Below are 54,404 nucleotides of genomic sequence, written 5' to 3'. Positions count from 1 at the left end.
ATCGACTTCACCGAGTTCGACCCGTCGATCGGCGGGGCCGCGGGCGCCCTGGTGTCGACCGAGCGGGACCTGAACCGCTTCTTCGCGGCCCTGCTCGAAGGCCGTCTGCTGCCTGCCGAGCAGCTCGCCGAGATGCAGCGCACCGTCCCGGCCGCTCTCGGGGGGAAGAGCGCGCACTACGGGCTCGGGCTGGCGAGCGTGCCGCTGTCCTGCGGTGGCGAATTCTGGGGCCACGGCGGCGACATCATCGGCTTCACCACCCTGTCCGCCGCGACCACCGACGGCCGCGGTGCCACCGCCGTGGCCAACCTGAACCCGGCCACGCCTGAGATCCACCGGGACATGTTCGCCACCATCGACGCCGCGATCTGCCCTTAGTCCATATAGGACAATGACCCGATGCGCCGAGGAGGGCAGTGAGTGCTCGTGCCGGTAAGAACCGGAACGAACACCCACGAGCACCTCACCGCAGACGTCGGGCCCGGAGGACGGTGTCGTGGGTGTGGCCGCCGGGCGACGGGGGGTTCCGCGGGCGGGATTCGTCGACCAGCACGGTCCAATCGCCGTCGAGGAGTTCGGCGATCTCGTGGGGCTGGTAGAACTCGCTCGGCTCGTAGCCGTGCGCGGCTTCCGGCGGCATGTCCGTCATGTCGTGGCCGACGAACAGGAGCGTGCCGCCCGGGGAGACCGAGGCCAGCAAGCCGCGCAGGGCCGCGTGCCCGGGCTGCTTCACGAGCGGGAAGTAGTGCACCGACACCAGGTCGAACGCCCCGGCCGGCGGGGCGGCTGTGTTCAGGTCGGCACGCGTCCAGGAGACTCCTGGACCGCCCGCCGCGACTCGGGCGGCGCGCTCCAGCGCGACCCGCGAGACGTCCACCGCGGTGACCTGCCACCCGCGCCGGGCCAGCCAGAGCGCGTCCGCGCCTTCGCCGCATCCCACGTCGAGCGCTTGCCCGGGCGGCAGGTCGGCCGCTTCGGCGACGAGCGCCCCGTTCGGTTCGCCGCTGAACAGCTGGTCCTGGCTGCCGTAGCGCTCGTCCCAGAACTCCTGCCCGGTCACCTCAGATGCCATGACGCCGGTCTCCCATGACGAGTTCGCAGATGCGCGCTTCCAGTTCGTTCGAGAAGGGATCCCGCGCGGCTTGTCGTTCGGTCATCTCGACCACCTCCGAACACCAACATGGCCCCGCGGTCCGAAATCCGGCAACGCTGTTTGCGGGAACAGCAAATGCGTCAGGGAGTTCCCAGGTGGCGGCTCAGCACCGCGGCCTCCGCGCGGAGCCGTTCGGCGAGGTCGTCGCGCCCGGCCTGCTCGTACTCCTCCGCCGCGACCGAGCGCTCCCGCACCTCGTTCGCCACGATCGACCGCATGTCGGCCTCGGTGAGCCGACGACGTTGCGCCTCCGCCGCGCCAACGCCCAGCGCCGCACCCGCGACGTGTTCGTTCCCGCCGCTCAGTGAGCGGTCCGCGGGCACGGCCTCGGCGTTGTCGATCGCCGCCAAGGCCGAGCGGAGCGCCGCGACGGCGACGTTGTTCCGGGCCTTGAGGGCCGTTTTCAGGTCGTCACGCAGGCTGGTGCGCATGCGCCGGGACTCCAATCCGGGTGTCGCCGCCCTGCCTTCGATAGCAGTACGGCTGTACGATATTCGGGTGCCGCGGGTTGCCGATCATGATCAGCGTCGCGCCCAGATCGCGCGGGCCTTCCAGCGCCTGCTCGCCGCGGAGGGCTTCGCGGGCGTCTCGTTCTCGCGGGTGGCGACCGAGGCCGGGATCTCGGTCGGGCTCATCCAGCACTACTTCGCGGGCAAGGACGCGCTGCTGCACTTCGCCTACGAGGACGCCACGCGCCGCATGGGCGAGCGGGTGCGGATTCGGGTCCGCGACGGCGAAGCCGCCCGCCTCCCGACCGCCGAGGTGCTGCTCGACAGCCTCGTCGAACTGCTGCCGCTCGACGAGGAACGGGACGTCGAGTACCGCGTCCGGCAGGGCCTGCAGGCCCAGGCACTGCACCACGCCGGTCTCGCCGAGGTCGCCCGGCAGTCGGGCGGCGCCATCCTCGACTACGTCACGAAGGCGGTCCAGGACGGCGTGAAGCGCGGCGAGGTCGAGCCCGGTGTCGACGCCGTGCTCGCCGCCCGCGCGATCCTCGCGACCGTGCAGGGCCTGGCCGATCAGGTCGCGCTCTCGGGCGCGGACGCCTTCCCGGCTCGGGACGCGTTGCGCCCGGTCATCGCCGCGGTGTTCACCGGGCATCGCTGATCTCCTCACCGCGGGCAAAACCTCGCGACGACAACATGGCCGTGCGACTATCGTAGCAATATGCTCGTATTGTTATTGCTCGCCGAGGGGCGCGCACGATGACCGAACACGTGACCGTGCAGTTGAGCGGCGGCGCCATCCGCGGCCGCAGGCTCGACGAACACCTCTCGTTCCGAGGCATCCCGTACGCCGCCCCACCGGTCGGCGAGCGGCGGTGGCGGCCGCCCGCGCCGGTCGAGCCGTGGTCTGGAATCCGCGACGCGACCGTCCCCGGGAATCCCGCGCCGCAGCTGGCGCAGTCCTTCGCGGACGTGACCTCAGTCGACGAGGACTGCCTGACGCTCGACGTCACCGCGCCCTCGACCACGGGCACCGGACGCCCGGTGCTGGTGTGGCTGCACGGCGGCGGTGGGACGAACGGCACCGCCGCCATCTACGACCCGCGGCGGCTCGCGATCTCCGGCGACGTCGTCGTCGTGGCGCCGAACTTCCGGCTCGGCGTGTTCGGCTGCTTCGGGCATCCGGGCCTCGCCGACGGCGGCACCTTCGGCCTGCAGGACCAGCAGGCCGCGCTCCGCTGGGTGCGGCGGGAGATCGCCGGATTCGGCGGCGACCCGGCGAACGTGACGCTGATCGGGGAGTCCAACGGGGCCCTCGCGGTCGCGGCGCACCTGACGTCACCCGGCTCGGCCGGGCTGTTCCACCGCGCGATCCTGCAGAGCGCGTTCGGCATGCTGGGCCCGGCACCGGCGCACACCTTCATGCCCGGCGTTCCGACGCTTCCTCCAATGTGGACTCCGGTGGCCGAGCTGGACCGGCTCGGCGCCGCCACCGCCGCCGAGCACGGCTGGATCAGCGATGCCGAATCGGCGCTCGCGCAGCTCCGGCGGGTTCCGGCGGAGGAGTTGCTGCAGGTGTCGGGCAACTTCATCCGGCCCGCCTTCGGCGGCACCACGCTGCCCGAATCACCTGCGGAAGCGCTGCTCGCCGGGCGCTTCCACCGGATGCCGGTGCTGCTGGGCACCACGCTCGACGAGGCCCGGTTCTTCGTCGGACTCGCCGGAAACCCGGTCACCGCCGAGAGCTATCCGCGCCTGCTCTCGGAAGCCTTCGGCGACGCGGCGGAGGAGGTCGCCGCGCGCTACGCGCTCGACCGCTTCCCGACGCCGAGCCTCGCCTGGGCGCAGATCTGCACCGACCGGGCGTGGGCGCGACCGGCCTGGGAACTGGGCCGTGCTCTCGCCGCGCACACCGACACCTGGTTCTACGAGTTCGCCGACCGGGACGCCCCGCCGCTCGTGCCGCTTCCTGGAGCCCCGACCGGCGCGCAGCACTCCAGCGAGCTGGCGTACCAGTTCGACATCCCTGGCGCGCCGCAGCTGACGGCGGCGCAGCGCGAGCTCGCCGACCGGATGAACCGCTACTGGACCGCCTTCGCGGCAAACGGCGACCCCGCCTGCGCCGACCTGCCGGCCTGGCCCGACGCCGCCACGGGCCACGTCCAGTCCCTGGCGCCGGAACGGATCGGCGCTACGGACTACGCGGCCGGGCACGCCCTCGACTTCTGGTCGCGGATGCCCTGAAAAAGTTCGCGCCCCAGCGACGATTCGGCCCGGCCTCTGCGGTCCTACTTGCGACCGACCTGAAGCACAGGAGATCCAGCCGTGACCAGAGCAGAACCGACGACCCGACGCGCGCCCGGAATCTGGCCGCTCGTGCACGCCGAGCGAGCGGCCCTGGCCGCTGACCTCGCCGACCTGACCGACGAGCAGTGGGCGACGCCGTCGCTGTGCACCGAACTCACGGTGCGCGAGGTTCTGGCGCACCTCACCGCGGGCGCGAGCCTCACGCCCGTGCGGTGGTTCGCGGGCGTGATCCGCTGCCGGTTCGACTTCGACGAGCAGGTGGCCATGCGGCTGGCGGAGCAACTGGGCGCCACCCCGGCGGAAGCGCTCGCGAGGTTCCGCCGGGTCACCACCAGCACCACCAAGCCGCCGCTGCCGGTCGTGGCGATGCTCGGCGAAGCGATCGTGCACGCCGAGGACATCCGGCGACCGCTGGGCATCCACCGCGACTACCCGATCGACACCCTGACGCGGCTGGCCGAGTACTACCGGGGCTCCGACCTGGTAGTTCCCGTCAAGAAGCGGATCGCCGGTCTCCGGCTCGCCGCGACCGACGGCCCCTTCGCCACCGGCTCCGGGCCGCTGGTGTCCGGCACCACCCTGGCGCTGACCATGGCCATGACCGGCCGCACGGCCTACTTCGACGAGCTCGACGGCGAGGGCGTCGCAACCCTGCTCGACCGCGCATGAACCAGGCGCCCGGCCGGCTGAGGTTCAGCTCCGGTCGGCCAGGTAGTCCTCGCCGCCGACGTAGGCGGTGTGCCCGGTCTCCAGCGGGGCGGTTGCCGCGGACACGATTTCGGCGGCGAACTCGGAGACCGTCGGCAGGGATCCGGCCTCCGCGCGGCGGGCGTCGATGATGCCGGGGCGGGCCCGCTCCAGGAGCGTCGGGGTGATCGTGCCCTCGATCATGTCCCCCGAGACGACCACCAGGCCGATCCCGCGGGCCGCCAGGTCGGGGATCCGGTCGCGCAGCGCGTCCTCGCCGGCCCGCTTGCTCGCGGCCACCGGTTCGTACTCGTCGTAGGTGGGCCGCCTGCCGTGGAAGTGCGCCTGGTGGCTGGTGACGAAGACGATCCGCGCCGACGGCGGCAGCAACGGCAGCGCAGCGTCCACAAGGGACACTTGGGCGTCGCGGTTCAGCCGGAGCGCGTAATCGGGCGGGACGTCGCGCTCCATCCCGCCGGAGGCGTTGAGGACCAGCAGGTCCAGGCGGCCGCACAGGTCGCGGATCTCGCCGGTCATGGCCGCGACGTCGGCCCGGTCGGTGAGGTCCGCGCGCACGGCCGAGGCCGCGCCGCCCGCGCGGGCGATCTCGTCGACGACCCGTTGAGCGCGCTTGGCCTTCTCCCGGTAGTTCACGAAAACCCGGGCGCCCGCGGCCCCCAGCAACCGAGCCGTCTCGGCGCCGATCCCCCGGGATCCTCCCGTCACCAGCGCGATCCGCCCGGCGAGGCTCGTGCTCATGCCAGTTCCGCCTCTCCGCGTTTCACAGTTGTGGTTGCGTCCGGCTCAATCCCGCGTTTCGCAGTTTCTTGTGGCTGGTTTGCGTCACGTTCCCCTGAGGTGCGGTTGAGGAGGACTCGGGTTGACACAGGGCTACTCATGCCCTCTTCATCCGCATGACCATCGCGTCCGCGCCGGCGGCCACGTCCGCGCTCCGCGGCACCGCGGTCCGCGCCAGCCGGGTGCTCACGGCCGCACCGAAACCGGCGATCCGCACCACGTCGTTGACGAACTCGTCGAGATCCTCGGGCCACGGCAGCGAAGGCTGGTTGATCAGCAGCGACACGCATCCGTGCATCGCGGACCACAGGCTCAGCGCCAGCGTGCGGGGATCCCCGCGCAGCACTCCGCCGTTCACGCACGCGGTGACCGCGTCCACCATGTGCGCGAAGCACTCCTCCGCCGCGGGCGAGAGCTCCGGGCCACCGGGCCGGTGCAGCATCAGAACGCGGTACTGCACCGGATGATCGAGGGCGAACCGGACGTAGGCGCGTCCACATTGGCCCAACGCGATGAACGGATCCGTCAGCCGCGCGCAGGCTTCGCGGATCCGGCTGCCCAGCCCGTCCCACGCCCGCAGGCACACCGCCTCGACCAGCCGGTCCTTGCTCGCGAAGTGCCGGTACACCGACGGCGTGGTGACGCCGGCGCGCTCGGCCACGGCCCGCAGCGTGAGCGCCTCCTCGGTGCCGGCCTCGACCAGCATCCGCTCGGCCACGAGGAGGATCTCCTCGCGCAGCCGCCCGCCCTCGCCCGGATTGGCCCGCACCCGCCTGCCCGGCACCGGTTCGCACAGGTCCGACATCGGGTCGCATCCGTCTGACACGAGATCACAGTGACATCGTCACCCTGACATTGTCAACCACTCCGGACGCTCACCCCAGCGGCCCGAAGGACCAGCTGACGACCCTATCGAGCCAGGTCAGAACGATCGTCATGGATTCCCGATCGGATTCGCCCGCGGGCATTGACCTCGACATAACTTGAAGTTACAAGCTCTCGATGTTCGCCTCGGCGATAGACCGGGAGCGATTGGTTGGGAAGGAACCCCATGACGACAACGACAACCGACGACCCCCGCCAGGTCACCGTGCTCGGCCTCGGTGACATGGGATCGGCGATCGCCAGGACGTTCGTCGACCGCGGCTACCGCACGACGGTCTGGAACCGGACCGCGAGCAAGAGCGAGCCGCTGGTCGCCGCCGGCGCCACGGCGGCCGCGACGGCCGCGGAGGCGGTGGCGGCGAGCCCGTTGGTCGTGATCTGCCTGCTCGACAGCACGGCGGTCGACGAGGTGCTGGGCGCCGTCGAAACCGCGGTCGCGGGCAAGGTGCTGGTGAACGTCACGAGCGGTTCTCCCGCCCAGGCGCGGGAGAACGAGCGCTGGGCGACCGAGCGCGGCGCCGAGTACATCGACGGAAAGATCATGGGAGATCCGCCGTACGTCGGCACGCCGAACGTCATGTTCCCGTTCAGCGGCTCCCGAAGCGCGTTCCAGGCCCACGAGCCGGTGCTGCAGGAGCTGGGCAGCATCGCGTACCACGGCGAGGACGCCGGCCTGGCGGCCGTGGAGTTCATGGGCCAGGTCGCGATGGGCTACGAGATGCTCATCGGCTTCCTGCACACCCTCAAGCTGGTCCAGGCCGAAGGGGTCGACGTGGTGGCGTTCACCGAGCGCGTCGCCGGCTCGGTGGCCGCCTACCCGCCGCTGCTGACCATGATGGGCAAGGCGATCAAGAGCGGCGAGTACGCGCCGGATCTCGGCCCGCTCAACGTCCAGGCCGCGCTGATGGACGACATGATCGACCACCGGGAATCCGTCGGCGTGGAGGCCGTGCGGATGCGGGAGGTCAAGGAGCTGATGGACCGCCGGATCGCCGAAGGCCACGGCGATCAGGGCTTCTCCAGCCTGTTCGAGTTGCTCCCGAAGCGCCGGTGACGCGCAGCGGGGTGCGGGCGCCCGCACCCCGCTTTTCGCCGCCCGCGCAGCGCCGCTGACTACTGCGGTGCTTCGCCGAAGATCAGGCGGTGCCCGCGCGCCGTGTCCGCGTACTCGCGGGCCCGGTGGATCAGCCCGTCCCTGAGTTCGAAGACGAAGCAGTGGTCGTTGCTGTAGTGGTTGCCGTTGGCGAGGGTCGCCGTCATGGTCGCTTCCACGACCACCCGCTCGCCGTCGACGTGCAGCCCGTGGAAGACGACATCGACGTCACGCGCGTACAAGCGGGGGAAGTCCTCGGCGAAGAAGCGCACGATCGCCTCCCTGCCAACCATGTGGTCGGGAGCCCCGAGCGCGACGGCCGTGGCGTTCCCGGGCGGCGACAGCCATTCGGCGTCCTCGGTGAGAACTGCGGAGATCTTGTCGGGGTCGTTGCTGGCGAGCGCCTGGAAGGCGTTCGGGACGATGCTCATGGAACCCACTGTTTCCCTTGGCGCAGGCCGATGTCTTGGACGAATGTTCCCGTCGATCCGCGCATAGCATGGGGTGATGCGATCCGCCGGGAACGAACGCGAGGCGGTGGCCAGGTGGTGCGTCGCGAGGCCGCCGAGGCCCAGCCGGCTGGCCGGCGTCAGCATGGCCGGGTTCCGCGACCGCGGCGCGGGCCCGGTCGACGTGCGGGTGGTTCCGCACCCGGCCGTCACGCTGGCGCTGGAATTCGGTGACGGCCCGCTCGTCGTGGATGCCGAAACCGGTCGGCAGCGGCGGGGAAATCTCGTCACCGGGTTCATGCACGGCGCTGTTCGCGTGCGGGGCGAGAAGGTCGAGTGCGTGCAGGTGCGCCTGTCCCCGGTGGTCGCGCACGAGGTGCTGGGCATCTCCCCGGCGGAGCTGGACCACGTGGTGGTGACCCTCGACGACCTGTGGGGCCGCGACGCGGCGCGGATCCGGGAGCAGCTCGGCGAAACCCGGTCGTGGCAGGACCGCTTCGCCCTGGCGGACGCCCTGCTCGCCCGTCGCCGCGAGGCGGGGCGGCCCGTGGATCCCCAGGTGGCCTGGGCCTGGCAGCAGATCGCCGGCAGCCGCGGCCGGGTCCGGGTCGACGGGCTGGCGGCCGAGATCGGGTGGAGCCGCAAGCGCCTGTGGTCCCGGTTCCGGGCGCAGATCGGCCTCCCGCCCAAGCGCGCCGCGAAGCTGGTCCGCTTCGACCACGCCGCGCACCGCCTGGCGGCGGGCGGGAACGCGGCCCGGATCGCGGCGGAGTCCGGCTACGTCGACCAGTCCCACCTGCACCGGGACGTCCTGGCGTTCACCGGGGTGACCCCGACGACCGTGGCCGGCGAGACCTGGCTGGCGGTGGACGACATCGCGTGGCACGGGCGCGACACGTCGATCGACTAGCCTTGTGCGGTGTTCGACTCGCCTGACTTCGATCTGGCGCCGTACGCGGAGTTCGACACGTCGGAGCTGGTGCGGCGCACCTACTGCAGCTGGGGCGACGCGGGCTGGCGGTCGCTGCTCGTGCAGTGCTTCGACCACGCGCCCGAGGCCGACCACGTCCCGATGCCCGGGGTGTCCGACCTGCACCTCGTGCTCTTCGTGGCCGGGGACGTGGCCACGCGGACGCGCGCCGACGGAAAACCGGTCCGCCGCCGCTGGGTTCCCGGCGATCTGGAGCTCATGGTTCCCGGCCGGACGAGCGTGCGCGACTACCGGGCGACGTCCGCGATGCGCACGATCCAGGTGCACATCCCATCGGCGACCGTCGAGCGGGCCGCGGCGCAATTGGGCGGTTCGGGACCGGACTTCGAAGCGCTGTCCGCCGCGGTGGACACGGGTGATCCGGTCGTCGAGCAGATCATCCGCGCACTGCCCGCCGCCGGTGCCTCGAACGACCTCTACGCGGAATCCGCCGGGGCGTTCCTCGCGACGCACCTGCTGACCCAGGGCCGGCACGAACGCCTGCCGGGGCCCGAACACGCCGCCGTCCGCGCGGGCATCGCCGTCATGCGGGACCGGCTGGCCGAGCCGCTGGCGCTGGCCGACATCGCCGCCGAAGTGCACCTCAGCGTGTACCACTTCATCCGCGTCTTCCGGGCGGCGACCGGCGAAACGCCCCACCGGTTCCTCACCCGGCTGCGGATCGAGCGGGCGCAGCGGCTGCTTTCCGACGACGCCCTCACCGTCGCGCAGATCGCCGAGCGTTGCGGTTTCGCCAGTCCCGGAGCGCTGTCGACGGCCTTCCTGAGCCATGTCGGCGTCCGGCCGTCGGCGTACCGCAAGATCTGATCGAAGGTCGGCAATCCAGCGCATGTCCCCGGCCGTCCGCGTCATCTAGTTTCGGCCGTGCCAAGCAGCTTCGGCGTTGCCGCGCACTCGCCCCGCACGCGATTCCCGCGATGAGAACGGCGGGTGCGGCGGCGAACGAAAGGATTCCGACCATGCTCCGCTACGACGCGACCGCGACCTCGACAGCGCCTCCGGCCGTCGTCTGGCGCCTGCTCGTCGACGCACGCACGTGGCCCACCTGGTCGACCGTCGACAGCCTGGTCACCGAACGTTCCAGCGGCCTCGACCCCGACGGCCGCGATCCCGTCGGCGCGGTCCGCGCGTTCCGCACCGGGCGGACGGTCACCGGGGAACGGCTGACCGGGCTCGACGAGGAGAAGCAGCTGACGTACGAGGACGCCTTCAACTCGGCCATCCACGACTACCGGGCGGTCATCGACCTCACGCCCGCACCCGGCGGCGGCACGGCCATCCACTGGCACGGCACCTACTCCACCCGATGGGGAATGGGCTGGTTGATGAAGCGCGTCATGCGGCGGGTCATGCAGCAGATGGCCGACGGCCTCGCCTCCCACGCGGCGGAACAGGCTCGCCAGTAACCGGCCGGCTAGACACCCTCCGGTGAACAGTGGTCCACATCACATCGAAAAAGATGTGCGGATTTCCGGTGCAGCTGTCGAGAACAGCGCGCCGGCTCCGTCCCTGGGGCACGATCGCCGTACACCGAAAGGGAGCTCACCATGAAGTACCTGCTGCTGAAGCACTACCGAGGCGGCCCGGCACGGGCTGTGGACTACCCGCCGATGGATCAGTGGACCCCGCAGGAAGTCGACGCGCACGTCCAGTACATGAACGACTTCGCCGCCCGCCTGGAGGAGACCGGCGAGTTCGTGGACTCCCGGGCGCTGGCCCCCGAGGGCACCTTCGTGCGATCCGACGGCGCGGGACGCCCGCCGGTGACCGACGGCCCGTTCGCCGAGACCAAGGATCTCGTCGCGGGCTGGATGATCATCGACGTGGAGTCCTGGGATCGCGCGGTCGAACTGGCCGGCGAGCTGTCCGCGGCGCCCGGGCCCGGTGGCGAACCGCTTCACGAATGGCTCGAAGTGCGGCCGTTCCTCACCGAGCCGCCCGCCGTGACCGAATGAACGAGCCGCAGCTGCGGGAGCTCGTGCCCGCGGTGATCGGCGTCCTCGTCCGTCGCGGAGCAGACTTCGCCGCGGCCGAGGACGCCGTGCAGGAGGCCCTGATCCGGGCGCTCGAAGCCGGTCCGGGGGAGCAGCCACGCGACCTGAAAGCGTGGCTGATCTCGGTCGCGTGGCGCAAATTCCTCGACGCTGCCCGGGCCGAGAAGGCCCGGCGCGAACGAGAGCTCGCGGTGGAGGCCGAGCCACCCGGCGGCCCGGTGCCTGCCGCGGACGACACGCTGCGCCTGTACTTCCTGTGCGCGCATCCCACCCTGCCGCCGAGTTCGGCGGTCGCGCTGACCCTGCGCGCGGTCGGCGGCCTGACGACCAGGCAGATCGCGGCGGCGTACCTGGTCCCGGAAGCGACGATGGCCCAGCGGATCAGCCGGGCCAAGCGGCGCATCGCCGAGGTCCGGCTCGACGAGCCCGGCGACCTCGCAACCGTGTTGCGAGTGCTCTACCTGGTGTTCAACGAGGGGTACAGCGGGGACGTCGATCTGGCGGCCGAGGCGATCCGGCTCGCCCGCCAACTCGCCGCCGTCTCCGACGAGCCCGAAGCGGCCGGGTTGCTCGCGCTCATGCTGCTGCACCACGCACGCCGGGCTTCCCGCACCGGGCCCGGCGGTCGCCTGGTGCCGCTGGCGGAGCAGGACCGCTCGCGCTGGGACACCGAGCTGATCGCGGAAGGAGTGGCGATCCTGCAGACCGCGCTGGCCCGCGACCGGCTCGGCGAGTACCAGGCCCAGGCCGCGATCGCCGCCCTGCACGCCGACGCCCCCACCGCGTCCGAGACGGACTGGGTGCAGATCGTGGAGTGGTACGACGAACTGCTGCTCCTCACCGGCAGCCCGATCGTGCGGCTCAACCGCGCCGTGGCGGTCGGCGAAGCCGACGGGCCGCAGGCCGGCCTCGCCGAGCTCGCCGAAATCGACCCCACCCTGCCCCGCTACACCGCGGTGGCGGCATACCTCCGCGAACGCGCAGGAGATCTCGGCCCCGCCGCCGACCTGTACGCCGAAGCCGCCCGCGCCGCCACCAGCCTGGCGGAACGCGACCACCTCACCCGCGAAGCAGCACGCGTGCGCCACGCCGAGAAATCACCACCGCCGTGAACGCCACCAGCCGTTGACCGCGACATGTCGGCGCGGATCGTCTTGCGGCGGGCGTCTTCTCCGCGTGTCCGGCACTCTTCCTCGTGGTTCCGAGTCGTTCGGCTGCTGTCGGCGGCCTTCCCCGGATCGGGCTCTCCCTGCTGCTTCCGCGGTGTACGGTGCTGGTTCCGAGGCGGCGGGCGACGTTTCGCGCGTAGCGTGTGCCGCGGTCACGCAGCCGTCCTGGAGGTTGACGATGTCTTCGACGGTCCACTCGTTCCGCACGCCCGACGGCGTCACGCTCGGGGTCGAGCACTTCGGCGATGCGGCGGCGCCCCTCGTGCTGCTCGCGGGCGGCACGACCATGCTCTCCTGGCCCGACGCGCTCTGCGAGGCGCTCGCTCGCGGCGGACGTCACGTCGTGCGCTACGACCTGCGCGACTCCGGCGCATCGACGACCGTCGACCCTGCGGCGCCGGCGTACACGCTGCGCGACCTCGCCGCCGACGCCGCCGCGCTCGCCCGCGGACTCGACGACCGTCCGGCGCACCTGGCGGGCATCGGCGTCGGCGGGATGGTCGCCCAGGTCGCCGCGCTCGACCACCCGGACGCGTTCTCGGCACTCACCCTCGCCGGGACGCGGCCCGTCGCACCGGGCCCGGTCGACGACGACCTGCCCGACCACGACGCGGCGACGATGGACCGGTGCTTCGCGCTCCCGATGCCCGACTGGTCCGACCGCGCTGCCGTAGCGGAGTTCGCTGCCTCCGGCGCGGAGATCCTCGGCAACGACCCCGCCGCGGCACGCGCGACCGCCGAGCGCATCTTCGACCGCACGCCGGGCACGGACCCCGCAGTCCAGCTGGCCAACCAGTTGGGCATGGTGTTCTCCAGGCTCGACTGCACGCCGCGCTGGCGCGAGCGCCTGCCCGAGCTCACGATGCCGACGCTCGTGGTGCACGGCCGTCACAACATGTTCTTCCCGGTCGGCAACGGCGAGGCGCTCGCGCGCGAGATCCCTGGCGCGCGGCTGCTCGTGCTCGAACAGGCAGCGACCGCGATCCCCGACGCGGCCGCCGATGAGGTAGCCGCGGCGATGCTCGCGCTGTAGGCGGTGACCGAGAACTCTGGCCGCAGGCTTTTGTCGAGTCCGGCGCGGAGCGCGATCAACTCCGTCTTGTACTGCGGACGCGGCGGGGACAAGGTGTCGCTGTGGTGACATCTGACCGGTACCGAGCGTTCGGGGTACGTGAAGCCAGGGGGCACTCCACGACGTACGAGCGGCTTGCCCTTGCTGTCGCCGAGGACGCGCGGCTGCTGGATCTGCTCGACGACCTACCCGAATCCAAGCGGCAACCCAACCTGTTGTTCGCGGCCGATCTTCCACGGATCCGTGCTTTGCTACGTGCCCGCCTCGACCCGGCTGACCTTCCGGTTCTCCGCTGGCGAGCAGAATTCTCAATCAGCCGTCCAATTTGGACGGACAGCGGACATCGCGACCGGGAAGTGGACGTCGGCTTTCATGTCATGTCGATCTCGTACGACCTGGAGCTCCTTCGTTGCCCCACGGTCGTGATCAGTCTCAGTTCCGTCGCCGGGCACGGATGCCGCGATGGCGGCGGTGATGTTCTCCCCGAAACCGGTCAGCCGCATCGGGCGTCCTCGCGGAGGCGGTTGTCACGACGCCGCCTCAAGCCGCAGGCCATTGCGCCATACGGCGGCCAGGTCTTGTATCGGCAGGTCGAGCGCCTCGCTCAGGCAGACGATCGTGCCGAACGCGGGAGTCGGGAGCCGACCGGTCTCGATCTTGCGCAACGTCTCCGGCGACATGCCGGCCGCCTGCGCCACGTCACCGAGATCGCGGTCCGCTCGCGCTTCGCGCAGCAGCCTCCCGAGGCGCCTGCCGGCCTCGATCTGTTCGAGCGTGAGCGGATTGCGGACCACGGCGCCAGCGTACGGTTGGTATTTTAATACCGCAAGGTGCTACGTTGGTATTATTATACCGGCGTACGACGTGAGGGTACCCATGATCGAGTTGAAGTCGCCCGCAGAGATCGAACGGATGCACACCACCGGGCAGTTCGTCGCCCAGATCCTGTCCGAGCTCAGCGAACTCGCCGACGTGGGAGTCAACCTCCTCGACCTGGAACACCACGTCCGCAACCGGATCCGGCAACGCGGGGCGCAATCCTGCTATTGGGACTACGCCCCGTCCTTCGGCGACGGCCCGTTCCGCAACGTCACCTGCCTGTCGGTCAACGACGCGGTGCTCCACGGACTACCCCACGACTACGCACTGCGCGACGGGGACATCCTCACCATGGACCTCGCGGTCGGGATCGACGGCTGGGTCGCGGACGCCGCCCGCACCATCATCGTGGGCACGCCGGCCGACGATGACCTGCGACTCCTCCGCGCGACCGAGGAAGCGCTCGCCGTCGGCATCGAGGCCGCGAGGCCGGGCAACCGGCTGGGCGATGTCTCAGCGGCGATCGAGGCGGTCGCCACCGATTACGGCTACCCGATCAACACGGAGTTCGGCGGCCACGGGCTCGGACGGACGATGCACGAGGATCCCCACGTCCCCAACACGGGCCGCGCAGGCCGCGGCCTCAAGCTCCGAGCGGGCATGACCCTGGCACTCGAACCCTGGTTCGCCCGCACCACCGACCGGATCGTCTTCGACCCCGACGGCTGGACGATCCGCTCGGCCGACGGCTCGCGCACCGCCCACTCCGAGCACACGATCGCGATCACCGAAGACGGCCCCCTGGTACTCACCCAACGCCCGCCACACCACGCGGACCCGGCCTCGACATGAGCCCGGCCTAGGGGGCCGGTCCGCGACGGCCGCGCTCACGCAGTTGGGCGCCGAGATCGTTTCTCGAAACTTGTCCCGGGGGCGGGATTCAGGAGGTGGCGGGGATGCGGCCGACCGGCCGGTATTTCATCAGGACGACTCCGGAGGCGAACGGCTCGGCGGAGACCAGCTCCAGTCTTTCCGGTGGCCGGCCGTCCTCGAACAGAGCCTTGCCGTCCCGCAGGAACACGGGGTGCGCCAGCAGGTGGAACTCGTCGACGAGTCCGAGCTCAACGAGGGACCGGATCAGCGCGAGACTGCCGTAGACCACGATGTCCCCGCCGTGGCCGCGTTTGAGTTCGATGATCTCGTCCGGGTCGACGCGTTCGAGCCTGCGGGTGTTCCGCCACGCCGCGATGTTCCCCGAAGCGGAGACGACGATCTTCTCCATGGTGTCGACCCGCCGGGCGTACCCGCGCACCTCGCCCGTCTCGCCGGGGTCCTGCGCGGCCCGGGGCCAGTGGCCGGCGAAGTCGGCGTGCGTGATCCGCCCGAGCAGCAGGCTGCTGGCGCCTTCCACCAGTTCCCGCTCGTACCTGTGCACCTGGTCGTCGATCAGCAACCAGTCCATCTCGTCTCGCGGACCGGCGACGAATCCGTCGAGCGTTGTCCACATCGACACAATGATCTTGCGCATCTACCGGCCTCCATCGTGGTGCGTTGAACTCGGCGTCGCGTCGGGCAACCCTCGGGTGCACTCGGGGCCGGGCCCCGGGAGTGCCGACTACTGGTTGACGCCGAGAGCTGCGAGAACGGGTTCTGGCGTCAAGCCCGGGAACCGTTCCTGGAAGTCCAGGACACCGACCCAGGCCGGGCGCAGGGCGATCCGGACCATCCGCAGACCGGGCTTGTCGATCGCCACCACGTAGGCGTCGCCCGCCTCCTCGCCCAGCCCGGCGCGCTGCATGGTGGCGTACTCGGGCAGGACACCATCGACCTCGGCCAGGGTGACCTTCCCGCGCAGCATCAGCACCTGCGGAGGGCCGTCGGCGGTGCCGATGGTGATCGCCACGTCGGGGCGGGCCCGCAGGTCGCGGACCTTGTAGGTGCCGGCGAACGCGGCGATGACCACCTCGTCGCCGTTCCACAGGAAGTTCACCGGGGATCAGCCGCGGCGTGCCGTCCTTGCCGGCATAGGCCAGCCGCGCCACCAGAGTCGTGTCGTTCAGCAGGCGCTGCGCCGTGGGGGTGTCCAGCAGTCGCACATCGCCCTGCGGCATGCCCGCTACCTGGGTTCCAGAGAGGCTCATGGGCTTCAACGTAGAGAGGCAACTCCTAAAAAACAAGTAATACTCCTAAATCAGGATCTACTGCGGTAGCCTGTACCCCATGAGCGGCATGCGCAGCTACGGAGACCCATGCGGTGTGGCCCGCGGCCTGGACGTCATCGGCGAGCGCTGGGCCCTGCTGGTCGTGCGCGACCTGCTGCTGGGCCCCAAACGCTTCAACGACCTGCACGCCGGCCTGCCGGGGATCAGCCCCAACGTGCTCACCCAGCGGCTGCGAGACCTCACCGAACACGGCGTCGTGCGGCGCCGCGACCTGCCACCCCCGGCCCGCGTCCGCCTCTACGAGCTCACCGACTGGGGCCGCGCCCTGGAACCGCTCCTCCTCCACCTCGGCCGCTGGGGCAGCCAGGCCCCCACCACCCCCGACCGCCCCCTAGGCGTCGACTCCATCCTGCTCAGCATCAAGGCGGCCTTCGACCCGGCGCGCGCCACCGAGTCGGTCGGCGTCTACGAGCTGCGCATCGACGCTGACACCTACTCCATCGAGGTCACCGACGACTCGCTGCACGTCAGCCGCGACACCGCCCCCAAGCCCCCCGAGGCCACCCTCACCACCGACCTCGACACCCTCCGCACCATCTGCGACCACCAGATCAGCCTGGCGGCGGCACTGGACTCGGGCTCACTGCACCTCGACGGCGCCGAACACGCCAAACAGAGCCTCACAAACCTTCTCCTGGCCCCGTTCAACCCCTGAGCCGCCGTTCTCCCGACATACCCCGTTCGAGCATCAGTTCCGGCGCGGAATGGACGCTGGACACGCGACCGACAGCTTCTCCAGCCTCGCGAAGCTGATGAAGAAGCAGACGGCCTGGAGAGGGGCGCGCGCCCGCCCCGCGGAACCCATTCGCCGGGGCGGGCAGCAGCGCCCAAATCCCTGATCAACGCGGCGCAAGCGCCAAGAACCTGGAGGGTCCCAGCGCGCGCGTCGGCCCTCGTCTGGTCCCTCGGCCGCGCGTTAGGCCGAGATGCGGGCTTCGATGCCGTCGAGGAGGAAGTCGAGGCCGGCCCGGAAGGTTTGGTCGGCGTCGAGGTGGGGGCCATCGTGGACGACCGTGGCCAGCGCGGGGAATCGGCCGGTGGCGAAGGTCCGCTGCAGATAAGGCCCGAAGGTGACCTGCCACTGCTCCTGGTTCATCCCGGAGGCTCGCTCGGCGCGTCGCTCGGTGATCTCCCGGCGCACCGCGCCGATTGCGTACGCATTGACCGCGGCGATCGCCGGCACGACGGTGTCCAGGTCGACGCCGTCCATTCCGGCGGCTACAGCCTCCCCGCTGGCCAGCGTGTTCGGCCCGAGCTGGGGCCGCCCACCGAGCAGGTCGGCGAGCCATTCGTGCTGGTGGGCGGCCTGCCGGGTGGTTTCAGCAAGGGAACGCAGCACCTCTCGCCAACTGTCTCCGGTCGGCCGGATCTCCGCGTGGACCGCATCGACCATCAGGTCGAGCAACTCCTCCTTGGTGGCGATGTAGCCGTACAGCCGCATCGGTCCGACGTCCAGCGCCGCGGCGACCTTGCGCAGTGACACCGCGTCCAAGCCGTCCGCATCGGCGAGTTGGATCGCCGCTTGGACGATCCGCTCCCGGCTCAGCGGGGCCGGTACCGGTCGATCCGGCGGCTCCGGCCGCTCCCACACCAACATGCCGACGACAATACAGCGCCGGGAGCGATACAGTGTATTGACTGATACGGTGAATCGAGGGTGACCATGACCATTGCCATTGTCGGAGCCGGATTGGGCGGCTTGGCCCTTGCTCGGGTGCTGCACGTGAACGGCATCGACGCCGTTGTGCACGAACGTGAATCGTCGCGCGGTGCGCGTGGTCAGGGCGGCATGCTCGACATCCACTCGGGGCAGCGGGCGCTGCGCGAGGCTGGCCTGATCGACCAGTTCTACGCGATTGCCCGTGGTGAAGGCCAGGACATGCGGCTTCTCGAGCCGGACGGAACCCTGCTGCTGCAGGAGGACACACCCGACGATGCCCCGCTTGAGCGACCCGAGGTGGACCGTGCCGATCTGCGCGACCTGCTGCTGGACTCTCTTCCCGAGCACGCGGTGCGCTGGGGGCACGCGTTCGAGTCCGCCGACAACGGCGTGCTGCACTTCGCCGACGGCAGCAGTGCGACGTATGACCTGCTGGTCGGCGCCGACGGCGCGAACTCCCGGGTCCGCGCACTGCTCACCGACGCCCGGCCGGCGCACATCGGCCAGAACGTCGTCGAGCTCGGCATTCCCGACATCGACCGCACCCACCCCGACCTCGCGGCGATGGTCGGGCGCGGCAACTACTGGGTGCTCGGCAACGGGAAATCCCTGGCAGCGCAGCGCAACGGCGACGGCCGCGTTCGCATCGGCCTCAGCTTCTACAACACCGCCGAGGACTGGTTCGCCACCAGCGGGATCCCGTTCGGCGACCCAGCCGCCACCCGGGTGCGGCTGATCGAGGAACTCAGCGGCTGGGACGCGCGGTTCACCGCACTGATCGAAGCCTGCGACGACACGATCGTGCCACGGTCGATCACCACTCTCCCGGTCGGTCTGACCTGGCCCTCGACGCCAGGCGTCACGCTGCTAGGCGATGCCGCGCACCTGATGCCGCCGGTGGGGGAAGGCGCCAACATGGCGCTGCTCGACGGCGCGCTGCTCGGCCTCGCGCTGGCTGCGCACCCGGACGACTTTCCCGCCGCCGTCGGGGAATACGAACGCGAGATGTTCGAACGCACCAGCGCTGCCGCCCGGATGTCCGCGGACATGCAGGAATTGCTGATGTCGCCGGACGCCGGCCAGAAAATGCTCGCATTCTTCCAACCCGGCTGAAGGTGACCGAATACGACCAGGAACCCGGACGTGGCCATTAGAACTGAGAATCGGCCATGGAAGCTGAGACCCTGCAAGAACCTGCAGGGTCTCAGCGGCCGTGACATTCTGATTCGCTATGACCTGGCGTTTCTCGGCTGTCTCGCCTCGTGCGCGGTGGATTCAAGGACCAGGCAACGAGCGCGGAAGACCTTCCACAGGCCGTCTGCTGCTTTCGGGCGCAGGTGTGCCCGTTCGAGCAAAACGTGAACTTGTAGGTGCTCGGCGAACTCCACATCACCCGGCGCAGTGATCGGCCGACGTAAGTTCGACCTTCACGGTCGAAGTCCGCCAGCAGGATCCGGGCCAGCTCCAGGCGGCTCTCGTAAACAACCAGTCCGTCGACCGTTGAGGAGTAGTACCAGCCCGAGTAGTGACGCCTGCCCTTGTACCAGCGGAACTCACGCACCGGACACCCGTGCACGACGTCGTCCACCACAACACGATCAAGCGTCGTGTCCACGCCCTCGCCGCCGCAACGCCGGTATCGCACCCGAACCCGGCCGACACCATGGTCCTTACGGACGAATGACATACCACCGAATGGTGTCAGCAGCGACCATCCGTCCGCTAACGCCGCACGGGTGATCCCCGGGTGTGAGTAGTTGCGGTGCAGGAAATCCCGGTGAGAACGATCAGGGTCATGAGCTGAGCGCCGCGGCGTCCGGTCGGAGCCGGGGGACGTCTGCGTTGCGGAGGTCGGCGAAGTCGGCGTGGGCCTGCTCGACGGCTTCGGGGTATGCCTCGCGCTTGGCGTGCTCGGCGAGCGCCCGGTAGATGCTCGCCACCGAGGGGTTCTGCCCCTTGCGCTTGCCGGTAGGGATGATCAGGTCGGGCTGGATCTGCTCGACGGACTCGCCGCCCGCGCGGCGGCGCAGCACGGTGTGCAGCATGTCGTCGGTGATGACCGGGGGCCGGCCGCCGTGCTTGCCCTTGCGGGCCGCGGTGTCGAGTCCTTCGAGCGTGGACTCGCAGATGTTCTCCCGCTCGGTCTCGGCCATCGCGGCGAAGAACGCGAACAGCAGCTTGCCGGGCCCGGTGGGGTCGTAGATGCCGGGCAGGGGCCCGGCGAGCATCTCCAGGATGAGGCCGTGGGCGGTGAGGTGGTCGGCGAGCGCGGTGAGTTCGGCGGCGTCGCGGCCGAGCCGCTTCATCTCGTACACGGTGAAGATGACCCGGCAGTGCGCCGGCCTTCGACCTCAGTCTGTTGTTGACACCGACGACGCTCGCGGGCGAATCGCCGCGCGCCGCAGCCGATGGACGCCCGGCGCAGAGGTTCGGATGAACCACCGGGAAGCGTACGGTGCGTCGTGGCTAGGCGGGAATGGAGCCCGCATCGCCGGCGGCCGGATCCGGGGCACGGAAGGTGCGACGGTACGCCGACGGGGCGACTCGGGCCTCCGCCGCGAGGTGCCGCCGCAGCGAGGTGGCGGTGGCGAATCCGACCTCGTGGGCGACGCGTTCCACCGGCAGATCGCTGGACTCCAGCAGGTGCCGGGCCCGCCGCAGCCGCTGCGAGGTCAGCCAGCGGCCGGGGCTCAGACCGGTCTCCTCCTTGAAGCGCCGGGCGAAGGTACGGGTGCTCATCGCCGCGTGCGCGGCCAACTCGTCCAGCGACAGCGGCAGTTCAAGCCGCTGCAATGCCCAGTCGCGGGTCGGCCCGGTGCCGGTTGCGCCCGTCGGCGGCAGTGGCCGCTCGATGTACTGTGCCTGCCCGCCGTCCCGGTACGGCGGCACGACGCAGAAGCGGGCGGCCTGGTTGGCGACCTCGGTGCCGTGGTCCTGGCGCAGCAGGTGCAGGCAGACGTCGAAGCCGCTGGCCGCCCCCGCTGAGGTCAACACGTCACCGTGGTCGACGAAAAGAACGCCGGCGTCGAGCTCGACCCGGGGGAACAGTTCCCGGAAGTGGTCGCTGAGCGCCCAGTGGGTGGTGGCCCGACGCCCATCGAGGAGACCGGTGCCGGCCAGCAGGAAGGCACCGCTGCAGATCGACACCAGACGGGTGCCGGGCCGGACCCTGGAAAGCGCGTCCAGGGCCTTCGAGTCCGTGGCGGCGGCCGGGGCCTGGGTGATGGCGTACCCAGGGATGATCACGGTGTCCGCCTCGGCCAGCACCTCAGGGCCGTGCCCGGGGGTGACGGTCAGGTCCGAGACGGTGCGCACGGGCTTCCCGTCCACGCCCGCGGTCACCACCTCGTAGCGGCCACCGGCGGAGCCCAGGACGTGTTGAGGTATGCCGAGTTCGAAGGGGTAGATCCCGTCGACTACGAGGACGACCACCTTGTGGGCGGCGGGCCGCGGTTCTGGGCGCATCGCGCGATCCGGTTCGGCGGTGCGACCGGCTAGGTCGCGGGCGCCGGGAGTACCGGGGGCGGCATGGTGGACGGGCATGGCGAAAATGTATCGGAGGCTGACCTTTCTGCCATGGCCGAGGCCGGCTCGAACGGCAAGGATCGAGGCATGACCTCGACGGAGGCATTTGAGAACCTCGCCCCCGGGCCGTCGTCGGGATCGAGCAATCTGAGTGTCAATTCGAAGTCGGACGTGTCCGGCCGAGCACAGGAGGTTTCCATGGCCAAGGGCTACTGGGTCAGTGTCTACCCCGCCATTTCCGACCCTGAGGGGCTGACTGACTACAACGAGCTGGCGGGTCTGGCTGTCCGGGCTGGGGGCGGGCGCGTCCTGTCCAATTTCGGTCGAGTCGTCGCCCACGAGGCCGGAATCACCGAACGCGTCGTTCTGATCGAGTTCGACGGCTTTGAACAGGCGGTCGCGGCATACGAGAGCGAGGCATACCAGAAGGCGCTGGTGGCCCTCCCCGACGGCTTCGAGCGCGACTTCCGCATCGTCGAAGGCATCGACTGACCGGCGGGCCCAGCCATCGCTGGGCATCCGTCACCTGATACGCCCACGGTGCTCAACGACGACTCACGAGACGAGGTCCGGGCCGGCTGGACTGTCTCGCTGACCTTGTCGACGAAACTCACGCTCGCCCGAAGCGAACCGCGAACCGCTTCTCACACGACAGATCGGTCCAGCGAACACACGGCTTCGATGACCAGGGGCGCATGCTGCATCCATCTGGGCTGTAACCGCCCGAAGGCGTCCGGGCCATCAAAGTCCCGGTACTTGAACCGCTCCTGGATCTCATCCGCGTGCTCGTACACCGTCGACCTGCGCTCGGGGTACCGCTTCACGCACGAGGAGTCCTCGATGCCGAGCTGCCCGGCGAGGTACTCCACGACCTCCCACGGCACCGCGAGCGGATCCTCGCCCAGGAACCGGCCGATGTATCGGACCGTGCAGATCTGCACCGCCATACCCAGACGGTGCGCATCCCTACGACGCCGCGCGATCAGATCGCGGTCGTCATCGTCGAGGAAGAAGAACCGCTCCAGCTCCGGACGCGTGGGCACCGCGGTGAACGTCCCGTACGCCTCGGCCGGCTCATCAGTCAGAAACTCCACCGGCACGAGCCGGACCGTAGCCAGCGGCGACGAGCAACCGGCGGCTTTCCGTGAACCCCAGCAGCAGCCGCATCCGGTGTGCTAGCCGACCATGATCGTTCTCCGGGATTTCCTGTACCGCAACTACTCACACCCGATCCCCTTCGCCTCTTTTCGCATCGACTTGGCGCACGCGCCAAGTACGCGCCAAGTGATCTGAGAAAGCGCCAGGTCTTTTGAGAACCTACATAAAACCCGGAACTACTCCTGGGCCATGTCGACGAAGCGGCTGTAGTGCAGCTGGTGGGCGACCGTGATCGTGGCCGTCGGGCCCGCACGGTGCTTCGCCAGGATCAGGTCCGCCTCGCCCATCCGCGGGTCGTCCCGCTCGAACGCGTCCGGCCGGTGGATCAGGATCACCATGTCCGCGTCCTGCTCCAGCGAACCGGATTCGCGGAGGTCCGAGAGCTGCGGGCGCTTGTCCGTCCGCTGTTCCGGGCCTCGGTTCAGCTGGGAGATCGCGATCAGCGGCACTTCGAGTTCCTTGGCCAGCAGCTTGAGGTTTCGGGAGAACTCCGAGACCTCCTGCTGCCGGGACTCGACGCGCTTGCCCGAGGTCATCAGCTGCATGTAGTCCAGCACGATCAGCTGGATGTCATGGCGCTGCTTGAGCCGCCGGGCCTTCGCGCGGATCTCCATCATCGTGAGGTTCGGCGAGTCGTCGACGAACAGCGGCGCCTCGCTGATCTCGCTCATCCGCCGCGCCAACCGCGTCCAGTCGTCGTCGGTCATCCGGCCACCGCGCATGTCGCCGAGCCGGATCCGGGCCTCGGCGGAGAGCATGCGCATGACGATCTCGGTGCGCCCCATTTCCAGCGAGAAGATGACGCTGCCGAGCCCGTGCTTCACCGACACCGACCTGGCGATATCCAGCCCCAGGGTGCTCTTGCCGACACCCGGTCGCGCCGCGATGATGATCATCTGGCCCGCGTGGAGGCCGTTGGTCAGGGCGTCGAGGTCCGCGAAACCCGTTGGGATGCCTTGGGATTCTCCTCCGCGGGAGGCGATGGCGTCGATCTCGTCCATCGTCGGCTGGAGGAGTTCTTCGAGGACGTGGTAGTCCTCGCTGGCCTTGCGCTCCGACACGTCGTAGATCGCGGACTGGGCTCGGTCGACGACCTCCTCGATCGCCGCGCCCTCGGAGCCGTGGTAGCCGAGCTGCACGATCCGGGTGCCCGCCTCCACCAGGCGACGCAGGATCGCCTTCTCCGAGACGATCTCCGCGTAGTAGCCGGCGTTCGCCGCCGTGGGCACCGTGGCGATCAGGGTGTGCAGGTACGGCGCGCCGCCGACCTTGAGCAGCTCCTGGCGGCGTTCCAGCTCGGCCGACACGGTGATCGCGTCCGCCGGTTCGCCGCGGCCGTAGAGGTCGAGGACGCAGTCGTAGATCGCCTGGTGCGCCGGGCGGTAGAAGTCGTTGGGGCTGAGCACCTCGACGACGTCGGCGATGGCGTCCTTGCTCAGCATCATTCCGCCGAGCACCGATTGCTCCGCGGCGAGGTCCTGCGGTGGCTGCCGTTCGAAGGTGGTGCTGCTGCTCGACCCGCCGTCGCTGTCGAAGTACGGATCTTCCTGCTCGTCGGGCACCGCCACCGGACCCGTCACCTCCTCCGGCACAGGGCGTTCACGCGTGGTGTGCGTGAACGCCCGCGCGCGAAGCTAGATCGCCCGCCTGGAGCAGGCAAGTCAAGCTGTGGACAAAGCTCGGGACAACCTGTGGATAGATCGAATCGAGCTGGGGATAACTCGCGGCAGCCTTCCGCGCAGCTGGGGACAACCTGGGGACAAGTCGGCATGATCGACAAAAAACCCCAGTTCAGCCCCTGTGCGAAGGCTGTGGAAGAAATCCGTGGAAAAGTCCCGGCGTGTCGCTCTCGTCGGCGTGTCGGGACTCGGCGGGGCTCGGCCACCGCCGTGACAACCGGTGCGCACACCGGACGCAGCATCGTCCACCCGTCACACGAATGCCGGAGTGGACGATGCCGCGTTGTGGAAACCGGTACTACCGGGTCACTGCTCGCCGGCGACCTGGACGCTGACGTTGGCCGTCACGTCCGGGTGCAGCTGCACGTCGACGACGTGCTTGCCGAGCGACTTGATGTGGCCGCGCAGCTCGACGGAGCGCTTGTCCAGGTTCGGGCCACCGGCCTTGCGGACCGCGGCGACGATGTCGCCGCTGGTGATCGAGCCGAACAGCTTGCCCTGCGAGGACACCTTCGCGGTCAGCGTGACCGCGCCGAGGTCCTTCAGCTGCTGCTTGAGCTCGTGGGCGTGCTCCAGGTTGCGCACCCGGCGGTTCTCCTGCACGCGGCGGATCGTTTCGATCTGCTTCTGCGCGCCCTTGGTGGCCACGATGGCCAGGCTGCGGGGCAGCAGGTAGTTGCGCGCGTAACCGTCCTTGACCTCGACGATGTCGCCAGACTCGCCGAGACCGGTCACGTCAGCAGTGAGGATGATCTTCACGACGTGTCTCCTTCCGGGTCAGCGAGCGGTCGAGGTGTAGGGCAGCAGGGCCATCTCGCGGGCGTTCTTCACCGCGATGGCGACGTCGCGCTGGTGCTGGCTGCAGTTGCCGGTCACGCGACGGGCACGGATCTTGCCGCGGTCGGAGATGTACTTCCGCAGCAGCGTCGTGTCCTTGTAGTCGATCTGCGCCGCCTTGTCCTTGCAGAACACGCAGACCTTCTTCTTCGGCTTGCGCACGGGCGCCTTGGCCATCGGTCTTCCTCCTGAGCGAAAACTTCGTAAGCGTTGCTGCGCCGTTTAGAACGGCGGCTCGTCGCTGAACCCACCACCGGAGCCGGCGGGCGGCGCGGAACCCCACGGGTCGTCGGCCGGGGGACCGGACGGGCCCCCGCCACCGCTGAAGCCACTGCCACCGCGGCTGACCTTGTTCACCTTGGCGGTCGCGTAGCGCAGGGACGGCCCGATCTCATCGACCTCGAGCTCGACGACCGTGCGCTTCTCGCCTTCCTTCGTCTCGAAGGAACGCTGCCGCAGCCTGCCCTGCACGACCACCCGCATGCCGCGGGTCAGCGACTCGGCCACGTTCTCCGCGGCCTGCCGCCAGATGTTGCAGCGCAGGAACAGGGCCTCGCCGTCCTTCCACTCGCCGGACTGGCGATCGAAGGTCCGGGGCGTGGACGCGACCGTAAAGTTCGCGACCGCGGCACCGGAAGGCGTGAACCGCAGCTCCGGGTCGGCGGTCAGGTTGCCGACCACCGTGATTACCGTTTCACCAGCCATGACCTGGGGACTCCAGTCTGGTCGTTAGCGGAATCGGGCCGGTCAGGCGGACGCCTGAGCGGCGCGGGCCTTGGCGGCGCGCGCGGCCTTGCGGGGCTCGACGATCTTGCGGATGACCTTCGTCCGCAGGATCGACTCGTTGAGGTTCAGCTGCCGGTCCAGTTCCTTGATGGTGGCCGGCTCGCTGTTGAGGTCCAGGACGACGTAGATGCCCTCGGCGTTCTTCTCGATCTCGAACGAGAGACGCCGGCGGCCCCAGACGTCGACCTTCTCGACGGTGCCACCGTCGTTGCGGACAACGTTGAGGAAGTTCTCCAGGGACGGAGCGACGGTGCGCTCGTCCAGGCTCGGGTCCAGGATGACCATGAGCTCGTAGTGACGCATGAAGACCATTCACCTCCTGTGGACTCACGGCCACGGGCTTTCCGTGGCAGGAGGGTCGTTCGCGTCGACGAACTGAACAAGGCTAGCAAGCGGCACCGACACCGCCGCCATCACCCCGCCCCACCCCCGACGACGTTCGTGGTTCCGCAATTCCAATGGAAATCGAAGATCCGATTTCCATTGAAATTGCGGAAGTTGTCCACAGCCGTCGGCGTGTCGGGGTGCGACACGCCGGTGACCCGCAGTTTCAATTGAAACTGCGGGTCACCAGGTGGGTTCGAGGGTGTGCCGGGAAGGTCAGTGGCGGCGGAGGACCCAGCTGCGGACGAGGGCCGCCGTGACCACCGCCAGCGAGATCGCGGCGAGCAGCACCGGGGCCGCCACCCGCTCCGTCACCTCCGTCGGCAACGCCTCCGCCTTGCCCGCGGCGCGGATCTCCTCCTGCTGCTCACGTGCCTTCTGCTGCTCCTGGGACTGCTTCTGGAGGTCGCCGATGTCCGGCGTCAGGCCCGGCACCTGGCCGTAGCGGGCCTGCGCCCACGGCAGCGAGCCGCCCTGGAGGTCCCGCAGGCTGGGCGGCAGGACGCTGAGCGCTCCCGGTGCCCCGCCGCTGGGCGTCAGGGCCGGTGGCGGCGTCGTGGGCGGCGGCAGGGTGGGGCTCGGCGGCGCCGGGTTCGTGCTGGGCGGCGGGTTCGGCGTCGGCTTGGGCTGCTCGGGCGGCGGCTGCTGCGTGGCCGGCGGCGGCGGTTCGACGGCGGGCTTCGCGACCTTCACAGTGAGGGCGTTGCCGAGGCTGACGAGGTTGGTGAAGTGCCAGGTGACCGCGTCGACCTTCTTCTCTGGCAGGCCGATCTCGGCGAGCCGGGGCGCGGCGGCCTCGGCGATGTCCTTGCCGGAGTAGAAGGTGCGGCCTTCCCGCGCGGGCCCGAGCGAGATCGGCGTCAGGGCGGCGAACCTCTTGGCGGCGTCGTCGGCCGGGCCGAAGGCCAGCGGCATGGCGAGCAGCACGGCCTCGCGGACCTTGAAGTCGAGCGTGGACGGCGCGATGGTGATCTGCTGGCCGGGTTCCGCGTCGACGATGGCCAGGGGCTGGTCGACGACCAGCGGGTCGGCCGCGTAGGCGGCGCCGGCGCCGAGGAAGGTGCTCGCGGTGATCGCTAAGCCGACCAGCCCCGCGGACACGGTCCGGCCGAGCGAGTTCGGCCGGACCAGCGGATTGGGTTTCCCCCGTGCTCCCATGTCTCGTCTCCCCACGGCCGTGCGAATGCCGATCACTCTCTCAAGATTAATAACGCCCGAACACCGCCATTGGTGACGGCCCGGGGGAAAACCCGTGGCTTCCCGCGCTGTGGGATCGGGCCGTTCACGCCGCCGGGAGGCGGTCCGGTCGGCCGCCTAGACTTCGGGTATGCGTATCGGCGCCCACGTTCGCGATGATGACCCGTTGGCCGCCGCCGCCGAGCGCGGCGCGGAGGTCGTGCAGTTCTTCCTGTCGGACCCGCAGGGCTGGAAGGCCCCGAAGCCGCATCCGCAGGCGGAGCAGTTGCGCGACAGCGACGTCGAGGTGTTCATCCACGCGCCGTACGTGATCAACGTGGCCTCGCTGAACAACCGGATCCGGATCCCGTCCCGCAAGGCCGTGGGGCAGCAGGCGACGGCGGCGGCCGCGGTGGGCGCGACGGGCCTGATCGTGCACGGCGGGCACGTGACCAAGGACGATGCGCCGGCCGAGGGCGTGTCGAACTGGCGGAAGCTGTTCGAGCGGCAGGCCGCGGACGGCGGTTTCGACGTGCCGATCCTGATCGAGAACACCGCGGGCGGCGCCAATGCGATGGCGCGGCGGTTCGATGCGCTGGCGCGGTTGTGGGATGCGGTCGGCGAGTTCGGGGCGGGTTTCTGCCTGGACACCTGCCACGCGCACGCCGCGGGCGAGGAGCTGCTGGACATCGTCGACCGGGTGAAGGCGATCACCGGGCGGATCGATCTGGTGCACCTCAACGATTCGCGGGACGAGTTCGGCTCCTCGCGGGACCGGCACGCCAACATCGGCGCGGGCAACATCGATCCGGATCTGCTGGTCGCGGTGTGCGCGAGCGCCGGGGCGCCGGTGGTGGTGGAGACGCCGGACGAGGGCCAGGCCGACGACATCGCGTTCCTCCGCGGCAAGGTCGCCTGAACGCATCGACTTCTTCGCGGTATCGAACGGGAGTGATCGGCATCGGCGTCAAGACGGCCCGCAGGTTGACGATCTCCGGCTTGGTCGCGCTGTGCATGTTCACCGCGTTGGCGTTGGCTCTGGGGTATGCCAACAAGGCGCGGTGCACCGGCCCGCTCTTCGACGAGTGGGGGCGTTCGGAGCCCGCTTACCAGGAGCGGGCGTACGGCGACGTGTGCTACTCCGACATCCAGAACCTGTGGATCGGCCGGGACATCGACCGGCACGTCTTCCCCTACGTGCACGGCGGGATCGAGCCTGACGGGACGTTGTACGGCGGCGTGGTCGAGTACCCGGTGCTGACCGGCGTGCTGATCTGGGTGGGTGCGTTGTTCGCCGACACGGACGCGGGTTTCCTGGCCTCGTCGGCGTTGTTGATGGCGCCGTTCGGGCTGGCCGTCGCGTGGTGGCTGGGCCGGTTGAGCGGCTGGCGGGCGCTGTTGTGGGCGTTGAGCCCGCCGCTGGTGCTTTACGCCTTCCACAACTGGGATCTGCCGGTGGTGACGTGCGCGGTGGCCGCGGTGTTCGTCGTGCACCGGTGGACGTCGGTGTCGTTGCGCCGGCGGGCGACGGCGGCCGCGGTGCTGTTGGGCTTGGGTTTCGCGCTGAAGCTGTACCCGGCGCTTTTCGTGCTGCCGCTGGCGTTGTACGTGCTGACCGAGGGCCGCGACGAGCGACGGTTCGACGTTCGCGGCGCGCTGCAGGTGGTGGGGGCCGCGGTCGGGACGGCGGTGCTGGCGAACGTGCCGTTCATGCTGGCCGGGTTCGGCGGCTGGTTGGCGTCGTTCGACTTCCAGTCCCGGCGGCAGGTGGACATCAGCACGAACTCGATCTGGTACTGGGGTTTCCGGCATTGGACCGAGTACGAGGGTTTCCAGTCGGCGATGGGCGTGGTGTCGCCGCTGCTGATGCTGTTGTCGTTCGCGGTGGCTTGCGCGGTCGGCTGGTTGCGCTACGAGCGCACCGGGACATATCCCTGGATCCAGGTGTCGGCGGCGATGTTGTGCGGTTTCCTGTTGCTGCACAAGGTGCATTCGCCGCAGTACACGTTGTGGCTGCTGCCGTTCTTCGTGCTGGTGGCGGTGCGCTGGGGCTGGATCGTGGCGTACCTGGTGGCGGACCTGGCGATGGGCATCAGCATCTTCCGCTGGTTCTACCTGAACATGGCGGGCGAGCCGAACGGCATCCACGACGGTTTCACGTCGCAGGCGCTGATGATCGGCGTCTGGGGCCGGGCGGCGCTGCTGGTGGGCCTGTTCGTGGCGTTCCTCGCCGCGCGCTCCACTGTGGACGATTTCGGCCCGGTGCGGAGCGCGTTCAGGTTGCGTAGCGAGTCGCCAGCGCGGTAACGGTTTCGGCGACCGCGGCGCGGAGTTCGGGCGGGCCGAGCACCTCGGCCTCGGCGCCGAGGCGGAGCACGTCGTGGACGGCGACGTCCTGCCGTTCGACGAGCAGGTCGACCTCGACCCAGCCGTGCTCGTCGGGCGGCCCGGCGGCGGCGAGGGCGCCGGTGCCGAGGGAGCCGAACTTCGCTGGGAGCAGTTTCTGCGCGAGCGGCGAGATCCGCAGGCGCGCTGTTCCGCGGTACATCTCGGCTTCCATGCGCCGGGCGGATTCCGCCCAGCTGGCGGCGAGGTCGAATCCCGCGGGCCGGGCGAAGGCGTCCGGGGTGACCTCCACGGCCAGGAAGCGGGAGATCCGATAGGTGCGGATGGCTTCGCCGACCTGGGCCACGAGGTACCAGATCCCGCCTTTCAGGACGATGCCCAGCGGGTTGAGCTCTCGGTGCACCTCGCCGCGCCAGCGGCGGTAGTGCACGCGCAGGACGCGTTGTTCCCACACCGCCTGGGCGATCTCGGCCAGGTGCGGCACCTCGTCGGCGTCCCGGAACCAGCCCTTCGCATCGAGGTGGAACCGGTCCTGGATGCGGCGGGCCCGTTCGGCCAGTTCGGCGGGCAGCGCGGCTTGGACCTTCAGCTGCGCGGTGGCCAGGACCGCGCCGAGGCCGAGTTCCCGGGCCGGTCCGGGCGCGCCGGCCAGGAAGAGGGAGCCGGCTTCGGCGTCGGTGAGGCCGGTCAGCCGGGTGCGGTAGCCGTCCATCAGGCGGTAGCCGCCGTCGGGTCCGCGGTCGGCGCAGACCGGGACGCCGGCCGCGCCGAGGGCCTCGATGTCGCGGTAGACGGTGCGGACCGACACCTCCAGCGCCTCGGCGAGTTCGGTCGCGGTCATCCGGCCGCGGTTCTGCAGCAGCAGGAGCACGGAGAGGAGCCGGTCGGCGCGCATGGGCCGGATTCTGCCCGACGTACCTGACAGGAGATGTCAGGTACGGCGTTCAAGCTGGTCACAAGACCGATCGAAGGGATGTCCATGACCACCGGCAGTTTCACCGTCGTCCGCTGGGACGAGAGCGTCATCGGCGACGGCGAGCAGCACCCGAAGCTCGCGCGCGCCGCGATCACCAACAAGTTCACCGGTGGCATCGAGGCGGCGGAGGTCGCCTGCGAGTACACCCTCGTGTACAGCACCGAGCTGACCGGCTCGTTCACCGGGATGCAGCTGATCCGCGGGACGCTGGACGGGCGCGAGGGCGGCTTCGCCATCCAGGAGCGCGGTCACTTCGGCGGGGACGGCTCGATCCACTCGACCTTCGAGGTGGTGCCGGGCTCGGGCACCGGCGAGCTGTCCGGGCTGCGCGGAACCGGCCGCTACACGGCCACCAGCGGCGAGCTCACGGTGCCCTACGAGTTCGACTACACCCTGGACTGATCCGTCGTCCACCTAGGACGAGGAGGTGCAGTTTCAATTGAAACTGCACCTCCCGAGGCACCCCCGGTGGTCTGCAGTTTCAATTGAAACTGCAGACCACCGGGTTCGTCAGAAGACGGACTCGTCGAGCTCCATCAGGGAGTTGTCCGCCGCCTCGATGATCTTGCGGCGACCGGTCAGCTCCGGCAGCACGTTCTTGGCGAAGAACCGGGCCACCGCCACCTTGCCCTGGTAGAACGACTGGTCCTTGGCCGAGGCGCCCGCGTCCAGCGCGGCGAGGGCGATCTCGGCCTGGCGCAGCAGCAGCCAGCCGATCAGCACGTCGCCCATGCTCATCAGGAACGACACCGCGTGCTGGCCGACCTTGTAGATGTTCTTGACGTCCTCCTGCGAGGAGGTCAGGAACTCGATCAGCGTGCCGAGCATGCCCTGGGCGTCCTGCAGCGCCCGGGCGACCAGCGCGCGCTCCTCCTTGAGCCGATCGTCGGCGCCCTCTGCCTCCAGCGTCGCCTGGATCTCGGCGGCGATGTGGCCGAGGGCGGCGCCGTTGTTGCGGACGATCTTGCGGAAGAAGAAGTCCTGGGCCTGGATCGCGGTGGTGCCCTCGTACAGGCTGTCGATCTTGGAGTCGCGGATGTACTGCTCGATCGGGTAGTCCTGCAGGAAGCCGGAGCCGCCGAGGGTCTGCAGCGACAGGGTCAGCATCTCGTAGGCCCGCTCCGAGCCGACGCCCTTGACGATGGGCAGCAGCAGGTCGTTGACCTGCTCGGCGACGCTGAAGTCGGTGCCCTCGTGCTGGCCCTGGAAGACCTGGTCCTGGAAGGTCGCGGTGTAGAGGTAGACCGAGCGCAGGCCTTCGGCGTAGGCCTTCTGCAGCATCAGGATGCGGCGCACGTCCGGGTGGTTGGTGATGGCCACGCGCGGCGCGGTCTTGTCGGCGGCCCTGGTCAGGTCGGCGCCCTGCACGCGCTCCTTGGCGTAGTCCAGCGCGTTGAGGTAGCCGGTGGACAGGGTGCCGATGGCCTTGGTGCCGACCATCATCCGGGCGTACTCGATGACCTGGAACATCTGCGCGATGCCGTCGTGCACCTCGCCGAGCAGCCAGCCCTTGGCCGGTACGCCGTGCTGGCCGAAGGTCAGCTCGCAGGTGGCCGAGGCGTTCAGGCCCATCTTGTGCTCGACGTTGGTGACGAAGGCGCCGTTGCGCTCGCCGGGCTCGCCGGTGGCGCCGTCGAAGTGGAACTTGGGCACCAGGAACAGGCTCAGGCCCTTGGTGCCGGGCTTGGCCTCGATGCCGGGACCTTCGGGGCGGGCCAGCACCAGGTGCATGATGTTCTCGGTCATGTCCTGGTCGGCGGAGGTGATGAACCGCTTCACGCCCTCCAGGTGCCAGGAGCCGTCCTCCTGCTTGATGGCCTTGGTGCGGCCGGCGCCGACGTCGGAGCCCGCGTCCGGCTCGGTGAGCACCATGGTGGCGCCCCAGCCGCGCTCGATCATCAGCTCGGCCCAGCGGCGCTGCTCCTCGGTGCCGTTGCGCCACAGGATCGTCGCGAAGTTCGGGCCCGCCATGTACATGTAGATGGCCGGGTTGGCGCCGAGCATGAGTTCGGCGGCGGACCAGATGACGGTGGGCGGGGTGCCGTAGCCGCCGAGCTCGTCCGGCAGGCTCAGCCGCCACCACTCGCCGTCCATGACCTGCTGGTAGGACTTCTTGAACGCCTCGGGCAGCGTCACCGAGTGGGTGGCCGGGTCGAACTTGGCGGGGGTGCGGTCGCCTTCGACGAAGGAGTCGGCCAGCGGTCCGGTGGCCAGCTCGTTGAGTTCGCTGAGCACGCCTCGCACGGTGTCCTCGTCGGACTGCTCGAAGGCGCCCTTGCCCAGCCGTTCCTGCACCTTGAAGACCTCGAAGAGGTTGAACTCCAGGTCTCGGACGTTGCTCTTGTAGTGGCCCATCGAAGGCTCCCTCGTGCGCGCTGCTGCGGGCGGGCCCGGCCCTGCCCTTACTCGTCGGTAACAAGAGGGTATTACCTGACGGTAACTTCTGCCAAGCGGCCTTCCGGACGCTTTCCGGAATCGGGCCGCGTCCAGGGGCGTTCCGCCGGAAAAATCCTGTTCATCCGTGATCGATCGCCTGAAAGCAGCAGCGGTGCGTCGGACCGGACACCTAGAGTTGCGCTCACAATTCCCGCGACTACCCCAGCGGAGGCCCCGATGACGGCGGTGCGCGCGGAAGCCCTGGTGAAGACATTCGGCGCGAACCGCGCGCTCGACGGCGTGGACCTCGAGATCCCGACCGGCCAGGTGCTCGGCCTGCTCGGCCCCAACGGCGCGGGCAAGACCACCGCCGTGCGGATCCTCACCACGCTGCTCAAGCCGGACTCCGGGCGGGCCTTCGTGGCCGGGCACGACGTGCTCGCCGACCCGCAGGCGGTCCGCCGCTCGATCGGCCTGTCCGGGCAGTACGCGGCGGTCGACGAGAACCTCACCGGCTACGAGAACCTCTACATGGTCGGCCGGCTGTACGGCATGACCCGCGCCGACGCGACCGCGCGCGCCCGGCGGCTGCTGGACCGGTTCCGCCTGCAGGAGGCCGCCGACCGGCCGTCGAAGGGCTACTCCGGCGGCATGCGGCGACGGCTCGACCTGGCCGGCGCGCTGGTCGCCGCCCCGGCCGTCGTGGTGCTCGACGAGCCCACCACCGGCCTGGACCCGCGCGGCCGGATGGACACCTGGCAGGTCATCGGCGAACTCGTCGCCGACGGCACCACCGTGCTGCTGACCACGCAGTACCTGGAGGAGGCCGACCAGCTGGCCGACAGCATCGCGGTGATCGACCGCGGCCGGGTGATCGCCAGCGGCACCGCCGACGAGCTCAAGTCGCAGGTCGGCGGCGAGCGCCTCGAACTGGTCGTGCAGGACGCGACCGACCTGCCGGTCGTCGCGCGGGTGCTCGGCGAGGTCGGCGCCGGGGAACCGGAGGTCGAGGAACACCTGCGGAAGGCGTTCGTCGCCGTGGACAGCGGGCCGAAGTCGCTGATCGAGGCGCTGCGTCGGCTGGACGCCGAAGACGTCGCGGTGCACGACGTCGCGCTGCACCGGCCGACCCTGGACGACGTGTTCCTGGGCCTCACCGGCCGGCGCACCGACGAGCAGGAGGGGCAGCCATGAGCGCGCTCGCCACCAGCATCCGCGACAGCAGCGTCGTCGCGTGGCGGAACCTGGTGAACATCAAGCGCAACCCGGACTGGCTGCTGTCCAGCACCGCGCAGCCGATCATGTTCGTGCTGCTGTTCGCCTACGTCTTCGGCGGCAGCCTCGGCGGCGAGGCGTACCGGGAGTTCCTGATCGGCGGAATCTTCGTGCAGACCGTCGCGTTCAACAGCGCGTTCACCGTGATCGGGCTGGCCAACGACCTGAACAAGGGCATCGTGGACCGGTTCCGGTCGCTGCCGATGTCGCGGATCGCGGTGCTGCTCGGCCGCACCTCGTCGGACCTCGTGATCAGCGTGCTGACCGTGGTGATCATGTCGGTGTGCGGGCTGCTGGTGGGCTGGCGGATCCGCGGCAGCCTGTTCGAGGCGCTGCTCGCGTTCTTCATCCTGCTGCTGTTCTCGTTCGCGATGTCCTGGGTCGGCGCGTTCATCGGGCTGATCTCGCGCAGCGTCGAGGTGGCGCAGAGCGCCGGGCTGCTGTGGCTGTTCCCGGTCACCTTCGTCTCGTCGGCGTTCGTGCCGGCGGAAGCGATGCCCGCGCCGCTGCGCGCCTTCGCGGAGTGGAACCCGATCACCGTCACCGCGGACGCGCTGCGCCAGCTCTACGGCAACCCGCTGCGGGTCACCGGCCCGCCGCCGGACAGCTGGCCGGCGCAGCACGCGGTGCTCTACTCGATCGGATCCGCGCTGGTCATCCTGGCGATCTTCATGCCGCTCGCGGTCGCCCGCTACCGCCGCGTCGCCAGCCGCTGACCGCTCACGAATCCAGCAGTCCGGCGAGGAACTCCGCGACGAGGCCGTCGCGGTCGATCTCGGCCGCCACGTCGATCAGCGGGCCGTCGGGTTCGGAGAACTCGCGGCGGTCGACGACGAGCATGCCTCGGGTGTGCTCGCCGCGGAGCTCCACCCGGACCGGGGCCTGCTCGCAGCGCGCGAGATCGGGCCGCACCGCGAGCACGGCGGCGCTCGGGTCGTGCAGCGGGCAGCCGGGCCGGGTGTGCCTGCCGCGGTAGAACTGCAGGTAGTGCTGGAGGATCGCGTGCGCGAACTCGGCCTTGCGGCCGGGCGCCGCGGCGATCCGGTCCACATCGGACTGGTCGAGCCAGGTGCGCATCGTGACGTCCAGGCCGACCAGCGTCAGCGGCCAGCCCGCGCCGAGCACCAGCGCGGCGGCCTCCGGGTCGTGCCAGATGTTGGCCTCGGCGAACGGGCTGATGTTGCCGGGTTCCCGCGTCGTGCCGCCCATGACGACCACGTTGCGCACGAGTTCCGGCAGCCGCGGTTCGAGCAGCAGCGCCAGCGCCAGGTTCGTCAGCGGACCGGTGGCCACGACGGTGCACTCGCCGGGCAGCTCCCGCGCGATCCGGACGAGCTGCTCGGCCGCCGACACCGGCTCGGGCCGCAGTTCGGGCACGGGGCTGGCGTGTCCGCCGAGGCCGTCCTCGCCGTGCACGAGCGCGGAGATGTCCAGCGGTTGCGCCAGCGGGCGCTGCGCGCCGACCGCGACCGGGACGTCCCGCCGGCCGGCGACGTCGAGCACCTGCAGGGCGTTGGCGGCGGCAGCGTCGGCCGGCGCGTTGCCGTGCACCGTGCCGACCGCGACGAGCTCGACGTCCTCCCGGCCCAGGAGGAACAGCGTCGCGAGCGCGTCGTCGATCCCGTAGTCGCCATCAAAGATGATCTTGGCCAAATCGCCACCTCGCTCGGGTCGAATCACGGCAATCGTTATCCGCACAGTTGGATCTAGTTCTATCAGCTGTTTCAACAAAAAGTTAGGCGAATCGTTGACGTTCTAGCGACCGATGCCTACCTTCTACGGAAATCGATTCCATCACTACGGGAGTGATCATGGTCGGGTCCGTCGTGGATCGGCCCGCGGCAACGCGGCAACGCACCGGGCTGGTGCTCACAGCGCTGATCATCGGTGTGGTGAGCTTCCAGCTCAACGCCACCATGGTCACCCCGGCCATGCCGGACATCGCCCGCACCCTGGGCACCACCACCGACCTGGTCGGCCTGTCGCAGACCATGTTCCTGCTGATCGGCGGCCTCGCGGGCGTCGTGCTGTCGCGGCTGAGCGACCACGTCGGGCGGCGCAAGGTCCTGGTGATCTCGCTGCTGGTGATGTCCGCGGGCTCGCTGATCGCGATGCTCGCGCCGAACATCGGCGTGCTGATCGCGGCCCGGGTGCTGCAGGGCGCGTCCGGCGCGACGTTCCAGCTCACCTACCTGATCCTGCGCGACGTCCTGTCGCCGAAGCAGTTCGGCCAGGCCCTCGGCCTGGTGACCGCGATCAACGGCGGCGTCGGCGGCCTCGACGGGCTGGCCGGCGGCGCGCTGGCCGACACCGTCGGCTTCCGCGCGGTGTTCGCGGTGATCCTCGGCCTGGGCGTGATCGCCGCGCTGCTGGCGGGCAGGTTCGTGCCCGAGACCCACGCCGGCACCGGCGGCCGGATGGACTGGGCTGGCGCGGTCGCGCTGACCGGCGCGCTCGCGGCCCTCAACCTCGGCATCAGCCAGGGCAACGACCAGGGCTGGCTCAGCCCGCTCGCGCTCGGCCTGCTGATCGGCGGCGCCGTGCTGCTGGCCGTGTTCTGGCGGGTCGAGAACCGCGTCGGCGAGCCGCTGATGGCCGCCCGCCACCTGCGGTCCCGGCAGGTGTGGCCGCTGGTGGCGACCACGCTGCTCGCCCTCACCGGCGTGTTCTGCGCGATCAACTTCACCGTCGTGCTGCTCAGCCAGGACGAGCAGCTCGGCTACGGCATGAACGCGACCCTGTCGGCCCTGATGTTCCTGGCGCCGCCCGCGGTGATCGGGCTGGCGTCCGGGCCGGTGGCCGGCTGGCTCGCGCCGCGCGTCGGCTGGCGGCTGGTGCTGCGCGTGGGGCTCGCGCTGAGCATCGCCTCGCTGGTCTTCGCCGCAGCCTTCGCCGACTCGCGGTGGCTGGTCTTCGCCGCGTTCATCGGGCTCGGCATCGGCTACAACGGCCTGGTCATGACGACGCTCAGCGGGCTCGGCGTGGTGCTCTCACCGGAGGAGAGCCCCGGGGCCCTGCCCGGCATGAACGGCGCGGCGTTCGGCATCGGCGCCTCGCTGGGCATCGGCATCGTCGCGCCGACCGTCGACGGCGGCGACTACCACACGGCGCTGTGGATCTCGGTGGCCGTGACGGCGCTGGCGCTGGTCGCGTCGTTCCTGATCAAGCCCCCGTCGACGACCGACGGCGAGAACGTCTAGCGGCGTTCGCCACTGGAAGCAGGCGCCGTTTTCGCGCGAAAGCGGCGCCTGCCAGGCGTGCGAACGCCGGTTTCGCGCGAAACCGCCCCGTCCTCCCCGCACAATTCGGGTTGACCCTCACGTCACGTGAGGCCGCATGCTCGGTGCCGAGGAGGCGAGGACCATGAGCTACTCGGTCGGCGAGGCGGCCCGGATCGCCGGGGTGACCGTGCGGACGCTGCACCACTACGACGAGATCGGCCTGCTGACCCCCAGCGGCCGGACGGCGGCGGGCTACCGCAGCTACTCCGACCCGGACCTGGACCGGCTGCGCCGCATCCTGTTCTACCGGGAGCTCGACCTCGGCCTCGACGACATCGCGAACATCCTCGCCGACGGTGGCGCGCACGCGCACCTGAAGCGGCAGCACGAGCTGCTGCTGGCCCGCATCGAGCGGTTGCAGCGGATGGTCGCGGCGGTGGAACGCGAGATGGAGGCGGACACGATGGGGATCGACCTGACGCAGGAGGAGAAGTTCGAGCTGTTCGGCGACTTCGACCCGGACGACTACGCCGCGGAGGCCGAGCAGCGCTGGGGCGGCACCGACGCCTACCGGCAGTCCCAGCAGAAGATGTCCGGCTTCACCAAGGCGGACTGGAAGCGGTTCATGGCCGAGCAGGAGGACATCGGCCGCCGGCTCGCCGAGGCGATGCGGGCCGGGCACGCGCCGGACGGCGAGGCGGCGATGGACCTCGCCGAGGAGCACCGCGGGCACATCACGCGCTGGTGCTACGACTGCACCTACGAGATCCACCGCGGTCTCGGCGAGATGTACGTGGCGGACGAGCGGTTCGCGGCGAACTTCGAGAAGCTCGTGCCCGGCCTCGCCGAGTACGTCCGGACGGCGATCAACGCCAACGCCACCCGAGCCGGCGCGTAGGCGGCCCGTCCCGGATCACCGCAATTTCCATTGAAATCGAAGGTTCGATTTCAATGGAAATTGCGGCCATCACCCACCCTGCCAACGGTGATCACCTGGCCACGACGACGTCCGCCGGGGAGCGGGGTAGCGTTTCGCACCGGAACAGGTGAGGAGCGTGATGAGTTCGGCATTCCCGGCTGAGCTGCAGCCGCAGAGCAAGCCCCGGGCCAGGGCCGCGTGGGACGTGTACGCGGTGGTCGCGGCCGGCGGCACGCTGGGCTCGCTGCTGCGCTACGGCGCGTCCCTGGCCTGGCCGGGGCCGTTGTCGACGTTGCTGGTCAACGTGATCGGCTGCGTGGCCATCGGGGTGCTGATGCACGTGATCACCGAGCTCGTCGTCGCGCACCGGCTGGTCCGGCCGTTCCTCGGCGTCGGCGTGCTCGGCGGGTTCACCACGTTCTCCACCTACGTCGTCGACGCGCTGCACCTCGTGCTCGACCACCAGCCCGCGCTCGCCCTGGCCTACCTGGTCGGGACCGTGCTGAGCTGCCTGCTCGCGGTGCTCGTCGGGGTTCTCGCGGCGCGCTCGGTGGCGCGCCTGTTCGGGCGGGGTGATCGGTGATGCGACTGCAGGGCGAGGCGTTCCGGCTCACCGCGATCGTCGGCGAAGGCGACACCTACCAGCACAAACCGCTGTACCACGAGATCGTGCTGCGGGCCAGGCACGCCGGGCTGGCCGGCGCCTCGGTGTTCCGCGGCGTCGAGGGCTTCGGCGCGACGGCGGCGATCCACACCGCGCGGCTGCTGTCGCTGAGCGAGGACCTGCCGGTCGCGGTGGTGATCGTCGACGACGAGCAGCGGGTGCGGAGCTTCCTGCCGGAGCTCGACGGGCTGGTCACCAACGGCCTGGTGCTGCTCGACGAGGTCGAGGTGATCCGCTACGCCGGCAAGGAGCCGCGGTGACGTTCGTGCTGGTCGCGGCCGGTGGGGCGCTGGGCGCGTGCCTCCGGTTCCACACCGATCGCTGGGTGCAGGCGCGGCACGACACCGGCTTCCCGTGGGGCACGGTGACGGTCAACGCGATCGGCTCGCTGATCCTCGGCTTCCTCGCCGGCGTCGCGCTCTTCGGCGTGCCGATCCCGGTGCTCCAGACCTTCCTCGGCGTCGGCTTCTGCGGCGCGCTGACCACCTTCAGCACGTTCAGCTACGAAACCGTCCGGCTGCTGCTCGACGGCGCGCGGCTGTTCGCGGTGCTCAACGTGGTCGTCACGACGCTCGCCGGGATCGGTTCGGGCGTGCTCGGCGTGGTGCTGGCCGCCGCGATCTGGGGCTGACCCGCCGCGCTGCCCGACCGCCCCTGCGGCGGGAGAATCGAGGCGAAACGGGGCACGGGAGGGGGATCCGATGAGCGACACCACGATCATCAAGGTGGACGGCGCGCACTCACCGCGCGGCGCCCTCGGCCAGTACTACCTCGCCGAAGGCGTCGGCCTGGCGATGCGGCTGTGGCGCGACGAGCCGCCGGGCGTGGACAAGCAGTCGGCGGCCCGCGACTACGAGACCGCCGGATACGTGATCAGCGGCCGCGCGGAGCTGCAGAGCGAGGGCCAGACGGTGCTGCTCGAACCGGGCGACTCGTGGATCATCCCGAGGGGCGCCGAGCACCGCTACAAGATCCTCGAAACGTTCACAGCCGTCGAGGCCACGCACCCGCCGGCCCAGGTCCACGGCCGCGACGAGAAGTCCGGCTGACCTACGGGTGGTGTCATGGTCGCGGTGGAAGTCGTCGAGACCTCATCGCTGGGCGACCGCAGCTACCTCGTCACCGACGGCGCGGTGGCGGCCGTGGTGGATCCGCAGCGCGACGTCGACCGGATGTTCGCCGTCGCCGGTCGCCGAGGGGTCCGCATCACCCACGTGCTGGAGACGCACATCCACAACGACTACCTCTCCGGCGGCTTGGAGCTGTGCCGGCTGACCGGTGCGGAGTACGGGGTGTCGGCGTCGGACGTGGTGTCGTTCTCGCGGCGCCCGCTGGCCGAAGGCGATGTGGTGGCGGTGTCGCCGGGGATGCGGCTGCGCGTGCTGGCGACGCCCGGTCACACCTTCCACCACCTGTCGTACGTGCTCGAAGAGCCCGGCGGCGTGGTCGGGGTGTTCACCGGCGGGTCGCTGCTGTTCGGCTCGACCGGGCGCACCGATCTGCTCGGCCAGCAGCACAGCGAGGAGCTTGCCCGGCAGCAGCACGCGTCGGTGCGCAAGCTCGCCGAGGTGCTGCCGGACGACGCGGCGATCTGGCCGACGCACGGCTTCGGCAGCTACTGCTCGGCCGACGCCGTGCCCGGCGGCTCCGCGACCGTGGGCCAGCAGAAGAAGGTCAACGCCGCGTTCCGGCTCGGCGAGGACGAATTCGTCGACCACGCCCTGTCCGCGCTGGACGCGTTCCCGGCGTACTACGCGCAGATGGGCGCGCGGAACGCGGCCGGGCCGGAGCCGGTCGACCTGCGGGAACCGGCCCGGGTGCGGCCGACTGAGCTGGCCCGGCGGCTGCGCGTCGGCGACTGGGTGGTGGACCTGCGGTCCCGCCGGGCGTTCTCGCGCGCGCACCTGGCGGGCACGATCAGCCTCGGCCTGGACGGGCCGCTGGCCACCTGGCTCGGCTGGCTGGCCGACCGGGGCGCGCCGCTGACGCTGGTCGGCGAATCGCCGGAGCAGGTCGCCGCCGCGCAACGCGAGCTGGCGCGCATCGGCATCGAGCGGCCGATGGCGGCGGTCGGGCATCCGCACGAGCTCGCCGCGGACTCGAGCCTGGTGCGCAACCTGCCGTCCGCGACGTTCGACGACCTCGCCGAAGCCGGCCCGGGAACGGTCGTGCTGGACGTGCGGATGCGCCGCGAGTGGCGGGCCTGCCACCTCAAGAACGCCGTGCACATCCCGCTCTTCGAGCTGCGCGACCGGACGCACGAGCTCCCGGACGGGGTCGTGTGGGTGCATTGCAGCGCCGGGTACCGGGCCGCCGCGGCGGCGTCGCTGCTGGCGCGCGCGGGCCGCGAGGTGGTGCTCGTCGACGAGGAGTTCGCCGCCGCGCACCGGGCCGGTCTGCCGCTGGTGTCCGACCGCTGAGGAACCGCCGGCGCCCGGCGCGAGTCTGATCGGGCGTGGACTTCGACTTCGGCGTGCTGCCCGTGCTGGTGCCGGTGGTGCTCGGCGCGATCTTCCTGGTGGGCGGCGCGCGGCAGATCCGGCGGAACCGGCTGCTGGTCCGCCACGGCAGCCGGGCGCACGGGATCGTGGTCGCCCAGGACAGCAGGTGGTCGTCGTCGAACGACGGCTCGGGCGGCAGCTACCAGCACGCGCCGGTGATCGAGTTCGTCGCCGAGGACGGCCGGACCCACCGGGCGAAGTCGGAGATCTCGAAGACCCACACGTCGTTCATCCCCGGTCGGCGCGTCCTGGTGCACTACGACCGCGCCGACCCGTCGAAGATCTTCCTCCCCGGCCACGACGGCGGGCCTGCGGTGATCTTCACGCTGATCGGCGCCGTCGTGCTGGCCGTCGGCCTGGCGGCGCTCTGGGCGTTCTGGCGAGGCGTGACCGCCGACGACCTGATGGACAACGGTGTCCTGTTCGGGGCGGCGTTCCTGTGCGTCGGCGGCAGCGTGCTGGCCATCGGAGTCGCCGGGATCCTCGCCACGCTGCGCATCAAGACCGGTCCGCGCTCCCGCGGCGTCGTGATCGGCGAAACGACCAGCACCGGCCCGCAGGGCATGACGCGGCACCACGCGGTGGTCCGCTGGACCGCCCCGACCGGCGAGGTGCTGGAGGCGCCCAGCGGGCGCGGCCGGCTGATCCGCCGCATCCCGGTGGGCACCGGGATCACCGTCCGCCAGCACCCGCACGACCCGTACCGGATCCTGCTGGCCGGCGACGGGCCGGAGCTGGCCAGCTTCGCGTTCCTGCTGTTCGGCGGCCTGTTCAGCGCGGTCGGCGGCATCATCACCTGGGCCGTGCTGCACTCCTGACGACGCCGTTCGGGGGAACCCGGGCCTACACTCGGTGTCGACAAGGCGTTCGGCGAGCACGGGTGGCCGCCATGACAACCCGGCGGGTGGGCAGACTTCCCGACGACCTGACGAGCTTCGTCGGCCGCCGCGGGGCGATCACGCAGGTGAAGCGGCTGGTGTCGGCCTCGCGGCTGGTGACCCTGACCGGAGTGGCCGGGGTCGGCAAGTCGCGGCTCGCGATCCGCGTCGCGCGCGATCTGCGCCGCGCCTTCCCGGACGGCATCTGGCTGGTGGAACTGGGCAAGGTCCTGCCCGGCGACGACCTCGCCCAGGTGCTGGTCAGCAGCCTCGGGCTCGAACCCTCGGACCTGCCGCCGGAGGCGGCCCTCGCCGATCAGCTCGCCGACAAGCGGATGCTGATCCTGCTCGACGGCTGCGAGCACCTGCTGGACGAGTGCGTGCCGCTGGTCGGGGACCTGCTCGCCGCCGCCCCCGAGGTGCGCGTCCTCGCCACCTCCCGCGCGCCGCTGGCGCTCGCCGCGGAGCGGGTGTGGCCGGTGCTGCCGATGGTCATGCCGCGGGTGGACCGGGAAGGCCACGTGGTGCAGCGCGCCACCGGTTTCGAGGTGCTGGAGCTGTTCGCCGACCGGGCCTCGGCGGTGCTTCCGGGATTCGTCATCGGCCCGGCGAACGAGGCGCTGGTGGTCCGGCTGTGCCGGCAGCTCGACGGCCTGCCGCTGGCCATCGAGCTGGCCGCGGTGTGGATGCGGTCGCTGTCGGTGGAGGAGATCGTCGACCGGCTCAGCGACCGGTACCGCCTGCTGACCTTGGGCGATCGCAGCGGCCTGCCGCACCACCGCACGCTGCGCGCGGCGGTCGAGTGGAGCTTCGACCTGTGCTCGCCGACCGAACAGGCCGTGTGGGCGCGGCTGTCGGTGTTCGCCGGCGGTTTCGAGCTGGACGCGGCGGAGGCGGTCTGCGTCGGCGACGGCGTGACCGTCGAGGACGTGTTCATCGGCGTCGCGGGCCTGGTGGAGAAGTCCGTGCTGGTCAAGGAGGACCAGCCCGCCACCCGTACCCGCTACCGGTTGCTGAAGACGATCCAGGAGTACGGGCGCGAGCGGCTCGGCGGCGGCGCGAAGGAGCTCGCGCTGCGGCGGCGGCACCGCGACCACTTCCTGCTGCTCGCCGAGCACGTCGACGCGGAATGGCTCGGCCCGCACCAGGTGGAGTGGCTGACCCGGCTGCGGCAGGACCGGTCGAACCTGCGCGCCGCCCTGGACTTCTGCCGCACCGAGCCCGGCGAGGGGCATGAGGGCCTGCGGATGGCAGCGGCCCTGCGGTTCTTCTGGGCGGCCGGCGGTTCGCTGCGGGAAGGCCGGTACTGGCTGGACGAGATGCTCCAGGCGGTGTCCGAACCAGGTCAGCAGCGAGCCCGGGCGCTGACGACGAACGGCCTGGTCAGCGCCATGCAGGGAGACACCGAAGCCGCCCGCGCGCTGCTCGCCGAAGCACGGGACGCGGCGCGGCGGGCGGAGTACGGCTCGGTGCTGGCGCTGACCACGCACATCGCCGGGCTGGTCGACCTGCTGCGCAACGAGAACGCGGCGGCAACGTCCCGGCTGGCCGAAGCGCTGGAACGGCGGGAGATGCTGCAGCACGACGGGGTCGCGCTGCTCAGCCTGCCGAACCTGGCGCTGCTGGCGGCGTTCCGCGGCGACTGCGAGCGAGCCGTCGAGCTGTGCGAGGAATGCCGGGAGATCTGCGAGGAGCACGGCGAGCTGTGGGGCCGCTCGTGGGCCGAGCTGGTGCTCGGGCTGGCCCGCTGGCGGCAGGGCGACTTCCCGGCCGCGCTGGCGCACGTGCACGAATGCCTGCGGATCAAGCAGCTGTTCAACGACGTGCCCGGGATGCTGATGGCGATCGAGCTGGAGGCGTGGTTGTCCGCGACCCAGGGCCGGGTGGCGCGTGCGGCCCGGCTGAGCTCGGCGGTGGCGCACCTGTGGCGGCCGCTGGGCCGCTACCTGTTCGGCCTGGAGCGCTACCTCGGCTGGCACGCGGAAGCCGACGCGCGCATCCGGAACGCCCTGCCAACAGCAGAACTCCGCGCTGAGCGCAGCCGCGGCGCGGAGTACACGCTGGACGAACTGATCAGGTTCGCGCTCGGCGAGCGCCCGCCCGCGCCGTCCGAGGAAGAGCCGGTGCGGCTGACGCCGCGGGAACGCGAGGTGGCGCGGCTGGTCGCGCAGGGGTTGTCGAACCGGCAGATCGCCGAGCAGCTGGTGATCTCGAAGCGGACCTCGGACAGCCACATCGAGCACATCCTCGCCAAGCTGGGCGCCACCTCGCGCGCGCAGATCGCGGTCTGGGTGGCCGAACAGCCGTGACGCGAGGGGCAGTTGAAGTGAACGGCCTGTTCACCGCGCCTATCGAGACGAACGGTCCGTTCACTCCATCCCATCGGGCATCCACCGAAGCCGGGCGAATGAGGCGAACAGGCCGTTCACCTCTCCTACCGAGGCGATTACGTCGTTCACTCCACGCTCAGCCGCTCATGGCGGTCCGGGCTCAGGCCGTCATGGCGAGCGCGGTGTCGGCCCGGGCGCGGCGGGCTGCCGAGATGACGACCTGCCGGCTCGGCGCCGGGCGGTCCGCGCGCGGCGGGCTGATCCAGCTCGGGTCGTCCAGCGGCGGCAGGGCCAGGCGGGCGCCGGCCGGCACGCCGGCGACCTCGGCGAGCTCCTCGGGCAGTTCGACGCGGCCGCCGGGTTGGGTGAGCAGCACCCAGTCGGCGCCGTCGACCAGCACGGGTCCGGCTTGGAGGTGGATGGCGAGCACTTGGTGCACGCGGGCGGCAAATTCGGCGGGCATCCGCAGCGCGCCGATGCGGCCGCCGACGATGAGTGTGGTGCGGTCGGAGTTCGGGTCGTGCTCGACCCACCAACCGTAGGAGCGGTATTCGGAAGAGCTGTTCATCTCGACTTTTCGCGGGCCTTCGAGGATCGGGGGATGGTGAACCGGCGAGGTGGGTGCGGCGGCTCCGTTGCCGCCTAGTCGGACGGGTGGCACCCGCCTCGCCGGTGGGAGGGCCGAACAACAGGCAGCTGGGGCAAGTAGCTGCTGTCCGGTCAATGCAACCTCCTCCCTGGTGCGGGAACGCCGCTGGGATCCGGGGGTCGACCCTGGCCGGGACGAACGGGTGGGCCGCGGTCGCTCCGGCGGCTTTCGCCGTTCGACCACCGGTTTCCCGAGCGGTGCGTCCGTTTCCGGACGTGTCGAAAGCATGGGCCGAAAGACCCTGGTGCCGAAGCGGGACATGTACCGAGGGCCATACCTAGATACCGCCCGTTCAGGGGATCACGACACGCGCACCCAACTCGCTTGGATCCCCGCCGCCGCTCGGCGTGCTACCTAACCTGATCCGCACACCTGAGCGAGAGGAGCACGTGATGCGAACTGCCTTCATCCACGGCGAGGTCGGCCGGTTCGAGGCGGCGCGCGGCGAGCTGGTCGCGGCGTTCACCCGCAGCCGGCCGGAGTCCGACGCAGGCTGGTTGGCCGGGTGCCTGCTGGACGACAAGTTCACCAGGGACGGGCTGCTGGCCCGCTGGACCGAAGAAGACCTGGTGCGATTCCTGGTCGAAGTGGTGCCCCGCCGGTTGCTCGTGCCGAAGTGGTCGCTGGCGCCGGATTTCCTGCACCAGTGGCTGGATTTCCTGGCCGCGGCGGGCCTGCTCACCTCGCCCGGCTCGCTCGCCGAGCTGCACGGAGCGGTGGAGCGGGCCGTGCCGGACTACCTGGCGGCGATGGCGGAGCCGACCGAGTGGGCAGCGGCGAAGTTCTGGGACGCGACGATGTGCGAACTCGGCTTCGATCCGGAGGATCCGGGGTCGGCGGCGGAGTTCTTCGACGCGGTGGACGCAGGCGAGATCGACTTCGACGGCGAGATCCTGGAGGAGATCGAGCGCCGCGACGCGCAGGAGCCGCCGGACCAGCCCGCGCTCTGGTTGCCGCCGGTCGATCTCGTCCACGTCGAGCCGCACCGGGCCATCGCGGCGAATTCGCCGGTCATCCGGCAGATGCGCGCCGTCCTGGAATGGCTCGGCACCGGCCGCGATCCGTCCGATGTGGACGACCTGGTCGCGGCCCTCGGCGAGGCGTCCGGCGTCGAGGAGGCCGACCTGCTGCTGGAGTGGGCCGAGCGGGCGGGCCTGGTCCGGCCGGCCGGAGACCTGCTGGTGCCCGCGCTGATCGCGGAGCCCCTGCTGGCGGAACCGGAGTTGCTGTGGACCCGGCTCTGGCAGTGCTTCGTGCTGATCGACGACGTGTTCCACGCCGAGCTCGACGGGATCGCCGAGGACGAGGACGCGCTGCCGGAGATCGTCCAGGCCGCGCTGAGCGTGCTCTACTCGCGGACCGACGCGGTGCCGCTGGAGCTGGTGGTGTCGATGGCCTGCGATCTCCTGGACGCGGGAGAGCCGAGCGACCGGGAGGCCGTGCGCGGCATCGTCCGCCGGATGCTCGCCCAGTGGGAGGCGATGCTGGCGGTCCGCTGCCACGTCACCACCGCCCCGGAGGAGATCGAGGTGCTGGAATCCGCCGTGCCCGCAGGCGTCGCCGCCGATCGCACCATGATCGAGCTGATGCCACCGGGCCTGTGGGCGGCGCGGGAATCGTTGCGCGCCTTCGGCTTCCAAGTGCCCACTGTGGACGATCTGGTGCAGTACCCGGCCGAGCTGCTGGCGCTGGTGGCCGCGGATACCCCGGCCGACGTGCAGCAGGTGCTGATCCCGCGGTGGATCGAGCAGCGCGGCGCGAAGCAGGCCGGCGCGGAGCTGGCGGAGCTACTCCGGCGCGTGGACGATCCGGCGATCCGCCTGGCGGCGCTGGGCCTGCTGGAGCACACCGGCACCGAGGGCGTTTCGGCGGTGCGCGAGCTGGCCGAGCATCCGGTGGCCGGCCCGGCGGCGCGGATGTGGCTGCAGTCCCGCCCCGCGAGCACCGAGAACATGGTCCGCCCCGGCGATGAGCTGCTGTTCTCCCTGGACGGCATGGCGGCGGCGCTGGACGAGGACGTCGACCTGTTCCTCGCGGAGTTCAGCAGGCAGCCGGGGCCCGCGCAGGTCGAGCTGATCGCGGAGATCGCCACGACGGAGCACAACAGCGTCGGCGAGATCCTCGCGGTCCTCGCCGAGCACCACGAAGAGGAGGTGATCGCGGCGGCAGCGCAGGCGGCCCTGAGCTCCTGAGCACCGCGATTCCGGCCCGGTCGGGCCTCCACCGATAGTGAGCTCGCTCATCGTCGTTTGTCCCGCTAACCAAAACTTGTTAGCATTGCGAACGAATTACTTCCGTTCAGCGAGGGGTGGCGACCGATGAGCGCCGGGCACGACGTTCGGTTACTCGACGTTTTCAAGGGACAACCGAAGGCGGTGTGGATCACCGCGTTCGCGGCCGTGATCGCCTTCATGGGCATCGGCCTGGTCGACCCGATCCTGCTCTCGATCGCAGAGGCGCTGAACGCCGGCCCCGAGCAGGTCACGCTGCTGTTCTCGTCCTACCTGGGCGTGCAGGTGCTGGCGATGCTGATCACCGGCGCGTTCAGCGCGCGCTTCGGCGCGAAGCGGACCGTGGTCACCGGGCTGGTGCTGATCGTGGTGGCGACGCTGGCGTGCGCGATGGCGAGCTCGATCGGCGAGCTCGTCGCGCTGCGCGCGGTGTGGGGCCTCGGCAACGCGTTCTTCATCGCCACCGCGCTGTCGGTGATCGTCGGCGCCGCCAGCGGCGGCCAGGGGGCCGCCATCATGCTCTACGAGGCGGCGCTGGGCATCGGCCTGTCCACCGGCCCGCTGCTGGGCGCCCTGCTGGGCAACATCTCCTGGCGCGGGCCGTTCGCCGGCACCGCGGTGCTGATGGCGATCGCGCTGATCCTCTCGGCGGGCTTCCTGCCCAAGGACGGAGACCGCGCCGACCGGACCAAGGTCCGGCTGCTCGACCCGATCCGGGCGCTCCGCCACGGCGGCCTGCTGCGCACCTCGCTCGGCGCCGCCTTCTACACCGCCGCGTTCTTCATCGTGCTGGCCTGGTCGCCGTTCGTCCTGGAGTTCGGCGCGATCGCGGTCGGCCTGGTGTTCTTCGGCTGGGGCCTGTGCGTCGCCCTCGCCGGTGTGTTCCTGGCCCCGCGGCTCGCGGCGCGGCTCGGCGAGGTCGGCGGCACCATCTTCGCGGTGCTGATCTTCGCGGTGCTGCTCGGCGTCATGACGTTCGGCTCGAAGCCCGTGGTGGTCGTCGCGGTGATCCTCAGCGGCTTGGCCTCCGGCCTGCTCAACACCCTGTTCACCGGAACCGCGATGAGCATCAGCGACGCGCCGCGCCCGGTCGCCAGCGCGGGCTACAACTTCCTGCGCTGGCTCGGCGGGGCGGCCGCGGCCACGCTGGTCGGGCATGTGGCCCAGTGGTTCGGCTCGCAGCACGCCCCGTTCGCGGCCGGCGCGATCCTCTGCGTGATCGCCGCGGGCCTGCTGTTCGCGGAGCTGCGCACCCAGGCCAACACGCGCACGGTTCCCGCCGAGGCCGTGCTGGTCGGCGAAGAGTTCTGACCCCGTCCCCTAACTGAATAACCCGATTGAGCAAGCACTCTTCGAGAATTCGCCGAGTTTTCGAAGAGTGTTTGCTGCTTGTTGGTGGTGTCATACGCTCCTAGCCATTTCTCGATCAAGCTTGGGAGGTTGCGGTGGCACAGCCGGGCGAACGTCGACTCCTACCGCTGTTGTCGGCCGGGCGGGCGCGGGTGACCTGCCGGTACCGCTGCGGCGACCAGTGCGCGGAGCACCCGCCGAACCCGACGGAGAACCAGTACTTCGGCGACCTGCTGCAGAACGTGCTGTCCCGCCGGGGTTTGCTGCGCGCCGGCGCGGTGGTCGCGGCCTCCGCCGCGGTGCTGCCCGGCCTCGCCGGACGGCCCGCCGTCGCCGCGCCCGGCCGGCCGCCGGGGCTGGACTTCACCCCCGTGCGGCCGAACAGCGAAGACGCCGTCGTCGTGCCGGAGGGCTACCAGCAGCAGGTCGTGATCCGGTGGGGCGACCCGATCCTGCCCGGTGCCCCGGAGTTCGACTTCGACGACCAGACCCCGGAAGCCCAGGAGCGGCAGTTCGGCTACAACAACGACTTCTGCGCGCTGCTGCCGCTGGACGACGACCGGCGGCTGATGGTGAACAACCACGAGTACACCTCCGAGGAGTTCCTGTTCCGCGGCTACGACCCGGAGAACCCCACCGAGCAGCAGGTCCGGGTCGCCTGGGCCGCGCACGGGTTGTCGGTCGTGGTGCTCGAAACCGGCGACGGCGCGCCGAAACCGGTGCTCGACCCGCTGAACCGGCGGATCACCCTCAACACCCCGTTCGAGCTGCGCGGCCCGGCGGCGGGCAGCGAACTGCTGAGGACTCCGGCGGATCCGACCGGCACGCGATCGTTCGGCACCATGAACAACTGCTCCGGCGGCGTGACCCCGTGGGGCACGATCCTCTCGGGCGAGGAGAACATCCACTTCTACTTCGCCAACGCCGACTCGGTCACCGACCCGGCGACCAAGGAGCGGCTGGCGCGCTACGGGATCAAGGGCGCCGCCAGCGAGCGGAAGTGGGAGCGCTTCGACTCCCGCTGGGACCTGGCCAAGCAGGTCAACGAGCCGAACCGGTTCGGCTGGATCATCGAACTCGACCCGCACGACCCGGAATCGACGCCGGTCAAGCACACCGCCCTCGGCCGCTTCAAGCACGAGGGCGCCAACATCCGGGTGGCCGACGACGGCCGGGTCGTGGCGTACATGGGCGACGACGAGAAGTTCGAGTACGTCTACCGCTTCGTCTCGGACCGGCGGATGAAACCGGGCCGCAGCAAGCACGCCCGGCGGCACAACATGTCGCTGCTCGACTCGGGCACGCTCTACGTCGCGAAGTTCACCGGCGACAGCCCGGACGAGATCGACGGCTCCGGCAAGCTCCCGGCGGACGGCGAGTTCGACGGCTCCGGCGAGTGGATTCCGCTGGCGCACAACGACACCAGCTTCGTGCCCGGCATGACCGCCGAGGAGGTCTACGTCTTCGCGCGCCTCGCGGCCGACAAGGTGGGCGCCACGAAGATGGACCGCCCGGAGGACGTGCAGCCGCACCCGAAGACCGGCCGCGTCTACGCCGCGCTGACGAACAACTCGGACCGCGGGGCGGCCGGCAAGGCACCGGCCGACGAGCCGAACCCGCGCAACGGCAACAAGCACGGCCAGGTCCTGGAGCTCGACGACGACCCGGCGAGCACCCGCTTCGCCTGGCGCCTGCTGCTGGTCTGCGGCGACCCGAACGACCCGGCGACGTACTTCGCGGGTTTCGACAAGTCCCAGGTCAGCCCGATCGCCTGCCCGGACAACGTGGCCTTCGACAGCCACGGCAACCTCTGGATCACCACCGACTCGTCGGAGGCCCTAGGCGCCAACGACGGCCTCTACGCCGTGCCGTTGGAAGGCCCGGAACGAGGCCACGTGATGCAGTTCCTCAGCGTCCCGCGCGGCGCGGAAGCCTGCGGCCCGATCATCGAGGACGACCTGATCATGGTCTCGGCCCAGCACCCGGGAGAGGTCGACGGGGCCAACGCCGACAACCCGGTCTCGCACTGGCCGGATGGCGGGACCAGCCAACCCCGCCCCTCCGTGGTGGCCGTCTGGCGCTGATCGTCCCGGCCGCGCCGCGCCCCTGACCGGCGGCGTGGCGCGGCCGGCAGAACGGCGGAACTGCGGCTCGTGGTGGCGCGTCTCAACCTCGGCATGCCGGCCCGCGGGGCGGTCGGCAGCGGGAGAGAGGCGACGGATGTACCCGACTTGGCTGACCGCCGACCTGGTGTTCCCGGAGGGGAACCTGGTGGAGCACCTGACCGCGGCGACGGAACTCGTACCGGAGTCGCTGCTCGACGACAGCGGGCAGGCCGTCGAGATCGCGGAGTGCATCGACGACGGGTACAACCACCTCTGGATGAACGCGCTGCACTTCGTCGGGCACTGGGCCGACGAGGCGGGCCGGGCCGACGAGCTGCCGACCGAGTTCTGGTTGCGCGTGGCGCAGGCGGCGCACGCCATGGAGTTCCCGGAGTTCGTGCCGTACTGCCACGGCAAGGCGAAGGGCCTCCCGCACCAGGACCCGGGCGACCTGATGGCGGCGTTCAGCACGATGCCGTCCGTCGTCGAGGTTTCCGGTGAGCTGCGCGAGCTCTGCCTGGCAGCGGCCGAGCACCTTCTCACCGACGACCCGTCCACGGCCAAGATGCTCGACGAGATTGACCTCGACGCGCTCGCCGCACATCTGCGCAACGGCGCGTACGACCGGCTCGGCGAGCACCTCAGCGAACTGTTCTCGGATGCCTTCGACGACCTCTTCGAGCTGGTGACCAGCCCGGACTTCCCGGCGGAGCGGGCGAAGCACGCCTGGGCGGTGATCGGCCCGAACCCGTTCCGGGTGGTCCTCGGCGACGGCATGTTCCCGACCACCGAAGCCCAGCCCTGGTGGCGGGCCATCTGAAAGTCACCGGACGGTGCGGAATTCCTGGGTTCCGGTGACCAACGAGATGTTCCGCAGCGACGAGTGCGCGTGCAGGTAGTTCAACTCGCGCGCTAGATCGCCGGCGCCGTTGCTCCCGAAGTTCTGCGCGGAAATGTTCAAAGTGGACAGCACGCCCACCGCGCGCCCCGACGAATCCAGGACTCCGCTGCCGGAGTCGCCGGGGATGCCCGGCGTGACCGTGAAGATGGTGTGGTTCCAGCCGCCGCCGGAATCGCCGAGCGAGGTGCCCGCCTTCGCGTTCAGGTCGCCGACGCTGGCCCGCAGCTTCGAACTGCCGTAGGTCACCACGACGTCGCCCTGCTGCAGCCCGCCGGTGTTCAGGCCGCTGGGGCCGCCCCACACGGGCAAGCTCGGGTTGACCTTCCCGACATCGGCCGGGTCGAGCTGGATCAGCGCGAAATCGTTGTAGGCGCAGGTGTCGGCGTCCTTCTCCTTGAGCGCCTGCATCGTCAGCCACGAGCTGTAGACCAGCACGCCCGGCTTGCTCGCGCCGGTGATCTGGACCTGGGTGCCGATGGGCAGCGACGGCGAAGTGCAGCCGTTGGTCTGCTCGACGCCGCCGGTCCTGGCGCAGTGCGCGGCCTGCCCGAGGTACACCTTCGACCCGCCCTGGAACACGAAGTTCGAGGTGCACTGCGCGGAGTTGGTCACGGTCTGCACGCCGGGATGCACGGCCGCGCTGGACGAGGCGGCCCAGCGCGGCTCAGCCGAAGCGAACCCGCCGGCCGTCAGGACGGCAACGGCGACCAACGAGACCAAGGGAGCGGAACGAGTCCTCACGATCACGGCCTCCTCCCCGAACCGCGCCGAAGGGACCGCTACCTGATACCACACCCCGCGACCTGCGGCGATGCCGATCAGCCGAGCACGACCTCAAGAAACCCACCCGCCCCACCAGCCACTTCCGCGCCACTGGAGAAGGCCCTTAGCGGTCGAAGACGCCGCCCTTGACCGCGCCGATGAACCGGTGCCAGCTCGGCACCGGCACGGCTAAGTGCCCACCGTCGCGGTCTTTCGTGTCACGGACTCCGACGGCGTCGACCCCGAATCCGACCTCGACGCAGCTGGACTGCGTCCCGCTGTAGCTGGACTTCCGCCAGCCGACCTCGACGCAGTTGGTGTCAGGTCCAGATCGGCTGGACTTCCGCCAGTGCATGAATTCTTCAGTCACTACCCCTCCAAGCCATCAAGGTAGGAGCGGATCAATGCCGCAGACTGATCCGCTCCCAGCGCATCCGCTTGGAGCGTAGTCGTGAGGTCGCGAAAATCGGTCGTGTCTTCTGGCTTGTCGAGGAACTGTCCCGAACGGCGATGCTCCAGATGAACGATCGGGTCGGCCTTCGCGAACTCCAACAAGATGTGCGAGCCGTCCTGTCCAATGTGGGCACCCAGATCAAACGGCAGGACTTGAACCGTGACGGTGTCAAGCTCGGCGGTCTTCAGGATGTGCCTGAGCTGGTCGGCCATGACTTCCTTGCCGCCGATCGGCCGTCGCAGTACGGCTTCGTCAACGAGGGCAACGAATTTGACTGGTGAAAGCCGTGTCAGCACTTCCCGCCGCCCCATCCTGATCGCGACGAGCATCTCGATTCGCTCGGGCGAAACCCCGCCTACACGAAACACGGCCCGTGCGTAATCCGCGGTCTGCAAGAGACCTGGCACCCTGATCAAAGAAAGGTCGCTGATACGCGTGGCTTCGCGTTCGAACTCCAGCAACGCGGAGAGCTGACGCGGGATCCCGGTTGGGCCGACCTCGGTCCAGTTCGGTTGGTCCGCTTCCTTGGCGGCCTTGACCAGCTCATCCCGGCGTATGCCCGTGACTTGATAGATGGCGAGCATGGCACCGAGGTCCTCGGCGCTGGGCACCTTTTCACCGCACTCGATCCGGCTGATCGTTGAACGCGAGAAGTTGAGGCGCTCTTCGAGCGCTCGCACGGTAAGCCCAGCCTGCTTGCGGAGATCTCGGAGTTCCGCACCAAGTACGCGAGCTTTCGCGGTGTTCGCCATGCCTTCACCCTATGTCGTTCAGTGATCACTCGATGTGGTCAACCTAGCTTGTCCCTGGGACTATTTCTAGACCCGGTGACATAGCTTTGTCTCAGAACAAGTCAGGAGGCGGGGATGTTCGAAAGTGCTGGTGTGGACTGGTTTTGGCGGCCGGTGGGGGTTGGGCGGCATGCGTTCGGCGTGGCCGCGAAGCGGGCCGAGCCGTATGCGTCGGTGACGTCGTTCTGCGGCGTGCAGGTGGAGGCGTGGCAGGTGCAGCGACTGCCACGAGAGCTGGAGTGGATCAACGAGGACACCTGCATGGACTGCTGGCGGCGAATCACCGCCGGGTGGAGGACCACCGGGTTGTCGATGGCTGCCGCGAGCTCCCGGTCGGCCACGGCCTCGGCATGGGCGACGGTGTCCCTCGCCCCGCCGTGCACCT

The 54,404-nt window shown here is 70.1% G+C and carries 60 protein-coding genes and 1 pseudogene (1 of these 61 running past the window's edge); 35 read left to right on the top strand and 26 right to left on the bottom strand.

Annotation, left to right across the window (positions count from 1 at the left end; translation table 11 throughout):
- On the top strand, positions 1–378 hold the 3' end of the coding sequence (locus AB0H93_RS32235; protein ID WP_358577737.1) for a serine hydrolase domain-containing protein. 753 nt of this gene lie to the left of the window's left edge; the window shows 378 of its 1,131 coding nt (coding positions 754–1,131); the start codon falls outside the window, past its left edge; the stop codon is at positions 376–378.
- An 85-nt stretch (positions 379–463) separates the two neighbouring features.
- Here the strand turns inward: AB0H93_RS32235 and AB0H93_RS32230 are convergent, their stop codons facing one another.
- Positions 464–1,072: a class I SAM-dependent methyltransferase gene (locus AB0H93_RS32230; RefSeq protein ID WP_358577734.1), complete on the bottom strand. Its 609-nt coding sequence runs from the start codon at positions 1,070–1,072 to the stop codon at positions 464–466.
- A gap of 161 nt (positions 1,073–1,233) precedes the next feature.
- Complete coding sequence (locus tag AB0H93_RS32225) at positions 1,234–1,584, bottom strand: GatB/YqeY domain-containing protein (RefSeq protein ID WP_358577732.1); 351 nt, start codon at positions 1,582–1,584, stop codon at positions 1,234–1,236.
- A gap of 67 nt (positions 1,585–1,651) precedes the next feature.
- On the opposite strand from AB0H93_RS32225, the gene AB0H93_RS32220 reads away from it, so the two are divergent.
- From AB0H93_RS32220 to AB0H93_RS32210, 3 genes are all read left to right on the top strand, one after another.
- On the top strand, positions 1,652–2,260 hold the full coding sequence (locus tag AB0H93_RS32220) for a TetR/AcrR family transcriptional regulator (protein WP_358577730.1): 609 nt from the start codon (positions 1,652–1,654) through the stop codon (positions 2,258–2,260).
- Positions 2,261–2,358: 98 nt separating this feature from the next.
- Positions 2,359–3,843, top strand: a complete 1,485-nt coding sequence (locus tag AB0H93_RS32215; protein WP_358577728.1) for a carboxylesterase family protein — start codon at positions 2,359–2,361, stop codon at positions 3,841–3,843.
- Positions 3,844–3,924: 81 nt separating this feature from the next.
- A complete protein-coding gene (locus AB0H93_RS32210) occupies positions 3,925–4,575 on the top strand; it encodes a maleylpyruvate isomerase family mycothiol-dependent enzyme (protein ID WP_358577725.1) in 651 nt (216 codons plus the stop codon).
- A gap of 24 nt (positions 4,576–4,599) precedes the next feature.
- On the opposite strand, the gene AB0H93_RS32205 is transcribed toward AB0H93_RS32210, so the two are convergent.
- Together AB0H93_RS32205 and AB0H93_RS32200 are read right to left on the bottom strand one after the other, a co-directional pair.
- A complete protein-coding gene (locus AB0H93_RS32205; RefSeq protein ID WP_358577722.1) occupies positions 4,600–5,352 on the bottom strand; it encodes an SDR family oxidoreductase in 753 nt (250 codons plus the stop codon).
- A gap of 136 nt (positions 5,353–5,488) precedes the next feature.
- On the bottom strand, positions 5,489–6,196 hold the full coding sequence (locus AB0H93_RS32200) for a TetR/AcrR family transcriptional regulator (protein ID WP_358577720.1): 708 nt from the start codon (positions 6,194–6,196) through the stop codon (positions 5,489–5,491).
- 246 nt (positions 6,197–6,442) lie between these two features.
- On the opposite strand from AB0H93_RS32200, the gene AB0H93_RS32195 reads away from it, so the two are divergent.
- Positions 6,443–7,330, top strand: coding sequence for an NAD(P)-binding domain-containing protein (locus AB0H93_RS32195; protein WP_358577718.1), 888 nt, complete (start codon positions 6,443–6,445; stop codon positions 7,328–7,330).
- Between the two features lie 59 nt (positions 7,331–7,389).
- Here the strand turns inward: AB0H93_RS32195 and AB0H93_RS32190 are convergent, their stop codons facing one another.
- Positions 7,390–7,800 (bottom strand): nuclear transport factor 2 family protein, encoded by a 411-nt coding sequence (locus AB0H93_RS32190; protein ID WP_358577716.1) that lies wholly within the window; start codon positions 7,798–7,800, stop codon positions 7,390–7,392.
- A gap of 76 nt (positions 7,801–7,876) precedes the next feature.
- Here AB0H93_RS32190 and AB0H93_RS32185 point away from each other — a divergent pair, with 76 nt between their 5' ends.
- The 7 genes and pseudogenes from AB0H93_RS32185 to AB0H93_RS32155 all read left to right on the top strand — a co-directional run.
- Positions 7,877–8,728, top strand: coding sequence for a helix-turn-helix domain-containing protein (locus AB0H93_RS32185; protein ID WP_358577713.1), 852 nt, complete (start codon positions 7,877–7,879; stop codon positions 8,726–8,728).
- 9 nt (positions 8,729–8,737) lie between these two features.
- Positions 8,738–9,616, top strand: coding sequence for an AraC family transcriptional regulator (locus AB0H93_RS32180; RefSeq protein ID WP_358577711.1), 879 nt, complete (start codon positions 8,738–8,740; stop codon positions 9,614–9,616).
- Between the two features lie 152 nt (positions 9,617–9,768).
- Complete coding sequence (locus AB0H93_RS32175) at positions 9,769–10,215, top strand: SRPBCC family protein (protein WP_358577708.1); 447 nt, start codon at positions 9,769–9,771, stop codon at positions 10,213–10,215.
- 141 nt (positions 10,216–10,356) lie between these two features.
- Positions 10,357–10,764 carry a YciI family protein gene (locus AB0H93_RS32170; RefSeq protein WP_358577705.1) on the top strand — a complete coding sequence of 136 codons (408 nt, stop codon included), beginning with the start codon at positions 10,357–10,359 and terminating at the stop codon, positions 10,762–10,764.
- Complete coding sequence (locus AB0H93_RS32165) at positions 10,761–11,915, top strand: sigma-70 family RNA polymerase sigma factor (protein WP_358577703.1); 1,155 nt, start codon at positions 10,761–10,763, stop codon at positions 11,913–11,915. The genes AB0H93_RS32170 and AB0H93_RS32165 overlap by 4 nt, the downstream gene beginning before the upstream one ends.
- 235 nt (positions 11,916–12,150) lie before the next feature.
- Positions 12,151–13,005, top strand: coding sequence for an alpha/beta hydrolase (locus AB0H93_RS32160; protein WP_358577701.1), 855 nt, complete (start codon positions 12,151–12,153; stop codon positions 13,003–13,005).
- Positions 13,006–13,106: 101 nt separating this feature from the next.
- Positions 13,107–13,259 (top strand): annotated as a pseudogene (locus AB0H93_RS32155) (DUF2332 family protein); the annotation flags it as partial.
- Positions 13,260–13,571: 312 nt separating this feature from the next.
- Here the strand turns inward: AB0H93_RS32155 and AB0H93_RS32150 are convergent.
- Entirely contained in the window at positions 13,572–13,838 is a 267-nt protein-coding gene (locus tag AB0H93_RS32150) for a helix-turn-helix transcriptional regulator (RefSeq protein ID WP_358577699.1), read from the bottom strand.
- Positions 13,839–13,920: 82 nt separating this feature from the next.
- Here AB0H93_RS32150 and map point away from each other — a divergent pair, with 82 nt between their 5' ends.
- Positions 13,921–14,715, top strand: coding sequence for a type I methionyl aminopeptidase (gene map, locus AB0H93_RS32145; RefSeq protein WP_358577697.1), 795 nt, complete (start codon positions 13,921–13,923; stop codon positions 14,713–14,715).
- Between the two features lie 88 nt (positions 14,716–14,803).
- On the opposite strand, the gene AB0H93_RS32140 is transcribed toward map, so the two are convergent.
- Positions 14,804–15,391, bottom strand: a complete 588-nt coding sequence (locus AB0H93_RS32140) for a dihydrofolate reductase family protein (protein WP_358577695.1) — start codon at positions 15,389–15,391, stop codon at positions 14,804–14,806.
- A gap of 87 nt (positions 15,392–15,478) precedes the next feature.
- Positions 15,479–15,853 (bottom strand): hypothetical protein, encoded by a 375-nt coding sequence (locus AB0H93_RS32135; protein WP_358577693.1) that lies wholly within the window; start codon positions 15,851–15,853, stop codon positions 15,479–15,481.
- Between the two features lie 230 nt (positions 15,854–16,083).
- On the opposite strand from AB0H93_RS32135, the gene AB0H93_RS32130 reads away from it, so the two are divergent.
- The gene (locus AB0H93_RS32130) at positions 16,084–16,740 is read left to right on the top strand and encodes a helix-turn-helix domain-containing protein (protein ID WP_358577690.1); all 657 of its coding nucleotides are present in this window, start codon (positions 16,084–16,086) and stop codon (positions 16,738–16,740) included.
- 261 nt (positions 16,741–17,001) lie between these two features.
- Here the strand turns inward: AB0H93_RS32130 and AB0H93_RS32125 are convergent, their stop codons facing one another.
- Positions 17,002–17,682: a TetR/AcrR family transcriptional regulator gene (locus tag AB0H93_RS32125; protein WP_358577688.1), complete on the bottom strand. Its 681-nt coding sequence runs from the start codon at positions 17,680–17,682 to the stop codon at positions 17,002–17,004.
- 66 nt (positions 17,683–17,748) lie between these two features.
- On the opposite strand from AB0H93_RS32125, the gene AB0H93_RS32120 reads away from it, so the two are divergent.
- A complete protein-coding gene (locus tag AB0H93_RS32120) occupies positions 17,749–18,858 on the top strand; it encodes an FAD-dependent monooxygenase (RefSeq protein WP_358577863.1) in 1,110 nt (369 codons plus the stop codon).
- A 91-nt stretch (positions 18,859–18,949) separates the two neighbouring features.
- Here the strand turns inward: AB0H93_RS32120 and AB0H93_RS32115 are convergent, their stop codons facing one another.
- The 3 genes from AB0H93_RS32115 to AB0H93_RS32105 all read right to left on the bottom strand — a co-directional run bounded on the left by AB0H93_RS32115 (position 18,950) and on the right by AB0H93_RS32105 (position 21,288).
- Entirely contained in the window at positions 18,950–19,432 is a 483-nt protein-coding gene (locus AB0H93_RS32115; RefSeq protein WP_358577686.1) for a hypothetical protein, read from the bottom strand.
- 106 nt (positions 19,433–19,538) lie between these two features.
- The gene (locus tag AB0H93_RS32110) at positions 19,539–20,060 is read right to left on the bottom strand and encodes a recombinase family protein (RefSeq protein WP_358577683.1); all 522 of its coding nucleotides are present in this window, start codon (positions 20,058–20,060) and stop codon (positions 19,539–19,541) included.
- A gap of 151 nt (positions 20,061–20,211) precedes the next feature.
- Positions 20,212–21,288 (bottom strand): helix-turn-helix domain-containing protein, encoded by a 1,077-nt coding sequence (locus AB0H93_RS32105; protein ID WP_358577680.1) that lies wholly within the window; start codon positions 21,286–21,288, stop codon positions 20,212–20,214.
- 180 nt (positions 21,289–21,468) lie between these two features.
- Between AB0H93_RS32105 and AB0H93_RS32100 the strand changes: the two genes are divergently transcribed.
- Positions 21,469–21,762 carry a DUF1330 domain-containing protein gene (locus AB0H93_RS32100; RefSeq protein ID WP_012891307.1) on the top strand — a complete coding sequence of 98 codons (294 nt, stop codon included), beginning with the start codon at positions 21,469–21,471 and terminating at the stop codon, positions 21,760–21,762.
- Positions 21,763–21,914: 152 nt separating this feature from the next.
- Here AB0H93_RS32100 and AB0H93_RS32095 read toward each other — a convergent pair whose 3' ends face one another.
- From AB0H93_RS32095 to AB0H93_RS32065, 7 genes are all read right to left on the bottom strand, one after another.
- Entirely contained in the window at positions 21,915–22,370 is a 456-nt protein-coding gene (locus AB0H93_RS32095; protein ID WP_358577677.1) for a DUF4158 domain-containing protein, read from the bottom strand.
- A gap of 234 nt (positions 22,371–22,604) precedes the next feature.
- Complete coding sequence (gene dnaB, locus AB0H93_RS32090; protein ID WP_358577859.1) at positions 22,605–23,996, bottom strand: replicative DNA helicase; 1,392 nt, start codon at positions 23,994–23,996, stop codon at positions 22,605–22,607.
- A 417-nt stretch (positions 23,997–24,413) separates the two neighbouring features.
- Complete coding sequence (gene rplI / locus AB0H93_RS32085; RefSeq protein WP_132481853.1) at positions 24,414–24,866, bottom strand: 50S ribosomal protein L9; 453 nt, start codon at positions 24,864–24,866, stop codon at positions 24,414–24,416.
- Positions 24,867–24,884: 18 nt separating this feature from the next.
- Positions 24,885–25,121 carry a 30S ribosomal protein S18 gene (gene rpsR / locus AB0H93_RS32080; RefSeq protein WP_093151213.1) on the bottom strand — a complete coding sequence of 79 codons (237 nt, stop codon included), beginning with the start codon at positions 25,119–25,121 and terminating at the stop codon, positions 24,885–24,887.
- 45 nt (positions 25,122–25,166) lie between these two features.
- On the bottom strand, positions 25,167–25,649 hold the full coding sequence (locus AB0H93_RS32075; RefSeq protein WP_093263833.1) for a single-stranded DNA-binding protein: 483 nt from the start codon (positions 25,647–25,649) through the stop codon (positions 25,167–25,169).
- Positions 25,650–25,691: 42 nt separating this feature from the next.
- Positions 25,692–26,042 carry a 30S ribosomal protein S6 gene (gene rpsF / locus AB0H93_RS32070; RefSeq protein WP_010312877.1) on the bottom strand — a complete coding sequence of 117 codons (351 nt, stop codon included), beginning with the start codon at positions 26,040–26,042 and terminating at the stop codon, positions 25,692–25,694.
- Positions 26,043–26,330: 288 nt separating this feature from the next.
- On the bottom strand, positions 26,331–27,272 hold the full coding sequence (locus AB0H93_RS32065; protein ID WP_358577674.1) for a hypothetical protein: 942 nt from the start codon (positions 27,270–27,272) through the stop codon (positions 26,331–26,333).
- A gap of 169 nt (positions 27,273–27,441) precedes the next feature.
- On the opposite strand from AB0H93_RS32065, the gene AB0H93_RS32060 reads away from it, so the two are divergent.
- The gene (locus AB0H93_RS32060; RefSeq protein ID WP_358577672.1) at positions 27,442–28,209 is read left to right on the top strand and encodes a deoxyribonuclease IV; all 768 of its coding nucleotides are present in this window, start codon (positions 27,442–27,444) and stop codon (positions 28,207–28,209) included.
- Positions 28,210–28,304: 95 nt separating this feature from the next.
- Positions 28,305–29,597, top strand: coding sequence for a glycosyltransferase 87 family protein (locus AB0H93_RS32055; protein ID WP_358577857.1), 1,293 nt, complete (start codon positions 28,305–28,307; stop codon positions 29,595–29,597).
- On the opposite strand, the gene AB0H93_RS32050 is transcribed toward AB0H93_RS32055, so the two are convergent.
- Positions 29,566–30,531 carry a WYL domain-containing protein gene (locus AB0H93_RS32050; protein ID WP_358577670.1) on the bottom strand — a complete coding sequence of 322 codons (966 nt, stop codon included), beginning with the start codon at positions 30,529–30,531 and terminating at the stop codon, positions 29,566–29,568. The genes AB0H93_RS32055 and AB0H93_RS32050 overlap by 32 nt on opposite strands.
- 84 nt (positions 30,532–30,615) lie before the next feature.
- Here AB0H93_RS32050 and AB0H93_RS32045 point away from each other — a divergent pair, with 84 nt between their 5' ends.
- Entirely contained in the window at positions 30,616–31,014 is a 399-nt protein-coding gene (locus tag AB0H93_RS32045) for a DUF3224 domain-containing protein (RefSeq protein WP_358577668.1), read from the top strand.
- A 108-nt stretch (positions 31,015–31,122) separates the two neighbouring features.
- Here the strand turns inward: AB0H93_RS32045 and AB0H93_RS32040 are convergent, their stop codons facing one another.
- On the bottom strand, positions 31,123–32,967 hold the full coding sequence (locus AB0H93_RS32040) for an acyl-CoA dehydrogenase (protein WP_358577665.1): 1,845 nt from the start codon (positions 32,965–32,967) through the stop codon (positions 31,123–31,125).
- Positions 32,968–33,225: 258 nt separating this feature from the next.
- Here AB0H93_RS32040 and AB0H93_RS32035 point away from each other — a divergent pair, with 258 nt between their 5' ends.
- A complete protein-coding gene (locus tag AB0H93_RS32035; protein ID WP_358577662.1) occupies positions 33,226–34,182 on the top strand; it encodes an ATP-binding cassette domain-containing protein in 957 nt (318 codons plus the stop codon).
- On the top strand, positions 34,179–34,979 hold the full coding sequence (locus AB0H93_RS32030; protein WP_358577660.1) for an ABC transporter permease: 801 nt from the start codon (positions 34,179–34,181) through the stop codon (positions 34,977–34,979). Before AB0H93_RS32035 ends, AB0H93_RS32030 begins: the two co-directional genes overlap by 4 nt.
- A gap of 4 nt (positions 34,980–34,983) precedes the next feature.
- On the opposite strand, the gene AB0H93_RS32025 is transcribed toward AB0H93_RS32030, so the two are convergent.
- Complete coding sequence (locus AB0H93_RS32025; protein ID WP_358577657.1) at positions 34,984–35,916, bottom strand: nucleoside hydrolase; 933 nt, start codon at positions 35,914–35,916, stop codon at positions 34,984–34,986.
- Positions 35,917–36,074: 158 nt separating this feature from the next.
- Here AB0H93_RS32025 and AB0H93_RS32020 point away from each other — a divergent pair, with 158 nt between their 5' ends.
- The 9 genes from AB0H93_RS32020 to AB0H93_RS31980 all read left to right on the top strand — a co-directional run bounded on the left by AB0H93_RS32020 (position 36,075) and on the right by AB0H93_RS31980 (position 44,755).
- Positions 36,075–37,463: an MFS transporter gene (locus tag AB0H93_RS32020; protein ID WP_358577655.1), complete on the top strand. Its 1,389-nt coding sequence runs from the start codon at positions 36,075–36,077 to the stop codon at positions 37,461–37,463.
- A 163-nt stretch (positions 37,464–37,626) separates the two neighbouring features.
- On the top strand, positions 37,627–38,382 hold the full coding sequence (locus AB0H93_RS32015) for a MerR family transcriptional regulator (protein WP_358577653.1): 756 nt from the start codon (positions 37,627–37,629) through the stop codon (positions 38,380–38,382).
- A gap of 160 nt (positions 38,383–38,542) precedes the next feature.
- Positions 38,543–38,986, top strand: a complete 444-nt coding sequence (locus tag AB0H93_RS32010) for a CrcB family protein (protein ID WP_358577651.1) — start codon at positions 38,543–38,545, stop codon at positions 38,984–38,986.
- Positions 38,986–39,327: a DUF190 domain-containing protein gene (locus AB0H93_RS32005; protein ID WP_358577855.1), complete on the top strand. Its 342-nt coding sequence runs from the start codon at positions 38,986–38,988 to the stop codon at positions 39,325–39,327. The genes AB0H93_RS32010 and AB0H93_RS32005 overlap by 1 nt, the downstream gene beginning before the upstream one ends.
- Positions 39,324–39,698 (top strand): fluoride efflux transporter CrcB, encoded by a 375-nt coding sequence (gene crcB / locus AB0H93_RS32000; protein WP_358577649.1) that lies wholly within the window; start codon positions 39,324–39,326, stop codon positions 39,696–39,698. The genes AB0H93_RS32005 and crcB overlap by 4 nt, the downstream gene beginning before the upstream one ends.
- A 70-nt stretch (positions 39,699–39,768) precedes the next feature.
- Positions 39,769–40,116, top strand: a complete 348-nt coding sequence (locus tag AB0H93_RS31995) for a cupin domain-containing protein (RefSeq protein ID WP_358577647.1) — start codon at positions 39,769–39,771, stop codon at positions 40,114–40,116.
- Between the two features lie 15 nt (positions 40,117–40,131).
- Positions 40,132–41,487, top strand: coding sequence for an MBL fold metallo-hydrolase (locus tag AB0H93_RS31990; protein WP_358577645.1), 1,356 nt, complete (start codon positions 40,132–40,134; stop codon positions 41,485–41,487).
- A gap of 35 nt (positions 41,488–41,522) precedes the next feature.
- A complete protein-coding gene (locus AB0H93_RS31985) occupies positions 41,523–42,386 on the top strand; it encodes a DUF3592 domain-containing protein (RefSeq protein ID WP_358577643.1) in 864 nt (287 codons plus the stop codon).
- A 71-nt stretch (positions 42,387–42,457) separates the two neighbouring features.
- Positions 42,458–44,755, top strand: a complete 2,298-nt coding sequence (locus AB0H93_RS31980) for a LuxR C-terminal-related transcriptional regulator (protein ID WP_358577641.1) — start codon at positions 42,458–42,460, stop codon at positions 44,753–44,755.
- Between the two features lie 181 nt (positions 44,756–44,936).
- On the opposite strand, the gene AB0H93_RS31975 is transcribed toward AB0H93_RS31980, so the two are convergent.
- Complete coding sequence (locus AB0H93_RS31975) at positions 44,937–45,344, bottom strand: hypothetical protein (RefSeq protein ID WP_358577638.1); 408 nt, start codon at positions 45,342–45,344, stop codon at positions 44,937–44,939.
- Between the two features lie 473 nt (positions 45,345–45,817).
- Here AB0H93_RS31975 and AB0H93_RS31970 point away from each other — a divergent pair, with 473 nt between their 5' ends.
- From AB0H93_RS31970 to AB0H93_RS31955, 4 genes are all read left to right on the top strand, one after another.
- Positions 45,818–47,617, top strand: a complete 1,800-nt coding sequence (locus AB0H93_RS31970; protein ID WP_358577636.1) for a hypothetical protein — start codon at positions 45,818–45,820, stop codon at positions 47,615–47,617.
- A 126-nt stretch (positions 47,618–47,743) separates the two neighbouring features.
- The gene (locus AB0H93_RS31965; protein WP_358577634.1) at positions 47,744–48,967 is read left to right on the top strand and encodes an MFS transporter; all 1,224 of its coding nucleotides are present in this window, start codon (positions 47,744–47,746) and stop codon (positions 48,965–48,967) included.
- 134 nt (positions 48,968–49,101) lie between these two features.
- Positions 49,102–51,090: a PhoX family phosphatase gene (locus AB0H93_RS31960; protein ID WP_358577632.1), complete on the top strand. Its 1,989-nt coding sequence runs from the start codon at positions 49,102–49,104 to the stop codon at positions 51,088–51,090.
- Between the two features lie 136 nt (positions 51,091–51,226).
- Positions 51,227–51,931: a hypothetical protein gene (locus AB0H93_RS31955; protein WP_358577630.1), complete on the top strand. Its 705-nt coding sequence runs from the start codon at positions 51,227–51,229 to the stop codon at positions 51,929–51,931.
- A 3-nt stretch (positions 51,932–51,934) separates the two neighbouring features.
- On the opposite strand, the gene AB0H93_RS31950 is transcribed toward AB0H93_RS31955, so the two are convergent.
- The 3 genes from AB0H93_RS31950 to AB0H93_RS31940 form a co-directional block, all read right to left on the bottom strand.
- The gene (locus AB0H93_RS31950) at positions 51,935–52,753 is read right to left on the bottom strand and encodes a serine protease (protein ID WP_358577627.1); all 819 of its coding nucleotides are present in this window, start codon (positions 52,751–52,753) and stop codon (positions 51,935–51,937) included.
- Positions 52,754–52,898: 145 nt separating this feature from the next.
- The gene (locus AB0H93_RS31945; protein WP_358577625.1) at positions 52,899–53,144 is read right to left on the bottom strand and encodes a DUF397 domain-containing protein; all 246 of its coding nucleotides are present in this window, start codon (positions 53,142–53,144) and stop codon (positions 52,899–52,901) included.
- Positions 53,144–53,980: a helix-turn-helix transcriptional regulator gene (locus AB0H93_RS31940; RefSeq protein ID WP_358577622.1), complete on the bottom strand. Its 837-nt coding sequence runs from the start codon at positions 53,978–53,980 to the stop codon at positions 53,144–53,146. The genes AB0H93_RS31945 and AB0H93_RS31940 overlap by 1 nt, the downstream gene beginning before the upstream one ends.
- Positions 53,981–54,094: 114 nt before the next feature.
- On the opposite strand from AB0H93_RS31940, the gene AB0H93_RS31935 reads away from it, so the two are divergent.
- Positions 54,095–54,404 (top strand): hypothetical protein (locus tag AB0H93_RS31935; protein WP_358577870.1); only part of this gene is annotated, 310 nt, incomplete at its 3' end.

Source organism: Saccharopolyspora sp. NPDC050642 (assembly GCF_040654735.1).
In the GTDB taxonomy this organism is placed as follows: domain Bacteria; phylum Actinomycetota; class Actinomycetes; order Mycobacteriales; family Pseudonocardiaceae; genus Saccharopolyspora; species Saccharopolyspora elongata.
This window is presented reverse-complemented; position numbering and strand designations above follow the sequence as displayed.

Coding starts and splice junctions, on each gene's coding strand:
- AB0H93_RS32185 (WP_358577713.1), top strand. CDS start 7,877: ATGCGATCCGCCGGGAACGAACGCGAGGCGGTGGCCAGGTGGTGCGTC.
- AB0H93_RS32130 (WP_358577690.1), top strand. CDS start 16,084: ATGAGCGGCATGCGCAGCTACGGAGACCCATGCGGTGTGGCCCGCGGC.
- AB0H93_RS32015 (WP_358577653.1), top strand. CDS start 37,627: ATGAGCTACTCGGTCGGCGAGGCGGCCCGGATCGCCGGGGTGACCGTG.
- AB0H93_RS32055 (WP_358577857.1), top strand. CDS start 28,305: ATGTTCACCGCGTTGGCGTTGGCTCTGGGGTATGCCAACAAGGCGCGG.
- AB0H93_RS32215 (WP_358577728.1), top strand. CDS start 2,359: ATGACCGAACACGTGACCGTGCAGTTGAGCGGCGGCGCCATCCGCGGC.
- AB0H93_RS31940 (WP_358577622.1), bottom strand. CDS start 53,980: ATGGCGAACACCGCGAAAGCTCGCGTACTTGGTGCGGAACTCCGAGAT.
- AB0H93_RS31955 (WP_358577630.1), top strand. CDS start 51,227: ATGTACCCGACTTGGCTGACCGCCGACCTGGTGTTCCCGGAGGGGAAC.
- rpsF (WP_010312877.1), bottom strand. CDS start 26,042: ATGGTCTTCATGCGTCACTACGAGCTCATGGTCATCCTGGACCCGAGC.
- AB0H93_RS31970 (WP_358577636.1), top strand. CDS start 45,818: ATGCGAACTGCCTTCATCCACGGCGAGGTCGGCCGGTTCGAGGCGGCG.
- AB0H93_RS32005 (WP_358577855.1), top strand. CDS start 38,986: ATGCGACTGCAGGGCGAGGCGTTCCGGCTCACCGCGATCGTCGGCGAA.
- AB0H93_RS32115 (WP_358577686.1), bottom strand. CDS start 19,432: ATGTCATTCGTCCGTAAGGACCATGGTGTCGGCCGGGTTCGGGTGCGA.
- AB0H93_RS32065 (WP_358577674.1), bottom strand. CDS start 27,272: ATGGGAGCACGGGGGAAACCCAATCCGCTGGTCCGGCCGAACTCGCTC.
- AB0H93_RS31980 (WP_358577641.1), top strand. CDS start 42,458: ATGACAACCCGGCGGGTGGGCAGACTTCCCGACGACCTGACGAGCTTC.
- AB0H93_RS32050 (WP_358577670.1), bottom strand. CDS start 30,531: ATGCGCGCCGACCGGCTCCTCTCCGTGCTCCTGCTGCTGCAGAACCGC.
- AB0H93_RS32205 (WP_358577722.1), bottom strand. CDS start 5,352: ATGAGCACGAGCCTCGCCGGGCGGATCGCGCTGGTGACGGGAGGATCC.
- AB0H93_RS32140 (WP_358577695.1), bottom strand. CDS start 15,391: ATGCGCAAGATCATTGTGTCGATGTGGACAACGCTCGACGGATTCGTC.
- AB0H93_RS31965 (WP_358577634.1), top strand. CDS start 47,744: ATGAGCGCCGGGCACGACGTTCGGTTACTCGACGTTTTCAAGGGACAA.
- AB0H93_RS32225 (WP_358577732.1), bottom strand. CDS start 1,584: ATGCGCACCAGCCTGCGTGACGACCTGAAAACGGCCCTCAAGGCCCGG.
- AB0H93_RS32040 (WP_358577665.1), bottom strand. CDS start 32,967: ATGGGCCACTACAAGAGCAACGTCCGAGACCTGGAGTTCAACCTCTTC.
- AB0H93_RS32030 (WP_358577660.1), top strand. CDS start 34,179: ATGAGCGCGCTCGCCACCAGCATCCGCGACAGCAGCGTCGTCGCGTGG.
- AB0H93_RS32230 (WP_358577734.1), bottom strand. CDS start 1,072: ATGGCATCTGAGGTGACCGGGCAGGAGTTCTGGGACGAGCGCTACGGC.
- rpsR (WP_093151213.1), bottom strand. CDS start 25,121: ATGGCCAAGGCGCCCGTGCGCAAGCCGAAGAAGAAGGTCTGCGTGTTC.
- AB0H93_RS32100 (WP_012891307.1), top strand. CDS start 21,469: ATGGCCAAGGGCTACTGGGTCAGTGTCTACCCCGCCATTTCCGACCCT.
- AB0H93_RS32190 (WP_358577716.1), bottom strand. CDS start 7,800: ATGAGCATCGTCCCGAACGCCTTCCAGGCGCTCGCCAGCAACGACCCC.
- AB0H93_RS32075 (WP_093263833.1), bottom strand. CDS start 25,649: ATGGCTGGTGAAACGGTAATCACGGTGGTCGGCAACCTGACCGCCGAC.
- AB0H93_RS32165 (WP_358577703.1), top strand. CDS start 10,761: ATGAACGAGCCGCAGCTGCGGGAGCTCGTGCCCGCGGTGATCGGCGTC.
- map (WP_358577697.1), top strand. CDS start 13,921: ATGATCGAGTTGAAGTCGCCCGCAGAGATCGAACGGATGCACACCACC.
- AB0H93_RS32175 (WP_358577708.1), top strand. CDS start 9,769: ATGCTCCGCTACGACGCGACCGCGACCTCGACAGCGCCTCCGGCCGTC.
- AB0H93_RS32010 (WP_358577651.1), top strand. CDS start 38,543: ATGAGTTCGGCATTCCCGGCTGAGCTGCAGCCGCAGAGCAAGCCCCGG.
- AB0H93_RS32125 (WP_358577688.1), bottom strand. CDS start 17,682: ATGTTGGTGTGGGAGCGGCCGGAGCCGCCGGATCGACCGGTACCGGCC.
- AB0H93_RS32120 (WP_358577863.1), top strand. CDS start 17,749: ATGACCATTGCCATTGTCGGAGCCGGATTGGGCGGCTTGGCCCTTGCT.
- AB0H93_RS32105 (WP_358577680.1), bottom strand. CDS start 21,288: ATGCCCGTCCACCATGCCGCCCCCGGTACTCCCGGCGCCCGCGACCTA.
- AB0H93_RS32170 (WP_358577705.1), top strand. CDS start 10,357: ATGAAGTACCTGCTGCTGAAGCACTACCGAGGCGGCCCGGCACGGGCT.
- AB0H93_RS32035 (WP_358577662.1), top strand. CDS start 33,226: ATGACGGCGGTGCGCGCGGAAGCCCTGGTGAAGACATTCGGCGCGAAC.
- AB0H93_RS32160 (WP_358577701.1), top strand. CDS start 12,151: ATGTCTTCGACGGTCCACTCGTTCCGCACGCCCGACGGCGTCACGCTC.
- AB0H93_RS32195 (WP_358577718.1), top strand. CDS start 6,443: ATGACGACAACGACAACCGACGACCCCCGCCAGGTCACCGTGCTCGGC.
- AB0H93_RS32020 (WP_358577655.1), top strand. CDS start 36,075: ATGGTCGGGTCCGTCGTGGATCGGCCCGCGGCAACGCGGCAACGCACC.
- AB0H93_RS31995 (WP_358577647.1), top strand. CDS start 39,769: ATGAGCGACACCACGATCATCAAGGTGGACGGCGCGCACTCACCGCGC.
- AB0H93_RS32060 (WP_358577672.1), top strand. CDS start 27,442: ATGCGTATCGGCGCCCACGTTCGCGATGATGACCCGTTGGCCGCCGCC.
- AB0H93_RS32200 (WP_358577720.1), bottom strand. CDS start 6,196: ATGTCGGACCTGTGCGAACCGGTGCCGGGCAGGCGGGTGCGGGCCAAT.
- AB0H93_RS31975 (WP_358577638.1), bottom strand. CDS start 45,344: ATGAACAGCTCTTCCGAATACCGCTCCTACGGTTGGTGGGTCGAGCAC.
- AB0H93_RS32045 (WP_358577668.1), top strand. CDS start 30,616: ATGACCACCGGCAGTTTCACCGTCGTCCGCTGGGACGAGAGCGTCATC.
- AB0H93_RS31990 (WP_358577645.1), top strand. CDS start 40,132: ATGGTCGCGGTGGAAGTCGTCGAGACCTCATCGCTGGGCGACCGCAGC.